Below are 55,395 nucleotides of genomic sequence, written 5' to 3'. Positions count from 1 at the left end.
CGGTGCGGTAGACGAGGTCGACGTTGTCGACGCGCTGCATCGGGCGGTTCGTCGGGATCGGCACCACGCCGAGCGTGTAGATCTTGTCGAACTCCGAGGCCTCGGTCATGGCCGTACCGGTCATGCCGGAGAGCTTGTCGTAGAGGCGGAAGTAGTTCTGGAGGGTGATGGTGGCGAGGGTCTGGTACTCCTCGCGGACGGTCACGCCCTCCTTCGCCTCGATGGCCTGGTGCAGGCCGTCGTTGTAGCGGCGCCCGGCCAGGATGCGGCCGGTGTGCTCGTCGACGATGAGCACCTCGCCGTCCATGACGACGTACTCCTTGTCGTTGCGGAACAGCTCCTTGGCCTTGATGGAGTTGTTGAGGAACGAGATGAGCGGGGTGTTGACCGAGTCGTAGAGGTTGTCGATGCCGAGGTGGTCCTCGACCTTGGTGATACCGGGCTCGAGCACCGAGATGGTGCGCTTCTTCTCGTCGACCTCGTAGTCGGTGTCCCGGACCAGCGTGCGCGTGAGCTTGGAGAACTCGGCGTACCACTTGACCTCGTCCTGCGTCGGGCCGCTGATGATCAGCGGGGTCCGCGCCTCGTCGATGAGGATCGAGTCGACCTCGTCGACGATGGCGAAGTTGTGACCGCGCTGCACGCACTCCTCGACCGAGTCGGCCATGTTGTCGCGCAGGTAGTCGAAGCCGAGCTCGTTGTTGGTGCCGTACGTGATGTCGCAGCCGTAGGCCTCGCGACGCTCCGCGGGCCGCATGGACGGCAGGATCACTCCGGTGGTCAGGCCGAGGAAGTGGTGCACGCGGCCCATCTGCTCGGACTGGAACTTGGCGAGGTAGTCGTTGACCGTGACGACGTGGACGCCCTTGCCGGCGAGCGCGTTGAGGTAGGACGGGAGCACGGCGACCAGGGTCTTGCCCTCACCGGTCTTCATCTCGGCGATGTTGCCGAGGTGCAGCCCGGCCGCGCCCATGATCTGCACGTCGAACGGGCGCATGCCCAGCACGCGCTGGCTCGCCTCGCGGACGACCGCGAAGGCCTCCGGCATGATGTCGTCGAGGGTCTCGCCGTTGGCGAGGCGCTCCTTGAGCTCGGGTGTCATGGCACGGAGCTCGTCGTCGCTCATCTTGACGAAGTCGTCCTCGATGGCGTTGACCGCCTTCACGACGGCTTCGAGCTCTCGTAGGATCTTGCCCTCGCCGATGCGGAGCAGCTTGTCGATGATGGCAGGCACGAGTGGTAACTCTACCTACCGCTCCAACGCGCCTCGCAGCGCGTCGGACAGGTCGCCGTGACGGCCCACCACCACGTCGTCCAGGTCCAGCCAGCGGGCGAGCCGGCGGAGCTCGGCTGCCAGCTCGTCGGCCGTCTCCTCGGGGGCGCCCGCCTCGGCGAACGCACCGGGCACGAGCAGCACGCGGGCGACCCGGTCGGCCTTGAGGTCCACCCGGCCGACCAGCCGGTCACCGAGCAGGAACGGCAGGACGTAGTAGCCGTGCAGGCGCTTCTCGGCCGGGACGTAGATCTCGATGCGGTAGAAGAAGTCGAACAACGCCTCGGCGCGCTCGCGCTCCCACACCACCGGGTCGAACGGGCTGAGCAGCGTACGGGCCGAGACCCGCCGCGGGAGGCGGGCGTCGCGGTGCAGGTAGCCCTGGCGCTTCCAGCCCTGGACGGCGACCGGGGTCAGCTCCCCCACCTCGACGAGCTCCTCGATCGCGACCTTGGCACTCGGCTTGCCGGGAGCCGGCTGGAGACGCAGGCGGTAGTAGTCGGCGAGGTCCGGGGCGCTCGCCACGCCGTGCGACCGGGCGGCCAGGCGTACGAGCCCGGTGACCGCCTCCTGCGGGGTCGGCGTCGGTGCGTCGAGGACGGCAGCCGGCAGCACCCGCTCGGGCAGGTCGTAGAGCACCTCGAACTGACTGGTACGCCCGGCGATCGCCACGCCACCGACGAGGAAGAGGTAGTCGAGGACCTTGCGTGCCTCCGACCAGTTCCAGCCCCAGTGCTCCTTGGTGCGGGGCCCGGTGCTGAACTCCTCCTCGAGGTCGCGCGCGGTCACCGGTCCGCGGTCGCGGACCGCGTCGAGCACCCGCGGCTCGATGTCGGCGTCGGCCGTGAACCCCCACTTGCCGCGCTCGGAGCGGTAGTGCTCCATGCGGTGCCGCATCAGCGGCCACAGCTCGACCGGCATCAGCGCCTGGACGTGCGCCCAGTACTCCACCAGGTGGCGCGGGCGACGGCCCGTGGTGCTCGACGCCCGGCGGAGCAGGTCGACGTCGTAGGAACCCATGCGGGAGTAGAGCGGCATGTAGTGCGCGCGCTGGAGCACGTTGACCGAGTCGACCTGGAGCACCCCGGTGCGGGCGACGGTGCGCTCGAGCGTACGCAGCGCGGGCGTGGCGTGGGGGCGGTCGCAGAAACCCTGGGCCTCGAGCGCGATGCGGCGCGCCTGGAGGTTGGTCAGGTGGTCCACGGGGGTCAGGGCAGGTCGAGCAGCTTCTCGCGCATGGCGTACATGACGGCCTCCATGCGGGAGTGGAGCTGGAGCTTCTCCAGGATGTTGCGGACGTGGTTCTTCACCGTGTTCTCGGAGATGAAGAGCTCCTTGGCGACCTCGCGGTTGTTGAGGCCCTTGGCCACCAGCCGCAGCACCTCGAGCTCACGCTCGGTCAGGCGGAGGGCGGGGCCTTGCTCGCGCTCGGGCTTCGACATCTGCTTGAACTCGTCGATCAGCTTGACGGCCATCGACGGGCTGATGAGGGACTGGCCCTCGTTGACGACCCGGATCGCCTGGGCGACCTCCTCGATCGAGGAGTCCTTCAAGAGGTAGCCCGAGGCACCGTTCTTGACCGACTCGTAGAGGTCGGCCTCCTCGTCGGAGACGGTGAGCATGATGATCTTGGCCGACGGCACGGCCTCCTTGATGCCCCGGCACGCCTCGACGCCCGTACGACGCGGCATGCGTACGTCGAGCAGGATCACGTCGGGCGCCGTCTTGACGGCCAGCTCGGTGGCGGTGATGCCGTCGGAGGCCTCCCCGACGACCTCGATGTCGGTGTCCCCGCTGAGCAGCATGATCAGCCCGCGGCGGAACAGCTCCTGGTCGTCGACGACCAGGACACGTACGGGTTCGACGCCTGCTGGGGAGCCTGTTGCCTCGGTCACGCGCGCATCATGTCATGCGCGCGCGACCGAGCTCCGGAGGTCAGTGGGCGCGGTGCCCGTCGACGTCCAGGGAGATCACGCCGTAGTCGTAGCCGCGCCTGCGGTAGACCACGGCAGGGCGCTCGCTCTCCTTGTCGACGTAGAGGTAGAAGTCGTGGCCGACGAGCTCCATCTCGTAGAGCGCCTGGTCGAGCGTCATGGGCACGGCCGTGTGCGACTTCTCGCGGACGACCAGCGGGCCGTCGCCGGTGACCGTGATCGGTCCGACCTTGTGCTCGATGACGCCGGGCTCGTCGTCCGTTGCGTCCTCCACCTCGGGCATGCCGGCGAGGGCCTCGCCGACCGACACGTGGTCGTTGCGTCCCTTGTGGACCCGACGGCGGTCGGCGGCGCGGCGCATCTGCGCCTGCATCTTGTCGAGCGCCAGGTCGAGCGCGCCCATCTTGTCCTCGGCGGCCGCCTCGGCCCGGATGACCGGGCCCTTGGAGAACGCCGTGAGCTCGACCTTGGTCGCGCGATCGTGCTGGCGAGGGTTCTTCTCGAGCTCCACCTCCACCTGGACCCGCATGATGCGGTGGTCGTGCTTCTCCAGACGGGTGAGCTTCTCCGAGACATGTTCGCGGAATCGATCGGACACCTCGCAGTGTCGTCCCGTGACCACAACCTCCATGTGAACCTCCTCAGCTAGCAAGCAGTCCGCACCCTTCCATGGTCCCGGGCGCACCGCGCCGGGGCAGGGTGGGATGGAGTCCGCCCGGCCGACCTGGTCTTCGACCCCACAATCGCCTGCTGAGACGTTCGCAGCTTCTCCGCCACTACTGGCCTTCTCCCGGCAGCCGACGCATATGACGTCGGCGACGAGGCAGGACTTACTTCTAAGCCGCACCGTGATCGTCCCGCGAGGGACTTACGTGGACCGTTTCGCCTGCGACTGGCATCGGCTTGCCACACAGAAGTCCTCTGCATGACGCAACCACGGACCCGGACGGACTCCATGACAAGACGCTAGCCCCTCCACGGGCCGAGGCCAACAGGACGGGTCACCTGTCGGGCAGTCCTCTGCGTGGCGGCGACCGCGGCGACGGCCACCGGGGCGAGCCCCACCGCCTCGAGCGCGCGCTGGGCCTCCCGGGCAGTCGACCCGGTGGTCACCACGTCGTCGCACACCACGACGTACGCCGTGGGCCGGCGGCGCGCGACGCGGGCCAGCAGGGCCGAGGGACAGTGCATCGAGTGGCGCACGTTGGCGGCCCGCCCGGCAGCATCGAGGCCTGCCTGGTCGGCCGCGCCACGCGAGACGACCAGTGGCGCGACGGCGACCTGCCGGCCGCTCCGGACCCGCGCCGCCGCGCACCTCACGATGGCGGTGGTCGCCTCGTAGCCGCGCTGGCGCCCGGCACCGGGCCGCGACGGCACCGGCACCAGGAGGACCGGCACCTCCGGGTCGAGATCGGCGGTGGCAGCGAGCACGGCACGTGACAGCAGCTCACCCAGCACGCGGCGGTGCCCCCACTGGCCGCGGTCCTTGTGGCCCACGACGAGTGCGCGCACGGCGCCGTCGTACGCCTCGGTGGCCCACGGCGTCACCAGCCCCTCGGGCACGGGCGACGGCCACGCGACGGATGCGCGCGTCGACAGGCCCGCACGGCACCGCGCGCACAGCATCCGGCCCGGCGCGTCGCACCCCACGCAGCGGCTGCCGAGGAACAGGTCGAGGGCCTCGTCGAGCACCCGCCCATGCCAGCAGCCGGGACCGTACGCGGGCAACCGGGCGCGCGCCGCCTGTGGATCAGCCGACGTAGGTGAGGGACGCCAGTCCCTCGGGCAGCGCGGGCACGAGGCGATCGGGGTTGGTCAGGTTCTGCACGAGGCCGTTGCCGAGGGCGAAGACGTCGCTGCCCTCCACCGGCGCGGAGACGAGGCTCCGGAAACGACCGCGCAGGAACGTCAGCCCGCCGGTGACGATCTCGCCCGGCGCACCGTCGACCGAGAAGGTGCGGACCTGGGAGTAGCCGTTGGAGGCGTTGCTCAGCACGGAGATGGCCGTCGGCGTGCGCCAGGCGATGTCGCGGATGCGCGGGCTGCGCTCCTCGGGCAGCGGCAGGGTGCGGATCGGCGTGAACCCGAGGATCTCGCCCGCCGCGTCGTGCCGGATGCGGGTCGCCACCACGCGATCCTTCGTGCGCCCGCGGACCGCCGCGACCAACCGGCTGCCGTCGCGCGAGACCAGCAGCTTGGTCACCGTGCGACCGGTCAGGCCGGGGACCGTCTCCAGGCTCGCCGTCCCGTCGACGACGACGACGACACGGGCGCTCCCGCCGGTGCGGTCGAGCACCCACACGCGGTCGCGGAAGTCCCAGCTGGGGGCGGCCAGGTCGACGCCCGTGACGACGAGCGTGACCTCGCCGTCGGGGGCCTCGGTCGGGGCCAGCACGAGCTCGGTGCCGCTGGAGGTGACGCCTGCGACGTGCGAGCCGGAGATGCTGGCGGCGATGGAGCGCAGGCCGTAGGGCTCGTCGCCCAGCGGGCCGAGGGTGTTCTCGAGCGTCCCGATGTCGCCGGTCACCACTCGACCCTCGACGAGGGCGAACATCTCCGGGTTCGCGCGCAGCCCGTCGGGGTCGTAGCTGCTGCCGGCGTCGAGGTTGCTCGGCGAGGACCCGTCGGGGGTGTCGATCACCCGGTCGCCCACGCTGAGCCGTACGGCGCGGACCCGCTGCTCCTGCCGCAGGGTCCACGCCAGCTGGGCGAGCATCCGACCACCGGTCTCGTCGTCGACGGCCGCCGGGTCGCCGGTGAGCGACACCGCGGCGATGCCGCTGGCGATGGGCACCGACAGCCCGTCGCGCGTGCCGGGCGGGAAGTAGGTGCTGACGACGCCGTCGAGCGCCACGGGCGGCTGGGTCACCAGCCCGCGCACCAGCGACGACGCGAACTGGTCGCCCTTCGGGGCGAAGACCGGCTCGGCCACCAGCACCGCGGCGGTGGGGTCGAAGTAGTAGAGCGAGGCGCGTTCGTACCAGTCGTCGAACCAGGTGTCCGGCACGATCAGGGCGTCCGGCACCTGGTCGATGCGCCACTCCCCGTCCTCCTGGACCAGTCCGAGCTCGAGGTCGCGCGTGGCCTGCGTGCGCTGCCAGGCGCCGCGCTCGTCGTAGAGGTTGACGTCCTTGAGGCGGATCGAGACCGCGGACTCGTCCGACGCCACGCCGGGCTCGCCGTAGGTGATGATCTGCTGCTCCGGCACCCACGCGTCCGATGCCTCGCGGGACAGGAAGAGCCGCGCCACGGTCAGGTTGATGGGGGTGGCCTTCATCGCCTCGAGGAAGCCCTCCGCGATGTCGGCCGCCGACTCCCCCGCGCGCGGCGGACGCGGGTCGAACGAGATGCCGGGGACGTCGTCGGTGGGCACCGAGACCTGGGGTTCGCGCACCGGGCCGTCGGTCGGCATCCCCACGCACCCGGCCAGGAGCGAGCAGGCGGCCGCGGCCGTCAGCGCACGTACGAGCCCGGTCCTCATGCGGTCTCCCGGGCGTCGTCCGGCACCAGTGGCAGGGGCGAGTGGCGCAGCTGGGTGGCGAGGTGGCGGGGCAGGGTCAGCCGGAACTGGGCGCCCTCCCCGGGTCGTCCCCAGGCCTGGAGCCAGCCGCCGTGGAGGTGGGTGTCCTCCAGCGAGATCGACAGCCCCAGCCCGGTGCCGCCGCTCGTACGCGCGCGGGCGGGGTCCGCACGCCAGAAGCGGTTGAAGACCATGGCCGACTCCCCCGGCCCGAGCCCGATGCCGTGGTCGCGCACGGCGATCGCCGCCGACTGCCGGTCGGCGCCGACGAAGATCTCGACGTCGCGCGACTCCGCGTGGTCGATGGCGTTGGTGACCAGGTTGCGCACGATGCGCTCGACCCGGCGTACGTCCGCCTCGGCGACGCAGGGCACCCCGGGGTCGCGCACCACGACCCGGATGTCGCGCTGGGCCGCGAGCGCCGACGTCATGTCCACCACCCGCCGGGCGACGTCGACGAGGTTGACGTCCTCGGGCTCCAGCACCGCCGCGCCGGCGTCGAAGCGGCTGATCTCGAGCAGGTCGGCGAGCAGGGTCTCGAAGCGGTCGAGCTCCTTCTGCAGCAGCTCGGCGGCCCGGCCGGTGACCGGGTCGAGGAACGGCCGCGCGTCGTGGATGACGTCGCTGGCCATCCGCACCGTCGTGATCGGCGTCCGCAGCTCGTGGGAGACGTCGGAGACGAAGCGGCGCTGCAGGCGGCTGAGCTCCTCGAGCTGGCGGATCTGCTTCTGGAGGTTGGAGGCCATCTGGTTGAACGACGTCGCGAGCCGGGCGAGGTCGTCCTCGCCGGTCACGCGCATCCGCTCCTGGAGCTGTCCCGCGGCGAGCCGTTCGGCGACCCGGCGCGCCATCCGGATGGGCGTCACGACCTGGCGCGTCACGAGCCAGGTCAGGCCGGCGACGAGGAGCAGCAGGGGGACGCCAGCGACCAGCATCGCGCGGGAGACGAGGGCGAGCGTGCGCTGCTGCTCGTCGAGGGGGTAGAGGTAGTAGAGGGTGTAGGTGTTGTTGTCGGCGGGCAGCCGGACCTGGCTGGCGACGACGACGCCCGGGCCCTCGGGCAGCCCGGTGACCTCCTCGCTGGTCCGGATGTCGGTGTAGGTCCAGGCCGTCGCCGAGACGGCGTCGAAGCGGGCCTGGAGCTTCTCGGGCACGCTCGCGAGGTTCAGCCCTTCGGTGAACTTCGCGCCACCGTCGGCGAGCCGTACGCCGTCGCTGACCGGCGGCGACAGGACGACCGCGAACCCGCGCGTCGACCCGCGGGCGATGATCGGCTCGACGAGCGCCTGCTGCTGGGCGGACGCGTCGACCTCGAGGCCGGACGCGGCCGCCAGGTTCTCGCGCGCGGTCTCGGTCTCCCCCTCGGCCTCCTGCACCACCGCGTCCACGCGGTTCTTGAGCAGGCCGTCGCGGGTCTGGTGGATGAGGAACGCCCCCACCACACCGACCACCAGCGCCGAGAGCAGCATCGTGCTGAGCACCACGCGCGCCTGCACCGAGCGGCGCCAGAAGGCCGGCCCGTGCCGGAGGCTCGGCGGCAGCCGGTCGAGCCCGCTCACCTGGGAGTCACCTGCGGCCTAGGACTTGCCGGCCTTGTAGCCCACGCCGCGCACGGTCACGACGACCTCGGGGTTCTCCGGGTCGTGCTCGACCTTGGAGCGCAGGCGCTGCACGTGGACGTTGACCAGGCGCGTGTCGGCGCTGTGGCGGTAGCCCCAGACCTGCTCCAGCAGCACCTCGCGGGTGAAGACCTGCCACGGCTTGCGGGCCAGGCAGACGAGCAGGTCGAACTCGAGCGGCGTCAGGTTGATCGCGGCACCCTCGCGCGACACCGCGTGCCCGGCGACGTCGATGGTCACGTCACCGATGGTCAGGCCCTGCTCGTTGGAGACGTCGTTGCGGCGTACACGTGCGCGGACCCGCGCGACGAGCTCCTTGGGCTTGAACGGCTTGATGATGTAGTCGTCGGCACCGGACTCGAGCCCGACGACCACGTCGACGGTGTCGCCCTTCGCGGTGAGCATCACGATCGGCACGCCCGACTCGGCGCGGATCTCCTTGCAGACGTCGATGCCGTCCTTGCCCGGGAGCATCAGGTCGAGCAGCACCAGGTCGGGCTTGTAGTCGCGGAACGCGTCGAGCGCGATGTCGCCGCGGCCCACGATCCGGCTGTCGAACCCCTCCTGGCGGAGGACGATGGAGAGCATCTCCGCCAGGGAGGCGTCGTCGTCGACGACGAGCACGCTGCCACGCGCCGGTTCGGCAAGGTCTGTCATGCCGTCCAGTCTAGGGACTGGTCCGCACGATCACGGTGACCTCGCTGCGACTCAGTAACGGTAGAGGTCGGACTTGTAGGGACCGGCCACGTCGACACCGAGGTAGGCAGCCTGCTCCTTGGTGAGCTCCGTCAACTCGACACCGAGGGCGTCGAGGTGAAGGCGGGCCACCTCCTCGTCGAGGTGCTTGGGCAGGACGTGGACGCCGAGCTCGTACTCGTCGGCCTTGGTGAACAGCTCGACCTGGGCCAGCACCTGGTTGGTGAAGGAGTTCGACATGACGAACGACGGGTGGCCGGTCGCGTTGCCGAGGTTGAGCAGACGGCCCTCGGACAGCACGATGACCTTCTTGCCGTCCTCGAAGATCCACTGGTGGACCTGCGGCTTGATCTCGTCCTTGACGATGCCGGGGATCTTGGCCAGGCCGGCCATGTTGATCTCGTTGTCGAAGTGACCGATGTTGCCGACGATCGCCTGGTGCTTCATCTTGTGGAAGTGCTCGACGGTGATGATGTCGAAGTTGCCGGTCGTGGTGATGAAGATGTCGGCGGTCTCGACGACCGACTCGAGGCGCTTGACCTCGTAGCCGTCCATCGCGGCCTGCAGCGCGCAGATCGGGTCGATCTCGGTGACGATCACGCGGGCACCCTGGCCGCGCAGCGACTCCGCGGAGCCCTTGCCGACGTCGCCGTAGCCGCAGACGACGGCGACCTTGCCGCCGATCATCACGTCGGTGGCGCGGTTGATGCCGTCGATGAGCGAGTGGCGGCAGCCGTACTTGTTGTCGAACTTCGACTTGGTGACCGAGTCGTTGACGTTGATCGCCGGGAAGAGCAGCGTGCCCTCGCGGAAGCGGTCGTACAGGCGGAGCACGCCGGTGGTGGTCTCCTCGGAGACGCCCTTGATCATCGGGGCGCGCTGGGTCCAGCGCTGCGGGTCGTTCTCCAGCGAGCGGGCGAGGACGCGCAGCACCTCCTTGAACTCCTCGTTGTCGGTGGAGTCCTGCGACGGCACGGCGCCGGCCTTCTCAAACTCGACACCGAGGTGCAGCAGCATGGTGATGTCGCCGCCGTCGTCGAGCAGCATGTTGGGGCCGCCCTCGGCGAAGTCGAAGACCTTCTCCGCCTCGTCCCAGTACTCGGCCAGGCTCTCGCCCTTCCAGGCGAAGACCGGGACGCCCTGGGGGTCCTCGGCGGTGCCGTCACGGCCCACGACGACCGCGGCAGCGGCGTGGTCCTGGGTCGAGAAGATGTTGCAGGTGGCCCAGCGGATGTCCGCGCCGAGAGCCGCGAGGGTCTCGATCAGCACGGCGGTCTGGATGGTCATGTGCAGGGAGCCGGCGATGCGGGCGCCCGCGAGGGGCTTGTCCTTGCCGTAGCGCTCGCGCATGGCCATGAGGCCCGGCATCTCGTGCTCGGCGAGCTCGATCTCCTTGCGGCCGTACGCGGCGAGGGTGAGGTCAGCGACCTTGAAGTCCATCAGTTGTCTCCTGGTGTGGAAGAGGCCGTCTGCGCCGCACATCTGTGCGTCGTGGGATCTCCCGCGCGGACCAGAAGAGAGTAAATCTGGGGTCAGCGATTCGGAGAATCCTCGTGAGCGGCATCGCCGTGTTCGCCGCCGGCCTCGTCGGCGTGGTCGTCACCGTGGCCGCCGACGATCCCCAGTGCGTTCAGCACGGCCAGGACGATGCCCCCGACGACGAGGCCGACGATGGCGGACAGGAGCGTGTTGAGGAGCCATCCGGCGAGTGCGCCGAGGACCCCGCCGATGGCGTCGTGCACGTCGACCTCCCAGTGGTGGACGAGGTCGTACGGCGCGTGCAGCACGTCGCCGAGCGTCGTGCCCTCGAGCAGTCCGTCGTGGCCGCCGATCTCGTAGAGGCTGACCAGGAAGATGTGGCCGCCGACCCAGAGCATGGCGAGCGTGCCGATGAGGGAGATGGCCGCCAGGAGCTTCGGCATCGCCGACACCAGCGCGAGCCCGACGCGCTGCGAGCCCTGGGACGGCTTCTCGGCGAGGTGGAGGCCGACGTCGTCCATCTTCACGATGAGCGCGACCACGCCGTACACGAGGACGGTGATCAGCACGGCCACCACGGCCAGCACGATCGCCCGCATCCAGATGCTCGCGTCGGGGTCGGAGGTGACGACCTCCTTGAGCGCGATCACCATGATCTCGGCGCTCAGGATGAAGTCGGTGCGGATCGCCTGCGAGATGGTCCGCGCCTCGTGCTCGGGGGTGAGCTCGCCCTGCTCGGCGACCTCCGCCTCCGCCTCGGAGCCGTGACCGGTGAGCCGCTCGTGGACCTTGTGCGCGCCCTCGTACGCGAGGAAGGCTCCACCGAAGATGAGGATGACCGGCAGCAGCGAGGGCAGGAACTGCCCGAGCAGCACGGCCGCCGGGAGGATGAAGAGGAGCTTGTTGCGCAGCGAGCCGATGGCGATCTTCTTGATGATCGGCAGCTCGCGCGCGGCGGCGGACCCGGCGAGGTACTGCGGGGTCACCGCGGTGTCGTCGACGACCACGCCCGCGGCCTTGGCGCTGGCACGCGCTGCCGCGGCGCCGACGTCGTCGACACTGGCGGCCGCGATCCGGGCGAGTGCGGCGACGTCGTCGAGGAGGGCGAACAGTCCGCCGGCCATGGGTGATCCTTCGGGTCAGTGGGTCGGGGCTGCAGCCTATCGGCGCCGGAAATGCCAGACTCCGTGACCATGACGGGGGTCGGCGTCCGGATGAGCGTTGCTGCGCTGCTGGGTGCGCTGGCGCTCGCCGGTTGCGGGTCCGACGCGGGCGAGCCCGCGACGTCCGGGTCCCCGCCACCGGCGTACTGCAGTCCCACCGGGTCCGGCCACGAGAAGTTCTGGGAGGTCGTGCACGCGAGCTGCACGATCGCGCTGCGCTCGTCGACCGACGTCTCGGACGACATCTGCGCCCCGGGGATGGGCCTGGGCGACGACCTCAGCACCGACTACCGCAGCTGGATCGTGGCGCACGGGCAGTCGGCGTACGACGCCGTGCTCGCCGACCCCGAGGCCCTGCGCGCCTTCCCCGACGCGCGCGCCGGGTGTGGCCTCGGCGAGTTCTTCGGCGCGGCCGCGCACGATCTCTACCTCGAGATGACCGGGCTCAGCGCCAGGAAGTCCGGGCTCCCGCTCCTCGAGGTGCCGGCGCGGTCCTAGCCGGAGACCTCGAGGCGCATCACCCAGCGCCACTTGGCGATCTGCCGGTCGCGGACGAAGCCGAGGTCCTCGTAGAGCGTCTCGGGCCCGGTGTGGAGGTAGGCCCCGCGCTGCGGCTTGCGGTCCTCGACCTGCTCGGGATAGGCCTCGACGACCCCGCCGCCGGCCGACCGGATCTCCTCGAGCACCGCCGTCACGGCCGCCCGCGCCACGCCCTTCTCCCGGTGCTTGCTGCTTGTGAAGATGCACCCGATCCGCCAGGCGGGCAGGGCGTCGCTGTCCTTGTCGTAGACCTTGCGGTTCTTGATGTTGGGCAGCTCGGCGGGACTGCCGAACTGGCACCAGCCGACCGCCTGGTCGCCGTCGTAGACGAGCACCTGGTGCACGGTGCCGGCGTCGGTGTGCGCGCGCTTCGCGAGGCGGTGGTCCTCCGCGTTGCCCGCGAGCCCCTCGGGGTGGAAGCCGATGCACCAGCACCCGCCCCACACCCCGTTGTTGGCCTCGACGAGGGCAGCGAAGTCGTCCCACGTGTCGGGTGTGAGGAGCCTGGTCTCGTAGCTCGGCGCGTCGGTCCCTGCGGCCATGGGCCGACAGTAGCCTCGGCCGATGACATCACCCCTCGACGTCGCCGACCACCAGTGGTTCGTCGAGGAGCGCGAGTACGCGCGGCACGAGGCCCGGCGTGGGCGCCGGCACGCGTACGAGCACCTCGACCCGCGGCGGACAGCCCTCGTGGTGGTCGACCTGGTGCCGTTCTTCGTGCGCGAGTCGGCGTACGTCCGCGGGATCCTGCCGCGGGTCAACGCGCTCGCCGCCTCCCTCCGGTCGGCCGGCGGCACCGTGGCGTGGGTGGTGCCCGGCTTCACGGAGCCGACGGCAAAGGACCGCGAGTTCTTCGGCGACGAGGTGGCCGAGACGTACGCCCGCTCGGGTGGCACCGGCCCTCCGGTGGCTCGCCTCGCGCCGGGCCTCGACGTGCAGCCCGACGACCTCGCCGTCGAGAAGACCGCGCGCGGTGCCTGGACCCCGGGCTCGTCCGACCTGCCCGACCTCCTGGCCTCACGTGACGTCGACACCGTCGTGGTCACCGGCACCGTGACGAACGTGTGCGTCGAGGACACCGTCCGCGGCGCGAGCGCCGCCGGCCTCCGCGTCATCCTCGTCGCCGACGCCTGCGCCGCGATGCGCGACCAGGACCACAACGCGACCCTCCACGTCGTCCACCGCTCGTACGGCGACGTGCGCTCGACCGACGAGGTGCTGGGGCTCATCGCGGCCGGAGCCCGTCAGCCGAGCGCCTTCTCGTAGGTCAGCAGCTCGGCGTGGGGAGGCATCGGGCCGCTGCTCCGTTCGCCCGTGTCCGTCCATCCGAGGTTGGTCCAGAACGCCCGCCCGCGGGGATTGGCCGCATAGACGCACAGCCAGGCTTTCGTCACACCCGCACCGGCCATTCGGGCCACCAGCTCGTCGTGAGCCTGCCGCGCCAGTCCGCTCCCCCACTCCTCCACCGCCACCCCGAAGTGCTTGACCTCGTCGGCCTGCACGGCCGCGAAGCCCGCGATGTCATCGTCGCGGAGGATCACGAAGCACTCGACGTCCGCGGCGGCGATCTCGGCGCGCCACCGGTCCGCGAGGACGTCGCGTGGGAACGGGTACTCGTCCTGCGGAAAGACATCCGACAGGCCGGCGATCGAGGTCGGCTCCTGGACGGCCATCACCGCGGGTATGTCGGCGATCCGCATCTCGCGGAGGATCGGGGTCTCGCTGGGCACGGGGACAGGTTACGAACCCGTCCCGCCCCCTCGCTGGTCGAGTAGTCTGCGAGGAACGAGCGGGCGTATCGAGACCCCGTCCACAGATCCCATCCGGTCATGGTGGACTGTCGGTGGTATCGCCTATACTAGAACACATGATCGAGTCGCTGGAGCGGGTGGAGGAGAGGGTCGAGGACGACCTCTCGGCCACCGACCTGCTCGCGCTCGCTCGTGACCGCAAAGCCGCCGAGGACCAGGCCGCAGCCGAGCTCCTCGAGGTCGCCGCCCGCTGGGCCGACCTCCACCCACCCGAGTCCATCCACTCCGCGGCCGCGTTCACCGTGCCCGGCTGCGAGCACGAGGAACCCATCGCCGGTGTCGGCTGTCCGCTGGTGGCGGAGTTCTGCGTCGCCGAGCTCGGCGCCATCCTCGGCATCTCGACCACGGCGGCGAAGAAGCTCATCGGCCACGCCCTCGAGCTCCGCCACCGCCTCCCCCGACTGTGGGACCAGGTCCACTCGGGTCGGGTGCCGTCATGGCGGGCCAGGCTCGTCGCCGAGACGACCATCCACACCTCACCCACGCTCACGATGGACGCCGCCCGGTGGATCGACTCCCAGGTCGCCGCCGTCGCCGGACGCATCGGCACCGCGCAGCTCGACCGGCTCGTCGCCGAGTCCATCAAGAGGTTCGAGCTCGCCACACCGGACCCGGCAGCTGATCCGGAGGACGGCTACCTCTCCGTCGACCCACGCCACGTCACGGTCAACAAGGAGGACGTCCACTACGCCGGGACCCTGCATGTCGAGGCCGACCTCGACCTCGCCGACGCCCTCGACCTGGACCAGGCGTTGAGCCACAACGCTGCGGCGCAGAAGGCACTCGGGTCGACCGACTCGTTGGACGTACGCCGCGCCAAGGCCCTCGGCGACCTCGCCCGCACCCAGACCGCGCTGGACCTGTTCAGCCAAGGCCACCGCTCCGGCGGCAACGAGGATGGTCTGCCGGCTGCCCGGGAGGTCGTCGTCCACGCCCACTTCGACGCATCCACCGTGGGCGAGCAGACGGTCTTCGGTCCCACCGGCCACATGGAGAACGGCCAACGCCTGGTCCTCCTCGACCAGGTCACGGGCTGGTGCGCCGACTCCCGGACCAAGGTCACCGTCAAGCCCGTCATCGACCTCAACGTCGAGCCGTCGACACCGGCGTACGAGATCCCCGACCGGATCCGCGAGCAGATCGTTCTCCGCGACCAGACCTGCGTGTTCCCGTGGTGCACCCGACCCGCCCGGCGCTGCGACATCGACCACGTCATCGAGTACGACCACGACGCCAAAGTCGAAGGACGACCCCAACCCGGCCCGACCGCCACCCACAACCTGGCCGCGCTCTGTCGCTACCACCACCGACTCAAGACCCACTCCGCCTGGACCTACCGCATGACCGAGCCCGGGATCTTCGACTGGACCAGCCCCCACGGCCACCACTACCGACGAGACCGCACCGGCACCACCCGAATCGACGAACCCGAGCAACCCGACCGACCTTGACCCCGCCCCACACCCCGCCGCAGCACCATCCGGCGGGGCCGAAGTGGTGTCCAGGCGTCGCGGTGCGAGCGTGACATCCCGAATGAATCCTTGGTCGTCCGATCTGCCCACCACAGAGCTATTGCGTGCTCCGGCATGCAAAGGAACCATCCACGCCATGGACATGTCTCAGATCTGGCCGCGTCTCGCCACGTCGACCCAGGCCTGGCTCGTCGACCACAACGGCGAACTGCTGCCCGACGACATCCTTCATGAGGTCCTGACTGCCGCTGGGGGACAGCGAGACCCTCGTTGGTGGGCTGGGGACTCCGAGCAGGGTGAGACCCAACTGACCGACGAGGCTGTCGACTGGATCGACGAGACCGCCAACGGCGAGTAGCAGGCGGCGTACGCACTGGTGGCACGCACGGACCTCGGACAGGATGGCCGCGTGACGACCGTGGACGCCGGAAGCGAGACAGCGATCCCGCGACACGTCGGCGTGGTGATGGACGGCAACCGCCGGTGGGCACGCATCGCCGGGTTCTTGAACCTGAGCGAGGGGCACCGCAGGGGCGCCGACCACATCGAGGACCTCCTGGGCTGGTGCGAGGCCCGGACCGCTGGTCGCGACGGGCACGTCACGCTCGCCATCGGGTACGACGGTCGCGCGGACATCGTCGCCGGCATCCGGGGCGCGATTCGCGCGGGCGCCGTCGACACGGCCGGCGGGATCACGCCCGCCGACATCACGGCCCACCTGCCCGGCGGCCCGGTGAAGGACATCGACCTCGTCATCCGGACGAGCGGGGAGCAGCGGCTGTCCGGGTTCTTCCCGTGGCAGGTGGCCACCGCCGAGGTGCACGTGAGCCCGAAGCTCTGGCCCGACTTCGGCGAGGCCGACTTCGACGAGGCGCTGGCGCGCTACGCGACGGTCGCCGTACGCACCGGGGGTGCCGCATGCCCTCCTTCGTGAAGTCCGTGACCTTCGACTGCCACGACCCGCTCGCGATGGCGGCCTTCTGGGCGGCCGTGCTCGGGTCGAACGTCGACGAGGACAGCACCCCCGAGCGGGCGTGGGTCGAGCCCGCGGGGTGGGGCGGACCGAACCTCTGGTTCCAGCAGGTGCCCGAGGACAAGGTCGCCAAGAACCGCCAGCACTTCGACCTCCGGGCGACGGGTCCGCTCGACGAGGAGCGCGACCGGCTGGTCGCCCTCGGCGCCCGGGTGGTGCGGCAGGGCGACGAGCTGATCGTGATGACGGACCCGGAGGGCAACGAGTTCTGCCTGGAGACCTGAGCCGGCGGCGCTGTCGGACCGCCGCGCCACACTGACCTCATGGACGCAGCCGCCCTCCTCACTCGCCTCGCCGCCGCGATCGACGCGCACGACTGGCAGGGCCTCCCCGACCTCCTGCACGCCGACTTCACGTGCCGGCTCGTGCACACCGGCGAGGTCTTCGACAAGGACGCGTGGGTGCGGTTCAACGCCGACTACCCCGGCTTCCAGCGGATGCTCGTCGAGGACCTCGTCACCGACGGCGAGCGGTGCGTGCTGCGGGCGACGGTGATCGGCGAGGGCGACGCGGGCGAGGAGCTGCGGTTCGCCGTCGCGAGCTTCGCAGCCGTCCGCGACGGACTGGTCAGCGAGCTCGTCGAGGTGTGGGCCGACGTCGACCAACCAGCGCCCGAGAGCACCCGGCCACTAACCTGACCCGGTGCTGCCCGAGCCGACCGAGCGCCTCCGCTTCCGGATCATGGAGGAGGCCGACCTCGACGACATGACCGCCGTGCTCTCGGCCCCGGACCCGGTCCACGTCGACCGGCCGCCGCGGGACCGGGACGACGCGGTCCGCTGGATCGAGTGGCAGCAGCGCAACTACGCCGAGCACGACTTCGGCCTCTGGGTCGTCGAGACCCACGACGGCACCTTCGTCGGCGACTGTGGCCTCACCATGCAGGACGTCGAGGGCACCGCCCACGTCGAGGTCGGCTACCACGTCATGCCGGACCTGCGCCGGCACGGCTACGCCACCGAGGCGGCCCGCGCGGTCCGCGACTGCGCCGCGGCGCACGGTGTCGAGCACCTCATCGCCCTCGTCCGCCCGGAGAACACCCCCTCGCAGGGAGTCGCCCGCGCCCTCGGCATGGAGGTCGAGCGCACGGCGTATGTCCACGGCGTCGATGCCCTGGTGTTCGGCATGACACTGTCGAACGGCTAGTCCTCGACCAGCCCCACGCGGAGGTACTCCGCGGCATAGGTGCCGGCCAGCAGCAGCGACGCGTAGCGCGCGACCTCCGCGTCGGCGTCGGTGTCGAGCGTCTCGACGCGTACGCCGTGCCGCGCCGCCGCGGCGCGCAGCTCCCCGGTCTGCTCGCGGACGACGGGGTCGTCGGAGCGGTCGTCGAGGATGAGCAGCAGCGGCCGCAGGTCGGCCGGCTCCTCGGCGAACGGGTCGGCGAACACGTCGTGGGGCTTGGTGGCCTCGATGACCGGCAGCAGGTGCTCGGCGTCACCCGCGATCGCCGAGCGGCCGCTCGTACGTCGCAGCGACTCCGCCAGCCGGCGGGCGGCGCGGGCGGCGAGCACCGAACCTCCCCACACCAGCGGGTTGGTGTCGGCCATCGCGATCGCCAGCATCTTGGCCGGGTTCACCGCGAGGTCGCGGTGGGGTGAGCAGTCGGTGGCGACCTCGTCGAGCGACTCGGCCACCGACTCGGCGTCGGCGCGTGGGCCGAGGTGCACGTGCGCGAGGTAGTCGAGCATCACCACTGCGGTCGCGAGCTGGTCCCCCGTCGCCGTCGGCAGCACCGTGACATGGCGCCCGGCGGCGTGCTCGCCGACCAGCGACCGCTCGGGGCAGGCGACGACGACCTGGCAGCCACGGCGTACGGCCTCGGCGACCGCTGACGCGGAGCCGTGGTCGTTGCCCTCCGGCGCCAGCATCACGACGAGGTCGAGCGAGCCGGCCCAGCCGGGCAGGCCGGGGTTGGGCCAGGCGACGAACGGCACCGGGCACCACGGCTCGAGCACCGCGCGCAGCAGGCGCGAGTCCGGTCCGGCGGCGATCACGGCACGCGGACGCTCGCCGTCGCGACCCTGCGCGATCAGCTCGGCGGTCGCTGCTGCGGCCTCGTGGGCCTCGCGCCGGACCCGCGCACCGCTCTCCGCGAGCGTCCGCAGGCGCAGGTCCACCGTCTCCAGCACCCCGGCGTCATCGAGCCGGGCCTCGTCGAACCACGTCGCCACGAGCTGGCCTCTTCTCAGCAGTCCTCAGGCCGGCTTGCGGGCCTCGTCGACCAGCAGCACCGGGATGTCGTCGCGGACGGGATAGGCGTTGCCGCACCCCTGGCAGACGAGCTCGTCGGCGCCGTCGACGACGTCGGGCACGAGCTCACCGTGGCAGGCCGGGCAGACGATGATGCTCAGCAGCTGGGGGTCGATGTTCACGCAGCGGAGTCTAGGTCAGTCGGTCGACGACAGTACGCGCAGGTGACCGCGCTTGGCGCCGCGGCTCGGGTCGTCCGTCGAGTGCAGCGGCACGGGCGCCGGGGCGGGCCGGCCGGCCTCGCGCACCGCGTCGGCGAGCGCGAGCAGGTCGTCGGTGGTCGGCCCCTGGGTCCGCGGGTCCGGAGCGAGCCGGAGCACCTCCCAGCCGCGCGGTGCGGACAGCCGCTCGCTGTGCAGCTCACACAGGTCGTAGGCATGCGGCTCGGCGTACGTCGCCAGCGGACCGAGGACCGCGGTCTGGTCGGCGTAGACATAGGTCAGCGTGTTGGCCGCAGGACGGCCGCACGCCGTCCGCGAACAACGACGACTCAGGCTCACGGCGGTGACGCTACCCGCCGCATGCATGGACGGCGCTTAGGCTCGCGGCATGCAGGAAGGTGTGGGAGAGGTCAGGCGACGGGCGCGCGACCGGCGGGGTCGCGGCATGCGCGGTCCCGGCATCCTCCCGGCCGACCCCGGCACCCCCTCCCTGCGGACGGCCCGGCAGAAGTTCGACCAGCTCGTGCTCGACGTGGTCACGCCCCTCGACGAGCGGTGGCAGCAGCACCTCGGACTCGTCGAGTACGCCGTCGAGGACGCGCCGATGCTGCCCGACGACTGGGGCGACGAGACCGTGCCGCTGTCGTCGCTGGTGCGCGGCAAGGGCCAGGACCCGACCCGGCTGGTGATCTTCCGGCGACCCGTCGAGCACCGCGCGACCAACCGCGACGAGCTGGAGGCGATGGTGCACACCGTGGTCGTCGAGCAGCTCGCCGAGCTGCTGAACCTCACGCCGGGACAGGTCGACGAGAGGTACGGCGACCAGGACTGACCTCGGTCAGCGCTGGGCCGGTCGGACGTCGGCGACCTGGCTGCTCGTCTCGAGCTGCGAGAGCGGGAGCGCCGACAGGCCGCGGTCACTGACCTCGAGCGAGACCACGGCCGCGGTGCGGTCGAGCGTCACGAGTGCGAGCACCGCGTCGTCGGGCAGCCGGATCCGGGCGGCGGTGGCCGGGTCGATCTCGACGCGGCGCTCCCGCACCACCGCATCGCCGTTCTCGTCCCAGGCCTGCAGGGTCAGCACGCCGGGCGCGGTGGCGCCGACGACGACGAGGCGCTTGGCCCCGGGCGGGAGTGCCACGGCCGCCTCGTCGGCAATGCCCGGGCCGGCCACGGCGAGGGCGAGGTCGTCGGAGATCCGGGTCCGCACAGAGGCGGTCACCGGTCCGGTGGCCTCGACCCGCAGCGCCTGGACGCCCTCGGCCTTCCGCCCGCGCAGCACGCCGCTGAGGTCGACCTCGCGGACCGAGGCCGGCGCGAGGGTGATCTCCTCCAGCCCCGCGGGCGCGAACTCGCTCTCCTCGCTCACCAGCTCCAGCGCGACCCGCACCTCGCTGTCACCCGGGTTCGCGAGCGTCAGGGTCCGGTCGGCGCGGCCGGACCCCAGCCCGGCGACGTACGACGTCTCGGCGGGGGCGGCCTGCGCCGGCAGCCACTCGCGCACGGGCCGGTCGCGACCCACGGGGTCGACGACGTCGACCACGCTGGACGCCAGCCGGCCGCGCGACACCTGCACGTGGAGGGCGAGCGCGTCGCGGCTGGGGGCGACGTCGGAGAGGTCGAACGAGGTCGAGCCGCTGCCGGGCACCCGGATGCCGCGCAGGGCGGGGACGTCCACCAGGCCGCTGCCGTCCCACACGATGACGTCGGCGACCGCTGGGCCCTTGTCCGGGTTGACCAGGGTGAGGATCGAGGAGTGCTCGGCAGAGGCGCCAACACCGGTGAACCACTGCTCCGGGACGGGCCGGTCGCAGGTCACGGCCGACCCCGCTCCTGCCCGGGTGGCGACCAGCCCGGCGGCGAGGTCCGCGCTGCCGTCGACGACGACGGACTCGCGCTCGGTGACGGATCCGGTGCCGGCCTCGAGGGTGGTCGTGTCGTCCGTACGCCCGACGCGCAGCGCGAGGTCGCCCGAGCCGAGCCCGGTGCTGCCGAGCCGGACGTCGTCGGCGCCCGGCAGCCGCGCGGGGCAGACCGCGGTCGCTCGGTCGAGCGCCGCGCTCGTGGGCGCGAAGGACGTCGGCGGCACCTCGGCGGGGCGGACGATCGCGAGCGCCGCGACAGTGAGCAGCGGGACCGCGACGGCGATGAGGGTCAGCGGCGACGGGCGCCGGCGTGCGGCCTCGGCCACGCGACGGCGGCCGCCGGACTCCGCCTGGGGTGCTTGCTCAGTCATCGACCTGCTCCTGCCTGCGCTGCCGCACGGTCGGGGCTGCGAGCACGAGGGCAGCGAGGATCGCCAGCCCCTGCAGCACGAGGAGTCCGGTCCGCCACCACGAGCGGGAGCCCCCGAGCGCCGAGGGGTCCAGCGGCCGGTCGACCCGCCAGGCCCGGGTGCTCCGGTCCTCCGCGCTCGCCTGGTCGAGGCCCCCGGTGGCGTCCAGCAGCGACGAGATCCGCCCGTCGGCGGGCGCGGTGAGGACGACGTACTCCACCCCGCGGGCGCCCAGGTCGGCCACCACGGCCGGCGTCGGCGACGACACCAGCGTGCGTACGTCGTCGGTGAGCGCGGTGTCCTCGTCGGCGAGGGTCAGCACCTCGTCCTCGCCCACCGTCGTGCCGTCGTCGCGGCGGATGCGGTAGGTGATGCCGTCCTCGACGGACCCGCCGACGACCAGCACACCGTGCTCCTGGCCGAGGAGCGAGCTCTGCTGCATGTAGACGGGGACGGCGCTCCCGGCGTCGCGCTCGAGGGTGTTGCTGGGCGTCGTCAGCCACCAGCCCAGTCCACCGAGCGGCACCACGGCGGCGGCGACGGCCAGGGCGGTCGCCAGGCCGCGCTGCCACCAGGGGTGGTGCTCGTCGAGACGCCGGAGGTAGGCATCGGCGCCGAGCACCGCGGCCACGATCGACGTGCCCTGCAGGATCACCACGAAGAGGCCCAGGCTCGGCCGCGTGGTGACCGAGGGCAGGTCGAGGGAGAGGTGGGAGAGCACGCCGGAGACCACGGCCGCGGCCAGCGCCACGATCCAGCAGATCACGACGGGCACGCGCGTACGTCGGGGGACGAGCGCGGCCAGAGCCAGTGCGCCGAGCACCGCGCCGAGCCACCCGGGTGCGCCGATGTCGTTGAGCCGTCCGGTCAGCAGGCCGCCGAAGGTGACCTGGTCGACGGTGAGCCGACCGGCCTCGAGCAGCAGTCCCGACGCCGAGCCGGTGGTGAGCAGCGGCACCAGCCACGGCGCCAGCAGCAGCGGGGTGGCGGCGACGGCGACGACCGGCGGCCCCCAGCTGTCACGCTCGCGCAGCAGTCGCGGCGAGATGACGGCGGCGGCACCGAGCACGACGGCCGTGGCGAGCAGGGCGAAGAGCCAGAGCCCGGGCACGAACGCGGCGCCGAGCGCGAGCAGCAGGGCGGTGCGCCAGGCGGCGCGCCAGCGCCGGTCGCGGTCGGGGTCGACGAAGCCGAGCGCGGCGTGGGCCGCCCACGGGAGCAGCGCCGCGACCGCGACGGTGCCGAAGCGCCCCTCCGCCCAGGCACCCGACGTCACGGGGACGAGGGCATAGGTGAGCGCTCCCCACACGACCAGCCAGCGGGGCAGTCCGCGCGGGTCGACGAGGTGGCCGACCACCGTGAGCAGCCGCCACGCTCCCCACGCCGCGAACGGCACGGCCAGCAGCATGAGGGCGGAGACGACGGCGCCGGTGTGGCCGAGCATCACCCACGCGGCGACGGCGAACGGCAGGACGTACGCCGGGGCCGGCACGTCGGTGCCGGTGCCCAGGGGAAGCGAGGTGGCGGTGTGCAGCGACCACCAGTCGCCGACCGCCGAGGGCACTGGCGAGAGCGCGCCGCCCACGATCGAGCCGAACGCCTCGCGTGCGGCCAGCAGGGCGAGGATCCCGAAGAGCACCAGGACGACCGCGACGGGGTTGGTGAAGAAGCGCGCCACGAACCCGCTGTCGGTGAGGTAGGCCTCCTCGTCGTCCTCCGCCGAGCCCCGTCGCTGCTGCTGCGCTGCGGTCGGCGCGGTTCCGCCGGCCCGGGCGACCCGGCGGCGCTCGGCGACGTCGGCGGCCTGCCCGGTCAGGGCCGAGGCCAGGTCGGTGACGAAGTCGAGGCCGTGGCGGTAGGGCAGCCAGGCCGGCGCGAGCAGGCGGCGTACGTCCACGGGCTCGCCCTCGCGGCGGCGCGCGCGCTCGCGGCGGGCGGCCAGCACCTGGCGGGGCCGGCCGTGCACCGAGAGCACGGCGGCGAGCTCGTCGAAGGCCTCCCCGACCGAGCGGACGGCGAAGAAGCCGAGCACCCGCAGGAGGGAGCCGAAGAAGAGCCGGACGAAGTGCCAAGGGAAGCTGCGACCCGACACGTTGGCCAGCAACGTGAGCAGCGCGGCCCGACGCTCCTGGTAGTGCGTGTGGCGCCCGGTCAGCGGCGTCCGCCGGATGCCCCGGTGCGCGGCCTCGGCGTGGAAGACGACGGCCTGGGGCACGACGTACGTCCGGTGTCCGGCCAGGGCGGCCCGCCAGCCGAAGTCGATGTCGTTGCCGAAGATCGGCAGGTCCTCGTCGAGGCCACCGAGCGACTCCAGCACCCGACGACGGACAAGCATGCCCGCGGTGTTGACCGCGAGGACCTCGCGCACCTCGTCATGCTGGCCCTGGTCGTACTCACCGCGCTCCAGCCCGGTCTCCCGACGACCGGTGCCGGTGATGGTGAGACCGACCTCGAGCAGCCGACGGAGGGACGGCCACTCGCGCAGCTTGGGGCCGAGGATCGCGGCATCGGGGCTGGCCTCGGCGGCCGCGAGGAGCTCGGCGAGCGCGGTCGGGTCGGGATTGCTGTCGTCGTGCAGCAGCCAGACCCACTCGTCCTCCGCCCCGATCGGCACGGCCGGGGCGAGCTCGAGCCCGCGGCGCACGGCGGCGGGATAGCTCGTCGAACCGGGCACGACCTCGACGACGAGCCCGTCGGAACTGTCTGGACCGGCCGGGGCGAGCGCGTCGCGCACGACGGCGACGCTGTCGTCGCGGCTCGTCGTGTCGACGACGACGACGCGGTCGATCGGGTGGGTCTGCCCGATCAGACCTGCGAGAACTGCCGGCAGCCACCGCGCCCCGTCATGACTGACGAGAAGCGCAGTGACGGTCACCGGAGCACCTTAGCGAGGCGCTCCGCGCCGCCAAAAACCACGCATTTCCACGTGGCTGGAGGCGGCGCAGCGGCGTCAGACCGCGCGCTTTTTGAGCTTGCGACGCTCCCGCTCGGACAGGCCGCCCCAGATGCCGAAGCGCTCGTCGTTCATCAGCGCCGACTCGAGGCAGTCGTCGCGCACCTCGCACGTGAGGCACACCTTCTTGGCCTCCCGGGTCGATCCACCCTTCTCCGGGAAGAACGCTTCGGGGTCCGTCTGCGCGCAGAGGGCGCGGTCCTGCCACCCCAGCTCCTCGCCCTCGGGCTCGAGGAGGAACAGTTCAGCTCTCATGGTTGTAGCCCTTTCGACCCATTTCAAGAACTAACGACACTGTGGGAATTACATGCCTGTCGTACCCCGCAAGTCAAGCCCGGATCTGATATGGCCATTCCCCTTCCGGCAGGCTGTTGCTATGCCATCATCCACAGCCACGCTCAGCCGTATCACCGTCCTCTCCGGCGGGGTCGGCGGGGCAAGGTTCGTCCAGGGCCTGCTGCACGGGCTGCGCTCCGGCGCGGTGCCGGGCGGCAGCGCCGACACCGAGGTCACGGTCGTGGCCAACACCGCCGACGACTGGTGGATCCACGGCCTCAAGGTCTGCCCCGACCTCGACACCGTGATGTACACCCTGGGGGACGGCATCGACGTCGACCGCGGGTGGGGTCGACGTGACGAGACGTGGAGCGCGAAGACCGAGCTGGAGGCGTACGGCGTCGAGCCGACGTGGTTCGGCCTGGGTGATCGCGACATCGCCACGCACCTCGTGCGCACACAGATGCTCGAGGCCGGCTTCACGCTCTCGCAGGTGACCGAGGCGCTGTGCCGGCGCTGGCAGCCGGGCGTCACCCTGCTGCCGATGAGCGACGACCGGGTGGAGACGCACATCGCGATCGCCGACCCCGACAGCTCGAGCGGCCGCTCGGTGATCCACTTCCAGGAGTACTGGGTGCGGCTGCGCGCCGCGGTGCCGGCCGAGACCGTGCTGGTGGTCGGCCAGGACGCCGCCACGCCGGCGCCGGGCGTGCTCGAGGCGATCGCCGACACCGACCTGCTGGTCCTGCCGCCGTCCAACCCGGTGGTCTCGGTCGGCACCATCCTGGGCGTCCCCGGCATCCGGGACGCCGTACGCGCGACCGCCGCGCCGGTCGTCGGCCTCTCCCCCATCGTCGGGGGGTCGCACGTGCACGGGATGGCGGCGCAGATGCTGGCCAGCATCGGGGTCGAGGTCTCGGCCGCGGCCGTCGGCGCCCACTACGGGTCCCGGGACTCCGGCGGCGTGCTCGACGGCTGGCTCGTCGACACCCGCGACGCCGACCAGCTTCCGCGGCTCGAGGAGGCCGGCGTCCGGGCCCGGGCGGTTCCGCTGATGATGAGCGACCTCGACGCGACGGCCGCCATGGCCGCCGCCGCGGTGGCCCTGGTCACCGGCGGGGCCGCGTGAGGATCGAGGTCTGGGCGCCCGACGGCGTCCCGGAGGTCACGGCCGGCGACGACCTGGCCGCGCTGGTCCTGGCCGCGCTCGGCGACGGTGCCGACCTGGCCGACGGCGACGTGGTCTCGGTGACGAGCAAGGTCGTCAGCAAGGCGGAGGGCCGGACCCGCACCGGCGACCGGGACGGTGCGATCGACGAGGAGTCCGTACGCCTCGTCGCCCGTCGAGGTGCGACCCGCATCGTGCGCCACCGGCTGGGCCTGACCATGGCCGCGGCCGGGGTCGACGCGTCCAACGTCGCCCTGGGCTCGATCGTGCTGCTCCCCCTCGACCCCGACGCCTCGGCCCGGGCGCTGCGGCGCGGGATCCACGAGCGGGCCGGCGTCAACGTCGGCGTGGTCGTCACCGACACCGCCGGGCGGGCGTGGCGCGAGGGGCAGACCGACATCGCCGTCGGCGCAGCCGGGCTGGTCGTGGCCGAGGACTTCGCCGGCCGCACCGACCCGCACGGCAACCCCCTCGCCGTGACCCTCCCGGCCGTGGCCGACGAGCTCGCGGGAGCGGCGGAGCTGGTGCTGGGCAAGCTGTCCGGGCGCCCGTTCGCCGTCGTCCGTGGCCGCGCGGACCTGGTGCTGCCGCCCGGGAAGGACGGACCCGGCGCCACCGCCCTCGTGCGCCCCGAGGGCGGCGACCTCTTCGGCTGGGGCGCCCGCGAGGCCGTCGTACGCGCGCTGGCGGGGGCCGTCGCGGACCGGATGCCCTTCGGGGCACCGGCCGACCGGGGCGAGCTCGACGCCGCGCTCGCCGCACTGCCCGACCCGACCGACCGCACGGCCGTGGCCGCGGTCTGCTTCGCGTACGGGTGGCAGGTCGACGGGTGGGACGAGGGCCCGTCGGGCAGCAGAACCGACGGCGTGTGCCGCGTGTCACCCGTGACTACGTAGACTCTGCCACCGCACCACCGCACCGCCCCCTCCAGCAGTCGACCGAGAGACACAGAGCACCGTGGCCAAGCAGGCAAAGACCGACCGACAGGCGGTCATCGACTCCATCCGCTCCCAGCAGTCGAAGTCGGAGAACCGTCGCGGCATGGCCATCGTGGGCGTGTGCGTCCTCGTCGCCGTCCTCATCGTCGGCGCGGCGGCCTTCAAGCCGGTCAAGGACTGGTACGACCTGCGGTCCTTCGCCTCGGACTCGCTCGGCGAGATCGGCGCGAAGGCGTCGACGTGCCAGAAGGTCGTCACGAAGACCGCGGAGGGCAACCAGGACCACGTCGAGGTCGGCACGCCGATGAGCTACCCCGACGCCCCGCCGGCCTTCGGCCAGCACTGGAACATGTGGGACAGCATGGACCGCAAGCTCTACCTGACCTCCGACCGCCCCGAGCTGGGCGAGCTGGTGCACAACCTCGAGCACGGCTTCACGATCCTCTGGTACGACGAGACCATCGCCGACAGCTCCAGCAAGATGGACGTGCTGCGCGGCATCGCCTCCAAGCTCCAGGGGACGACCAACCTGCGCGACAAGTTCAAGGCCGTGCCGTGGACCTCCGAGGACGGCAAGGCCTTCCCGAAGGGCCAGCACGTCGCCTTCACCCACTGGTCCGTCGGCGGCGCCGGCGAGACCGACCCGAGCAAGCAGGTCGGCGTCTGGCAGTACTGCTCCGACGTCAGCGGCGCAGCCCTGGAGACGTTCATGGAGGACTACCCCTACATGGACTCCCCGGAGCCGAACGCCGTCTGAGGCGGCTCGCCGACCCGTGCCGACCTTCGCCGAGGTGCTCGCAGCGCAGCTGCGGCGTGACCCCGGCCGTCCGCTGCTGACGTTCTACGACCACGCCACCGACGAGCGCGTGGAGCTGTCGGCGACGACGTACGCCAACTGGGTGGCGAAGGCGTCGGGGCTGCTCACCGACGTGGCGGACCTCGAGCGCGGGATGTCGCTGCGCATCGACCTGCCGCCGCACTGGCTGTCGCCGGTCTTCCTCGGCGCGGCATGGAACGTCGGGCTGCGCGTCACCACCGCCGACGACCCCGACGCCGTGGTGTGCGGCCCGGAGGGCCTCGACGCGTGGGCGCCCCGTGCCGCGGCGATCCCGGTGCTGGCCTGCAGCCTGCGCCCGCTCGGCGTACGTTTCGCCGAGCCGCTTCCCGCTGGCGTGCTCGACGTGGGTGTCGAGATCTGGTCGCAGCCCGACGGCTGGGCGGCCTGGGACCCGCCGACCGCCGACGACCTCGCGACCGACACCCTCACCCAGCGGCAGCTGTTCCCCTCACCGACAGACCTGACGGCCGCCGCCGGGAGTTCTCTCACCGACGGCGGCCGTCTCTTGTCGGTGGCCGACCCGGCTTCCCCACCAGGAATGGCCACCTTCACCGAGCCCCTCGGACGAGGCGGCTCGCTGGTCCTTGTCCGCAATCCCGACCCGGACCGCCTCGACGGCGTCTACGACGCCGAACGGGCGACTGCCCGAGCCTGACTGCGGCTCTCCTCTCAACCCGCCAGGTCGAAGGCCCCCAGTCCCTCGCCCAGCAGGCGCGGTGCCGACACGCCCGACCTGCGGCCGCCGAAGACGTACGCGACGCCACTCATCCGGTCGCGCACGATGTAGTCGGCGTGGCCCTTGAGCTTCATGGCCTGGACCTCCAGCACCCAGTCGAAGCTCGACAGGTCCGAGGGCAGTCCGGCGCGGGACGGGACCGACCCCTTCACGGGCACGGCCGCGTTGAAGCCGCCGCCGTTGCCGACCCACACCGAGAGCACTCCACCCGACGGGGTGCCGAGCAGGTCGGGCACACCGTCACCGGTGACGTCGCCGACGGCGTCGAGGCCGGTGATGCCGCCCCACCCGCTGCCCAGCAGCGTGCCGGGCGCGAGTGCGCCCGTGCCCTTGCCCGCGTAGAGCCAGAGCTCGCCGGTGGTGCTGCGGGCCAGGACGTCGCCGAACCCGTCGCGGTTGACGTCGCCGGCGTTGAGCAGGGTCTCCATGCCGGCGAACGAGACGCCCGTGTCGACCGGGGCGCCGAGCTCGAAGGTGTCGCGGTTGGCGACGACGACGAGCTGCTGGCCGGCCACACCGACCAGGTCAGCACCCTGGCCGCCGACCATCTGCACGCCGGTGATCCACCGCATCGACTTGAGGTTCGTGGCCGGGCCGAGCGCGGCGCCGTACGACCCGTCGCCACGACCGGGCAGCAGCACCACGTTGCCGTTGGTGGTGCGCCCGACGAGGTCGGCGCGGCCGTCTCCGTTGAAGTCGCCCGCGACGAGCCGGTTGTAGCCCTGCCACGAGCCGGCGACCTTCTGGGTCGGCGCGAAGCGGCCGGTGCCGTAGCCGGTCTGCAGCAGGAGCCGGTTCTTGGTGCGCACCAGCAGGTCGGCACGGCCGTCCGCGTTGACGTCGCCGGCGCCGATGAGCTGGCGGGCGTTGCCGTATCCCTTGCGCGTGGCCTTGCGGTCGAAGCCGCCGCGGCCGGTCGCGACCAGGGTGGTGAGGCGGCCCTTGAAGCGGGCGACCAGGTCGTTGCGGCCGTCTCCGTTGATGTCGCCGACCGCGGTGATGAGCGAGTAGCCGCGCAGCGACAGCTTCTTGGCCGTCTTGCCGAACTTGCCGTTGCCGACGCCCGCCCGGATGCGGACCTCGCCGGATGCGTCCGCGGTCACCAGGTCGGCGACGCCGTCACCGGTGAGGTCGGGCGAGACGAGCACGTCCGAGCGCTGGTCCCAGCCCTTCTTGCCGACGACCGTGCGCTGCTGGAAGGCGGTGAGGCCGCCGGTGGGGATGACCAGGCCGCGCCCGTCGGCGGCGTTGCGCACGACGAGGTCGGGGTAGGGCGAGGCGTCGAGGTTGTTCTGCGGGTTCGGCTCCGACACCGCGATCGGGACCACGACCGGCGGGACCGGGGTCGCGGGCGCCGCCTGGGCGGCGTTTTGCCGGATCAGCGGGATCTGGGCGTAGAGGTACTTGCCCGGACACGCGGTCGAGCCGGCGTCGCGGTGGCCGTTGATGGCCTGGAAGGTGCTGCGGCCGATCGTCTGCGAGGTCGACGCGGGGTTGACCCCGTGCAGCGACAGCTTCCATGCGAACAGCTGGCCGTACGCGCGCAGCATGGCGTCGGTCGGCTGGGTGGTCTCGAAGTTGCCGATCGCCGACATCGCGAACGAGTAGTCGTTGTAGTTCAGCGTGTGCGCGCCGACGACGGGCTTGTCGATGCCGCCGTAGCGGCCCTCCCAGATCCGGCCGAACCGGTCGACGAGGAAGTTGTAGCCGATGTCGCTCCAGCCCCGGGACTTCACGTGGTAGGCGTAGATGCTGCGCAGGAGCGCCGGCACCTGGGCCTCGGTGTAGTCGTTGGCGTTGACCGTGTGGTGCACGAAGCCGCCGCTGATCGTGCCGTAGCGCAGGGCGCTCTTGTCGCGGATGCTCTCGTCCGCGCCCCACTGGGCGCGCGAGAAGATCGTGGGCTGCGCGACCGCCTTCATGCTGGTGCGCGCCGCCTGGAGGGTGATGCCCGAGCCGTTCTTGGCGGCCTGCTCGGCGTACTCCTCGTCGTACGCCGTCGACGCGTCGTCGGGCACGTCCGCGGCCTTCTCGACCTCGCTGCTCGTGGCCGAGCCCGGGTCGACCAGCGCGAGCGACAGGTCGTCCGGCAGCGCGACCCCGTCGGTGAGTGCCTTCACCTGGACGTCGTCGACCTCGCCGACGAACATCGGCTCGGTGCCGGGCCGGGACCCGGCCGCCTCCTCGCTGCCGGCGTCGGGTCCGTGCTCGTCGTGGTACTCCAGGTCCTCCCACGCGCTCCAGTCGTCACCGGTGCGCGTACGCACCTGGACGGCGATCTGGTCCTCGTCGAGGTCCTCGCCGTGCTGCCAGGTGACACCGATCGCCGCGAAGCCCGTGACGGACTGCGGCGTGCTGGTGACGCGGGCGTCGGTGGCGCCACCGGCGACGGTGCGGCCCCGAAGCCCGGAGAAGCCACCGGCGGCGCCGGTCAGCGGCACCTCGGTCACCTCCGGGGTCACCGGCCTGGTCGGCACGGTGGCCGACATCAGCTCGGCCGGGAGCGCCTGGCCGCTGGACGAGCCGGCGGGCCGCTGGCCGGGGTGGGTGCCGACGATGTCGAGCGAGACCACACCGGAGGCGGGCGTGAGGACGACGAGCACGACACCCAGGGCCAGCACCTGCTGGCAGAGGGTGACGAGACGGGCCTGAAGAGGTCGCATGAAGATCTACTCCTGTGTGGGGGAAGGTCACACACGGGAGAGTTCACACCAGTCACACCAGTCACGGAAGGGTTTCTGAGTAACTACAAACGTGTAATTTCCACTCGACACGCCGTTACATGGGTGTAATTCTTCAGCGATTCTGGCACGTGACGCACCGCTCGGGTGGCGAGGCGGGTGCCGCTATATGTCGGTGCCGAGCTCGTCGTCGTCGCCGCTGTCGTCGCCGTTGTCGTCGTAGTGGAGGTAGTGGATGCCTTCCTCGACGTCACCGTCGAAGCCGAGCCGGCCGTTCTCCATGATGAGCACGCGGTTGCAGAGGGTGCGCACCGAGCCGGGGGCGTGCGAGACGTAGAACATCGTCACGCCGGAAGCGACGATCTCGTCCATCCGTTTCTTGCACTTGCGCTTGAAGGGCCGGTCCCCCACCGCCAGTGCCTCGTCGGCGATGAAGATGTCGGCGTCGACGTTGACCGCCACCGAGAAGCCGAGGCGGGCCTTCATGCCGGAGCTGTAGTAGGCGACGTCGGTGTCGAGGAACTTGCCGAGGTCGGCGAAGTCGACGATCTCGTCGAACTTGCGATCCGTCTCGGCCCGCGACATCCCGAGGATGGCGGCGTTGAGGTAGAGGTTCTCGCGCCCGCTCAGGTTGTTGTCGAACCCGGTGCCGGTGGCGATGAGCCCCGCGATCCGGCCGCGGGTGAGCACCGAGCCGGAGTCGGGCCGCATCACGCCGCTGATCAGCTTGAGCAGCGTCGACTTGCCCGAGCCGTTGAGCCCCATCAGCCCGACGGCCTCGCCCTCGTGGACGGAGAAGGTGACGTCGTCGACCGCGTTGAACGTGTCGTGCGTCTTGCGGCCCCGCGCCTTGGCCAGGACCGTCTGCTTGAGCGAGCGCTGGTAGGACAGGGTGAAGGCCTTGGTGGCGTTGTCCACCTTGATCATGGTCGTCATCAGAGGCGCTCCGGGACCTTCGCCTCGAGGCGCGCGAAGATCCGCTGCGCGAGCACCAGCAGGACGAGCGACACCGCGAGCATGATCAACCCGCGCGTGAACAGGTGGTCCGGCATGTGCACCGCTGCCGTGGCGTCCGGGTCGCTCGTGGTGCCGATCCAGAAACCGCGCTGGATGAGCAGCACGGCCTCCGCCATCGGGTTGAAGAGGTAATAGCCGGCGACGGAGTCCCCGAACCGCTCGTGCACCAGCGTGTACGGATACATCATCGGCACGCTGAAGGTGACGAACTGCGTCAGCGTCTGCGCGATCTTCCCGACGTCGCGCATGAAGACGTTGCCGACACTGAAGAGCAGGCCGAGCGCCAGGCCCAGGGCGGCGGTCAGGCTGAACCCGAGCAGGGCGGCCGCCATGCCCACGAGGTCGGGCTTCCACCCGAGCAGGAGGCAGGGCACGAGCAGGATGATGAGCATCGGGATCGTGTGCCAGCCGGCCACGAGCATCCGGGCCACCGGGAACATCTCGCGCGGCACCGGCAGCTTGGTGATCAGGGACCGGTTCTGCACCAGCGACTGCGTTCCGCCGTTGAACGTCTCGGTGAAGAAGTGGACGATCACCATCCCCGCGAACAGGTGGATCGCGAAGTTCTCCATGCTGGAGCCGCGGCCGATCATCACCTGGAAGAGGAAGTAGAACATGCAGAACCGGATGGCCGGCTGCAGGTAGCTCCAGACCCACCCGAGAACGGTGCCCTGGTAGCGCGACTTGATCGTGTTGCGCACGAGCATGCCCAGCAGGTAGCGCCGGCGTACGACCTCGCTCAGGCCCGTCGCCGCGGGCGGCGCCAGCGGCAGGGCGTCGAGCTCGCTGACCGTACGCCTGGCGGGCTCCGCGGGCGTCGAGCTCACGAGTCGCTCACTCATCGTCGCCGTCGGATCCCTCGGTCCACGGCGCGAACGTCTTGTCCCATGCCTCGGGTGAGGTGATGTCGCCGAGGGCCTCGCGGTACTGACGGGCGAGCTCGGGCCACTCGCGGTGGAAGCGGCGGTGGATCTCGATCGTCCGCTTCATCAGGTCACGGTAGTGCGCGGGGTCGCGCTTGTAGAGCGCGTGGGAGGCGCCGTCGTTCATCGAGACCACGACCGAGTCGTACTTCACGAGGTTCCACCACTTGGCGTCCATCGCGGTGAGCTCGGTCTCGGGGTACTCGTCGGACAGCTCCCGCACCGGGCGCAGCTGGCGGATCGGTGCGAGACCGGCGGCGATCAGGGTGCTGAGCCGACCCGGGATCTCGATGTCGGCCTTGCCCTTCTTCGGCGGCTTCTTGCGACGCACCGGCGGCAGCTCGTCCCGGTCGGGGTGGAGCTGCGCGTCGGAGAACTGCAACCGGAAGGCGTTGATGTCCGCCAGCTTGGTGGCGAGCTCGCCGTGCAGCGCGTGCGGACCGCGCAGGACGTCCTCCATCGCGAGGTGCCGCAGCTCCGCGGTGGAGTACTGCAGCGAGGCGACGTGCTTGACCTGGTGGTTGAGGCTCTCGCGGACCATCCGGCCGCCGCGCTCATAGGGCGAGTGCAGCAGCGCGGCGATGAGCCGGTTGCGGTGGTGGAAGTAGGACTGCCAGTCGACGCCGTCGTTCTTGTCGGTCCACGGCATGTGCCAGACCGCGGCACCGGGGAAGGACACCGTGGGGTAGCCGGCCTCCCTGGCGCGCAGGCCGAACTCGGAGTCGTCCCACTTGATGAAGATCGGCAGCGACAGCCCGATCTCCTCGAGGACGACCCGCGGGATCAGGCACATGAACCAGCCGTTGAAGTCGACATCGGCCCGCTTGTGCAGCCAGCGCGAGGAGCGCAGGTTGCGGGCGCCGAAGTCCCACTGGCTGTAGCCGTCGAGGCGGGTCTGCCACCAGAAGCGCCACGGGTGGACGATCTCGCCGAAGGAGTGCAACTGGGCCCGGCTGTAGAGGTTGAACATGTGGCCACCGACGATGGTCGGCCGCTTGGCGAGGTCGCCGAAGGTGACCGCGCGGATGATGCCCTCGGGCTCGGAGACGACGTCGTCGTCCATCATCATCGCGTACGTCGCGGTGCCCTTGCGGACACTCTCGAGCTGGCCGCGGGCGTAGCCGCCCGAGCCGCCGAGGTTGCCCTGCACGATCACCCGCAGCTTGTCGCCCAGGCCCGCCTTGGCCGCCGGGAAGTGGCTGCTGTCGGTGACCTTGTCCTTGCCCTGGTCCATCACGAAGACCGTGTCGAGGTAGGGCTGGAGCTCCTCGGCGTCCCCGAGCTGGCCCAGGAGCTGTGCGCTCATGTCGGGCAGCATCGTGGTGATGCAGACGTCGACCGTGCCGTGCTGGGCACGGTCAACCGGGACCTGTGCGGTCCACTCGGCGCTCTCGACCGTCGCGCCCTCGTCGCCGGCGACGACGTCGTACCAGTACCACCCGCCGTCGACGAACGGCTTGAGCGGGAGCGTGAAGCTGAACGACCCGGAGTCACCCTCGACCGCAGCGGCGTCGACGCGCTGCGCGTTGCCGCGCGCCATCGACTTGTAGACCGTCACTGCGGAGCCCGCACCGGAGACGGTGACGGTGAGCTCGACCTCGGTGACGACCGTGTGGCGGCGCCAGTAGGACGCCGGGAACGCGTTGAAGTACGTGCCGAACGACAGCAGCTGCGACGGCTCGAGCCGCAACGCGGTGCGCGAGCGGATCTGGTCGGGGTGGAGCTTGCGCCCGGTGGAGGTCGACTGGCGGATCGCGGCGTTGTTGAGGTCCTTGGCCGCGGCGTTGCCACCCACCTCGAACCGGTCGGTGTCGAGCTTGGGCTCCTCGAGGTCGACGTAGAGCGGGAAGACGTCGGTGTCGCGGTCGAGCGGGAGGATCTGCCGCTGGAGCAGTCGGGTGGTGGTGCTCATGCGTCGATGCCTCCGCTGGTCAGCTCCGCGCCCTCGGTGAAGTGGGGCTTGAGCTTGTTGTCGTACATCGACAGCGCGGCACCGATCGCCATGTGCATGTCGAGGTACTTGTAGGTGCCGAGGCGACCGCCGAAGAGGACCATCGGCTCGGCCTGGGCGAGCTCGCGGTACTTGAGCAGCTTGGCGCGGTCGTCGGCGGTGTTCACCGGGTAGTAGGGCTCGTCGCCCTCCTCCGCGAAGCGGCTGTACTCGTGCACGATCACGCTCTTGCCGGGCAGGTGGGTCTTCTCCCGCTCCGGGTGGAAGTGCTTGAACTCGATGATGCGCGTGTACGGGACGTCCTGGTCGTTGTAGTTCACGACGCCGGTGCCCTGGAAGTCGTCGGTCTCGACGACGCTCTCCTCGAGGTCGACGGTCCGCCACGACAGGCGGCCCTCGGAGTTGCCGAAGTACTCGTCGACGGGGCCGGTGTAGACGATCGGGACCTTGCCCTTGAACTCGTCGGCGACCGCGGTGGTGGGATCCAGGAAGTCGGTCTCGAGGCGGATCTCGATGTTCGGGTGGTCGGCCATCCTGGTCAGCCACGCGGTGTAGCCGTCGGTGGGCAGGCCCTCGTACGTGTCGCTGAACCAGCCGTTCTGGAACGTGTAGCGCACCGGGAGCCGCGTGATGATGTCGGCGCTCAGCTCGGTGGGGTCGGTCTGCCACTGCTTGGCGGTGTAGCCCTTGATGAACGCCTCGTACAGGGGTCGCCCGATCAGGCTGATCGCCTTCTCCTCCAGGTTGGAGGCGTCCTCGGTCGCGACCTCGCTCGACTGCTCGGCGATCAGCGCCCGGGCCTCCTCAGGCGTGTGGGACTTCCCGAAGAACTGGTTGATCAGGGCGAGGTTGAGCGGCAGGGAGTAGACCTGCCCCTGGTACTTGCCGAACACCTTGTGCCGGTAGTCGGTGAACGACGTGAACCGGCTGGCGTACTCCCACACGCGCTCGTTGGAGGTGTGGAAGAGGTGCGCGCCGTACTTGTGCACCTCCACGTTCGTCTCGGGGTTGCGCTCGCTGTAGGCGTTGCCGCCGAGGTGGTGGCGACGCTCGAGGATGAGCACGCGGAGACCCAGCTCCTCGGCGCAGCGCTCGGCGATGGTGAGACCGAACAGGCCGGCACCGACGATGACGAGGTCGGGAAGCGGGACTTCGTGAGTGGTGCCCTGGGACAAGGGAGGAACTCCTGTAGTGGGAAAGGCGCCGTGGTGAGAGGCGCGCTCGAGTCTAGCGAGGGGGGCGGGCCGGATCGGACACGCGGCGCATGCCCCGCGCCGAGGCCATGGCGCGGATCACGTTGCGGGCCTCCGCCCGGCCGCCGCGCACCGGACTGAGCAGCACCACGGCAAGCGTGATCAGCCACGGCTTGAGCCGGACCAGGACGTTCTCCCCGTGGCGCAGGTGCACCACGAAGAGGTTGCGGTACATGTAGAAGCCCTTCCAGCCGGACAGGTCGTGCTGCTGGTTGAAGTCGAGCTGGCGCACCAGGACGGCGTCGCGGACCGCCCAGACGTGGCGGCCGGACTCGCGGGCGCGTACGGCGAAGTCGACGTCGTCGTAGAAGATGAAGAACGCCGGGTCGGGGAAGCCGATCTCGGCGACCACGCTGCTCCGCACCATGAAGCCCTCGAAGGCGACGTTCTGCACCTCGACCAGCGGCGGCATCGACGCGCGGTCGGCGTACGCCGAGTCGACGGTCGAGCGCTTGGGCCGGATGGCGAGCGGGTTGCGCAGGTCGAACTCGACGGCCGCCTTCTCCACCATGACGCCGGAGAGGTCCTCGCGCACGGCGATCAGGCAATCCTCGTCGACGGCCATCAGCGCGGCCAGGCAGTCGGGGGCGGGCACGACGTCGTCGTCCATCAGCCAGATCCGGTCGAAGCCCCGGTCGTACGCTGTCCGCACCCCGCGGTGGAAGCCACCGGCGCCGCCGAGGTTCTCCTGGGTGATGACCTCGAGCGGCAGGTCGTCGCGAGCCACCCTCTGGGAGAGCACGTCGGCCGTGTGGTCGGTGCTGCCGTTGTCGATGACGATGACCGCATCGGGCGCGTGCGTCTGGGCGGCGAGCCCGTCGAGCATGCCGACGAGCAGGTCGGCGCGGTTGTGGGTCACGACCACGACCGCGACCGTCTCGCGGGAGGTCACGACAGGAACCTCCGGTGGCCCTCGAAGTCGCCGGCGATGCCGGCGCGCATGGCCCGCAGGCTGAGCCGCAGCCGCGACAGGCTCGGCCGCGTGAAGGTGTAGAACCAGGCGGTCTTCACCACGAAGGCGACGGCGTGGAGCGGGCCGCGGTAGTCGCGGAGGTTGACCAGGTTGTTGCGCGCCATGCAGTAGTGCTTGAGGTCGCTGGGCGAGTCGTTGTACGTCGTCCGGCCGAACATCATCGGGGTGCCGAGGTTGCCGACGCTCGGGTGGCGCACGGTCGCGGTGACGACGGTGGCGACGCGGGCGCCCGCCTCCTCGGCGCGCAGCCGGTACTCGTGGTCGTCGCCCCAGATGAAGAACTCCTCGCGCGGCAGCCCGATCCGGTCGACCAGTTCCTTGGTCACGAGGACGCCATTGAAGGGAATGACGATCCCGTCGATCCGGTCGCGCTTCGCAGCCCGGCGTACGTCGTCGACGGCGTGCACCACGCGGGTGCTGCCGGGCAGGCGGATCGGGAAGACCAGCCGGCCCGGGTCGGCCTCGTCGACGACCAGCGGTCCCCAGAAGTCGAGGTTGTCGGCCTCCTCGAGCAGGTGGGCGAGGCAGTCGTGGTCGGGCAGCCCGTCGTCGTCCATCAGCCAGACCAGGTCGGCCTCCCGGTCGATCGCCCAGGCCAGGCCGTCGTGGAAGCCGCCGGCGCCGCCGCGGTTGGTGCTGAGCGTGCGGGAGCGCAGCGGGATCTCCCCGGTGTGGCCGCGCGCGTCGAGCCACTCCCCTGTGCCGTCCGAGGAGGCGTTGTCCACCACGAGCACCTCGCCGAGCCCGTCGATCTCGCCGAGCCGCTCAACGAGCTTCTGCAGCAGGCCGAGGCGATTGAAGGTGACCACGACCGCGACGATGCGGGGCAGCGGTCCGGTGGTCGTCACGGCGTACACCCTAGGGGCCGGGGTGCGTGCCAGCGTCTCCGCGATCAGCACACCGCGCCGAGGTCCTCCGACTGGTTGGCGGCGTAGCCCTGGGCGAGCGAGCCGACCGACCCTCCGGTGACCGCGGGCGCCTGGCTCGGCGTCACCGGCGCCGCGGGCGTGGTGGCCGGCGCCGAGGCGGTGTCCTCGGTGGGAGCGTCGGCGGCGGGCGCCTCCTCGGCGGGAGCAGCCTCGGCCGTGTCGGGCGTGGGCTTCTGGCCCTCCGCCCGGGCGATAGCCGCGGCGACCTTCTCCTGCACCAGGGCGATGTCGGGGTGTGCGGTGTTGATCATCGGCGGGACCAGCGACAGGGTCGCGATCTTCTGGCTCTTGGCCTTGAGGGCCAGCTCGACGAAGCGGTCGACCTCGCCGCGCGGGATGTCGGTGGACACCATCGCGGAGCTCGCGCCGGCGATCTGCTCGAAGTTGCGCAGCGCGACCTGCGGGCTGACCTGCTGGAGCATCGCGCTCATCACGCACTTCTGCCGCGCCATGCGGGAGTAGTCGTCGGAGCCCTCGCGCGCCCGGGCGAACCAGAGCGTGTCGTGGCCGTTGAGGGTGCGCTTGCCGGGATCGATGTAGTGGAAGGTCTTCTCGAAGGGCAGGCCCACCGGGATCGGTTGGCGGACGTTGAGCTCGACGCCGCCGACCGCGTCGACCAGGTCCTTGAAGCCCTCGAGGTTGACCATCGCCCAGTAGTTGATGTCGAGGCCGGTGATGCCCTCGACGCCCATGACGGTGGCGTCGACGCCCGGGCTCTTCGAGCCCTTGAAGAGGTCGGCGTGGTCGAGCGCCCAGGTGGAGAGACCGTTGAGGTACATCCCCTCGACGTCGAACCCGTCGGGGAACTGCTTCGCCATGACCGAGCCCTCGACGAAGGGGAAGTTCTGCATGTTGCGCGGGAGCGAGATGAGCACGGCCTTGCCGGTCTCGGCGTCGATGCTCGCGACGGTCATCGAGTCGGGTCGCAGCCCCCAGCGTCCCGCGCCGGAGTCGCCGCCCATGAGCAGCACGTTGTAGCGGCCGTGGCTGGCATCGACCGCTGCGCCGTTGCCGAACATCGAGATCATGAAGTCGCGCTGCACGCCGACCACGTGTGCGCCGAAGAGCAGGGCGCCGGCGACGCTGAAGCAGAGGAAGCCGTTGACCCCGACGATCGCCAGCCGGTGCTGGCGCTGGAGGGTGAGCGGCTGGCCCAGCCGCCAGGCGTCGATGAACAGGTAGGCCCAGCCGATGGCGAGCGCCATCAGCCCGAGGCGCAGCACCTGCAGGAGGGTCGTGTTGGTGCCGGCCCAGAAGGCCACGCCGTGCCAGACGTACGACGACGCGAGCGCCACGACGGCCACGACGACGAGCGCGATCCAGGTCCGCATCGCGATCCGGCCGACGCGGCGGTTGCCCGACACGAGCTGGGCGGATCCGGGGAGCACGAAGGTCATCAGCATCAGGGTCACCGCGCGGCGGAACCGCACGCGTTGCGCGCGGTCGAGCGTGGTGAAGCGCATCTGGTGCGACCCGGAGGGCGTGGCGGGCGGCATCGGGGGCCTTTCAGCTGGGGGAAGTCAGCCCGACCAGTATCACCAGTCACACCCGTCCCACCGGCCCGCGACGCGCCGTGGCCCTCAGACTGCCGGTCTCGGGGTGAAGTGCTCGTCCACGGCGGCGCGGATCGCAGCGTCGGGCTCCCGATCCAGGTAGACCAGGCGCACTGCGTCCGGATCCTCGTTGCCTGCGTCCGGCCCACGCCAGACGAGCGTCAGGCCAGCCTTCTCCGCGGTGCGCCGCGACGCGACGTTGATCTCGAGCAGGTAGGCCATGACCGGGCGGTCGGGCGCGACGACGTGGGCCGCTTCCACAGCCGCCTCAGCCACCTCCGAGGCGTATCCGCGGCCGCGGGCGGCGGGGTCGAAGCGGTAATAGAGGTTCCCCCAGGGCCGGTCTGCCACGACCGCGCATCCGGCCATCCCGATGACCGGTCCGTTCGTCGAGTCACGGACGCTCCAATAGCCAAGGCCGTGCGTCCACTCGACCTCGCTCGCGTCGAGCGTCCGCTGCGTCCGGGCGAGGTCGAGGTGTCGTCCCTGCGGGAAGTGTGCCCAGCTGTCCGGATCGGCGTGGATGCGGTGGAGGTCTTCCAGGTCGTCCTGCACCGGCTCGTCCAGCCACAGCCGTCCGGTCCGGAGGTGTCGCCAGTCGCTCACCCCTCACTCATCCTTCCCGGCCCTCGTCGATCTCGGTCTTGCGCGCCAGCCGGTGCGCGCGGCGGATCTCGGCCTCGCGCTGGCGGCGTACGTCGCTGGGCGTCTCGGTTTGCAGCGGCGGGACCCGGCGCGAGTGGCCGTCCTCGTCGATCGCGACGAACACGAAGTAGGCGCTCGCCACGTGCAGGGGCGCGTCGGCGGCGTTGCCCCACGGCTGCGCCTCGACGCGGACGCCGATCTCCATCGACGAGGTGCCGGCCCAGTTGACCTGGGCGTACGTCTTGATGATGTCGCCGACGTGCACCGGCTCCAGGAACGTCATCTCGTCCATCGCCGCCGTCACCGCCGGCCCGCCGCTGTGCCGGTAGGCGACCGCGCCGGCCGTGGAGTCGGCCAGCTTCATGATGTCGCCACCGTGGACGTTGCCGAGGAGGTTGGCCTCGGTCGCCGAGGCGATGATGCCGAGGCTCACCCGGCTGTACGACGTGGGACGCGGATCGCTCACGCGTCGCACGGTAGCGTCCTCTCCCATGGCTGATCGTCCGCAGGGCTCCGGGATGCCCGAGAAGGGAACGCCCGAGTACGACTGGCTCTACGGGGGCAAGTCCCAGGCCCCGCCGGGCGACGCCACCCAGCAGGTGCCCACGCAGGGTCAGCCGCCCCAGGGAGCCGACGAGACCCGGGTCATGCCCGCGGCCCGGCGCGAGGCACGCGGCTCCGGCGGCCAGCCGCCGAGCGACCCCCGCTCCTCGGTCGCGATGCCACCGCCGCAGCCCCGGCCGAAGAAGCGCCGGTGGCGCCCCCGTCTCCGCCTCGGCTTCATCCCGCTGCTGCTCCTGCTCGTCGTGGTCTACCTCGTCGCGATCCCGCTCTACTACTGGACCCAGATCGACAAGGTCGACGCCGAGCCCGGGGGCAGCCGCCCCGACGACCAGCCGGGCACCAACTACCTCATCGTCGGCTCCGACAAGGCGGACGACCTCAATGCCGAGCAGCGCAAGGAGCTCGACACCACGGAGCGTGGCGGCACCAACACCGACACGATCATCGTGCTGCACACCGGCTCGGGCGGCCGCACCCTGATGTCGATCCCCCGCGACACCCTCGCCGAGGTGCCGGGAGACGGAACCCAGATGATCAACTCCGCGTTCGCGAGCGGCGGCGCGCCCAAGCTGGTGGCGACCGTCGAGAAGCTGACCGGCATCCACATCGACCACTACGTCGAGCTCGGCTTCGGCAGCGTGATCAACACCGTCGACGCGTTCGGCGGCGTGGAGATCTGTCCCAAGCAGGACATGAAGGACCCGCTGGCCCGCCTCGACATCAAGAAGGGCTGCCAGGAGGTCGACGGCCTCACCGCGCTGGCGTACTCCCGCTCGCGCCACGTCACCGCGCTCAGCGACCTCGACCGCGTCGCCCGCCAGCGCGAGGTGATCAGCGCCCTCGGCGACGAGGCACTGTCGCCGTGGACCTTCGTGAACCCGCTGCGCTACTGGAGCCTCAACAAGGCCGCGTCGGGCGCCATCCGGATCGACGAGGGGATGAACCCGGTCGACATCGGCCGGTTCGCGCTCGCCATGACCGGCGACAGCCAGACCTGCACCATGCCCAACCTCGCGGCGCCGAGCGACCCCAACCGGATCATCGCCGACCCCGACCGGGCGCCCGCCCTCTTCAAGGCGCTCATCAACGACAGCACCGTGCCCAAGCGCGCGTGCACCCCGACCGGCCGGGCGCGCTAGACCAATTGCGCCGCTCCCTTGAACGGTCTTCTGCGTCGGCGTACGCTCACGATATATCGCGATAGACCAGCGATAGATCACGAGTCTTGACGACCGAACACCCGAGGGAGCACGACATGGGACGCCACTGGCCCGGGGCGGACTGGCCCCAGAACGACGGATCCGACGCGCGCCGACCCGGCCGCCGGGCAGGCGGACCGCCGCCGTGGCTGGGCGAGCTCTTCAACCTCGCGACCGGCCCCCAGGCACCGCCGCAGCGAGGCCCGAAGGTGCGCCGCGGCGACGTCCGTACGGCGATCATCGACGTGCTCCACCGCGCCCGCGCCGCGGAGGAGCCGATCAACGGCTACCAGGTGATCCAGGAGATCGCCGAGCTCAGCAACGGCGAGTGGCGCCCCTCCCCCGGCTCGGTCTACCCCACGATCCAGCAGCTGCAGGACGAGGGCCTCGTGGAGTCCGACGACGAGCGCGGACGGCGCACGATCCGGCTCACCGACCAGGGCGTCACGTGGGCCGAGGGCAACTCCGACGAGCTCGCCTCGGTCTGGGCGCCCTTCGCGCGGACCGAGCCGGTCGCGAGCGACCAGCCGTCGGGCCAGGCCGACATCAAGAGCGAGATCGGCCAGGTCGTCAGCGCCGTGTGGCAGCTCGCGACCCAGGGTTCGGAGCAGCAGAAGAAGGCCGCCCTCGACGTGCTCGTCGACACCAGGCGCCGGCTCTACGGCATCCTCGCGGACGGACGGGACGGCGAGCGATGAGCCCGTCGGACCCGCAGACGCGGATCGCCGACAGCGACCGTGAGCGGGCCATGTCCGACCTCGCCGGTCACTACGCCGACGGTCGCCTCGACCACGAGGAGTACGACGAGCGGCTCGACGCCATCTGGACCGCGCGCACCCGCGCGGACCTGGCGGTCATCTTCAGCGACCTGCCGCGCCCGCAGGTGACCTACCCGTCGCCGCCGGCCCGATCGGCATCGCGGAGCCAGCGTCGCCGGCACTTCCCGCTGCTGCCGGTGATCGCGGTGCTCGTCGTGCTGAGCGTTCTCACGCACGCCCCGTTCTGGCTGCTGATCTTCCCGCTGATGTTCATCGGCTCGCGCCGCGGGATGGGGTGCGCGCCGTCCCATGGTCACAGCCACGGCCAGGGGGACTACCGACGCCCCGGACGGACGCACGGGGTCTAGCCCGCACACGCGCGCACCGGGACGCTCTGCGACCATGTGTCCGTGAGCGAGGGGGCCCGGGTCGTGCGCGTGCGTGCGCCGTACGCCCTCCCACGCGCCCTCGCCGCGACCGCGGTCGTCCTCCTCGGCGCCGCCTCCGCGCACACCTGGGCGGGCGGCACGGTACCGACAGGCCCGGGCCTCGCGCTCGTCGCGGCCGTCGTGTTCGCGGGCGGGCTCCTGCTCTTCACCCGTGAGGTGCCGCTGTGGGCGTTGCTGCCGGTCGTCTCCCGGCTGGACGTGGCAGATGGTCGCCGCACACCTCTTCGTCACCGTGCTCACCGCCGTCCTCTGGTGGGCCGGCCGGCGGGCGGCGTCGTACGTCGTCTCGCTCCTGCTGCGCCCGGCCCTGCCGGTCGTGTCCCGGCCGCGCCCGCGCCCGGTCGACGTACGCCTCGGGTCCTCGCTCGTGCACCTGCTGGTCCCGCCGGGCCGCGGGCCACCGCTGGCGGTCCTGCCCACCTGAGTCCGGTCCGGGCCGGGGGGCACACGCGACCCCCGAACCCGTACGACCACAGACCCCAGGAGAACCCATGTCCATCCGCACCATCGCGCGCGTCGGCGCGCGTCGGCGCGCTTCCGGCCGCCACCTCGGCGTCAACCTGATGACCGGTGCGTCGCAGCAGCAGCAGGCTCACCGCCACGAGCACGACGAGCCGACTCGTGAGGACCAGGCGGGCTGGGTCCCGGAGGTCGGGCAGGCCGTCCCGGACCTGACGGTCGCGCGCGAGGACGGCTCGGTCACCACCTATGCCGAGGCGCTCGCCGACATGGCCGTCACGGCCGGCGTGGACACCGTGACCGCGGTGGCCTGGAGCCACGACTGCGGGTGGTGCGACGAGGTGCTCGACGACGTACTCCGTGCGTCGGACGGCGGCGACGTCGTCCTGGTCGTCTTCCAGGACATCTCCACCGTGCGCGCCCAGGGCATCACCGGTCCGGTGCTGCAGGTGATGGCCCCGGCCACCGCCGTCGAGGCCGTCGGCGTGCCCGGCACACCCGGTGCCGTCCCGGTCCGCGACGGGGTCGTCGCCGGACTCGGTGGCGTCGGCGGTCCGCACGTCCTCGAGGTGATCGCGGAGCACTCCCGCAGCGGCGCCTCGACCTGAGGTCCTACCGCTGGAGCGTCCGGTCGAGCAGCGCCCGCAGGCTGGCGAAGTGCCGCTCGGCCGACTCCTCGTCGTACATCCCCGTGTCGGCCATCGAGTAGCCGTGCGGGCCGGGGAAGACCTCGTTGACCGCCTGCAGGCCGGCCGCGTCGAGGGCGGCGTCGAGGGCGGCGCCGAGGGCCGTGACCGCCTCGGGCGGCATCGAGCCGTCGTTGTCGGCGTGCCCGAAGGCGAAGGCCGCCCGGGCGGTCGCGAGGACGAGGTGCGGGCTGTCGGGGGGTGTCGGTCACGAGACCGCCTCCGTGCCACCCACCGACCGCGACCACGCCTGAGTCGAGCCCGGCCGCGCGTACGGCGATCCGGGCGCCCATGCAGTAGCCGGTGACCCCGACCTCCTCCCCCGCGACCTCCGGGCGGGCCCGCAGGGCGGAGAGGTACGCCGGGAAGTCCCGTGCCACCAGGTCGGGCGTCAGTCGCTGGACGCGCGGCATCGCCTCCTTCATGAACTCCTGCCGGGCCTCCGGCTCGCGCAGGTCGCCGCGTGGGGCGAGGTCGGCCGCGGCGCCCTCCCGGTGGAAGACGTGGGGAGCGAGCACGGTGTAGCCCCACGACGCGATCCGGTCGGCCATCCGCTCGATCTGCGGCCGTAGGCCGATCGCGTCGACGATGAACAGCACGCCCGGGGCCGGGAGCCCGTCGGGAGCGGCGGCGAGGTACGCATCGGCGGAGCCGTCGGGAAGGTCCAGGGTCAGGGTCGGCACGCCGTCGAGGCTAGCCGCCGCCCGAAAGCCGATCAGGCGAGCGAGAGGAAGAGCTTCTCCAGCTTCTTCACGTCGAGGCTGTCGATGTCACCGTCGCCGTCGACGAGGCACTGCTGCAGACCGCTCGCGACGATGGCGAACCCGGCGCGGTCGAGGGCCTTCGACACCGCCGCGAGCTGGGTGACGACGTCCTCGCACTCGCGCCCCTCCTCGAGCAACCTGAGAACGCCGGCCAACTGGCCCTGCGCGCGCCTGATGCGGTTGATGACCGGCTTCATCTGGGTCGGGTCGAGCTCCATCAGTCCTCCTGGTCAGCGACGGCTTGCGCCAGTTCCCAGCATACCCCCCGGGGTGTTTTGCGTTCGGGCCCTATACCCCCTACCGTATTGCTCCAACCACCGACCCTCGCCAGAAGGAGCTCCACCATGTGCCGAGCAGTGCGTTGCAGGACCTGCGGCGGAACGACCTGGTCCGGCTGCGGCCAGCACGTCGCCCAGGTCAAGGCCGGCGTCCCCGCCCAGGACTGGTGCGGCGGTCAGCACACCGCCGCCGAGAAGCAGGCGGGCGGCGGTGGCGGCTTCCTCGCGAAGCTCTTCGGTCGCTGACCTGCGGCTCAGAGCTCCGACTGCACCCCGGCCAGCAGCTGGCGGGCCATCACGATCCGCTGGACCTGGTTGGTGCCCTCGTAGATCTGGGTGATCTTCGCGTCGCGCATCATCCGCTCGACCGGGTAGTCGCGGGTGTAGCCGTAGCCGCCGAGCACCTGCACGGCGTTGACGGTGACCTCCATCGCGACGTCGGAGGCGAAGCACTTCGCGGCGGCACCGAAGAAGGTGAGGTCGTCGTCGCCGCGCTCCGAGCGGCCGGCGGCGGCGTACGTCATCTGGCGGGCGGCCTCGACCTTCATGCCCATGTCGGCGAGCATGAACTGCAGCCCCTGGAACTCGGAGATCGACTTCCCGAACTGCTGGCGCTCCTTGGCGTAGCCGAGCGCGTAGTCGAGGGCACCCTGCGCGACCCCGACGGCCTGGGCGGCGATGGTGACGCGGGTGTGGTCGAGGGTCTGCATCGCGGTCGTGAAGCCGGTGCCCTCCTCGCCGATCATCCGGTCGGCGGGGATCCGCACCTTGTCGAAGTAGACCTCGCGGGTCGGGCTGCCCTTGATGCCGAGCTTCTTCTCGGGCGCACCGAAGGAGACGCCCTCGTCGGACTTCTCGACCACGAAGGCGGAGACCCCGCCCCGCGTCTTCTTCTCGACGTCCGTGACGGCCATGACGGTGTAGAACTCGGACTCGCCGGCGTTGGTGATCCAGCGCTTCACGCCGTCGATGACCCACTCGTCGCCGTCGCGGACCGCGCGGGTCTTCATGCCCCCCGCGTCGGATCCGGCGTCGGGCTCGGAGAGGCAGTAGGAGAAGCCGCCCTCCCCGGCCGCGAGCTTGGTCAGGTAGGTCTGCTTGAGCTCCTCGGAGCCGGCGATCTGCACCGGCAGCGAGCCGAGCTTGTTGACGGCCGGGATCAGCGACGACGACACGCACGCCCGGGCGACCTCCTCGATCACCAGCACGGTGGCGAGCGCGTCGGCACCGGCACCGCCGTACGCCTCGGGCACGTGCGGGGCGTGGAAGTCCGACGCGAGCAGCGCTGCGGCTGCCTCGCGCGGGTAGCGGGCCTCCTCGTCGACCTCGGCCGCGAACGGCGCGATCTTGGCGTCGCACACGGCGCGGACGGCCTCGCGGATGGCCTGGTGCTCCTCGGAGAGGGCGTACAGCGGGAAGTCGCTCATGCCGAGATTCTAGGACGTCCAACCATCGGTGGGCAGCCGTCTGCAGTGTGGGCATGGCCACGTCCGGAACGGCCGGGAACGACGACCGCCCGGCCGGTGCCGAGGCACCGACCGGGCGGTCGATCAGGTGGTGGTGAGATCAGCCGACCCGCACCACGACCTTCTTGTCCTTCGACTTCGCGGTGTAGTCGTCACCCGGGTAGAGCACCTTGAGCTTGGTCTTGCCGGCGGGCAGCGCCTTCTTCAGCGTCACCTTCACCTTGCCCTTGTCGTTCAGCACGCCCTTGCCGACCACCTTGGTGCCCGACAGGACCTTGACCGTGCCGGTGGGCACCTCGTTGGCGGCGTCCACGACGACCTTGAGCTTGGTCTTCTGGCCCAGCGGGGTGACCCTCTTGGTCGGCGTGGCGACCGTGGTCGACTCGTTCTCGGCGAGGACGACCGACCCGAGGCTCGACGGGGAGCCCGGCTTGAAGACGCACGGGACGTCGGCGAGCATCGTCACGTCGCCCTGCTTGGTGGCAGTGAACTTGAACGCCGACGGCACGACGATGTCGTACGTGCCGGCGCCCGGCAGGTTCACCGGCACCGTCGAGGCCGGAACGGCGCCCGCGGTCGTGAGGGGGTTGGGCGTGTTGAGCGTCAGCGGCGTGTTCGCCGTCGTCGGCACCGCGGTCTGCGGGAAACGCGCGTTCTGCAGCGGCAGGTCGGCGCCGTCCGAGGACGAGAGCTCGTCGAGGGTGGCGACCATGTCGTTGGAGAACCCACCGATCGAGGTGGCACCGAAGAGGCCCTTGGCCGCGTCGACGACGTCACCGGGAAGCGTGACGCTCAGCAGCACCGGGATGGCCGGGGCGTCGAGACCGGCGTTCGCCGCCGGCGGCAGGGTGGCCGTGATCGACACCGGGATGTCCCGGGCGCCGAGGCTCGGGAAGGTGCAGGTGTACGTCGTGGCTGCGGTGGCGGCCTGGGCTGCAGGCGATGCCAGTGCGACGAGTGCAGCGGCGCCCAGGGCGCCGGCAGCGGCAATCGCGCCGACGCGCCGTGTTGCGGTGTGAAGCATGAAGTTCCCCTCCGTGGATTGATGTGACGACCGTCATCCCACCACATCGGCATCGCGACCGACACGACCGCTCCGCCCTGGAGCGGGGAGCTACGGTGAACGCCATGACCACCGCGTGGCAGGACGCCGCCACCGTCGACCGCATGCTCGACGAGGGGCAGACCTGGGCCGTGGTCGGCCTGTCGGGCGATCCGTCGCGGACGGCGTACTCGATCGCGCGGCTGCTCCAGGAGCGCGGGAAGAGGATCGTGCCGGTGCATCCCGTGTTCGCCGAGCCGGGTGCGCCCGAGGTGCTGGGCGAGCAGGGCTACGCCACCCTGGCCGACATCCCGTTCCCCGTGGACGTCGTCGACGTCTTCCGCCGCTCGGACGCCGCGGGCGAGTTCGCCGACCAGGCCGTCGCGATCGGCGCCGGAGGCGTGTGGCTGCAGCTCGGCGTCGTCGACGAGGACGCCTTCCGGCGTACGACCGAGGCAGGCGTCCCGACGGTGATGGACACGTGTCCCGCCATCGAGTGGCGCAAGCGCGGGCGCTAGTCGCCCGGCTGCAGGTCCACCCGCGCCTCGGACATGGTGATCCCGAGCCGGTCCAGCGCCTCCTCCAGCACCCACTGCACGTCGAGGGTGTCACTCAACGGCATGACCGGGCTCTCGGTCAGCCCGGCCGCGAGGCAGCGCTGCACCTCCTCGGCCTGATGGGTGTAGCCACGACCGGTCGGCAGCCGCTCGACCACCTCGTCCTCCGCACCGTTGCGGCGTACGACGATCCGGCTGGCGTGGTTGAACGGCGGTTCGAGCTCGATCGACCCGCCGGTGCCCACGACGAGGGCACGCACCGGTGACGCGGCGGTGAGCGCGCAGGTGAGTGAGGCGGCCCGCCCGTCGGCGTAGGCGAGGTGGATCGCGGCCGAGGCGTCCGCGCCGTTGGCGTACGTCGTGCCGGTGGCGGTCACTGCGTCGGGTCGACCGAGGAAGTGCTGGGCGAACGAGACCGGGTATACGCCGAGGTCGAGCACGGACCCGCCGCCGAGCGCGAGGTCGAAGAGGCGGCTCTGCGGGTCGAAGTCACGCTGCGCGCAGAAGTCGGCCTGCACGAGCACGACGTCGCCGATCTCGCCGGCGTCGACGAGGTCGCGGGCGTGGGCCACCGCCGGCTGGAAGCGGGTCCACATCGCCTCCATGCAGAAGATCCCCGCCGCACGCGCGGCGTCGACCACCTCCTGTGCCCCGGCGAGCGTCGCGGTGAAGGCCTTCTCGACCAGCAGGGGCGTGCCGCCCTCGATGGCCGCGAGCGCCAGGTCGTGGTGCTGCGGGTGCGGCGTGGCGACGTAGATGACGTCCACCTCGCCGGCACGGCCGGCGGCGAGCAGGTCGCCGTACGTGCCGCCCCGTGCCCCGCCGAACCGGCTCCCGAACTCGGTGGCCGACGCGGCGGACCGGCTGCCGACGAAGGCGATCTCGGCATCGGGCACATGGGCCAGGTCCTCGGCGAAGGCCGCGGCCATCCCCCCGGTCGCGGCGATGCCCCAGCGTGTCGTCATGGCGCCCAACCTAGTGGCGAGTGGACGACGTACGCCCGCGTCTCCGACACACTGGGCGGGTGCGCGACCTCCACGTCCCGGCCGGACCCGGCCTGCCCGACGGCCTGGTCGTGCCCGCGGGCGAGCTGGTCGAGCGGTTCTCGAAGTCACCGGGACCCGGTGGCCAGTCGGTCAACACCACCGACTCGCGCGTGGAGCTCGAGCTCGACGTGTCGACCTCGGCAGTCCTCACGGGCACCCAGCGCGCCCGCGCGCTGAGGCGCTGGCCCGACGGTCGCGTGTCCATTGCGGCGTCCGAGCACCGTTCGCAGCACCGCAACCGCGTCGCCGCGCGCGAGCGGCTGGCCGAGCTGCTGCGTGAGGCCCTGGCGCCACCGCCGCCACCGCGGCGCGCCACCCGGCCGACGCGCGGGTCGAAGGAACGGCGGCTGAAGTCGAAGAAGGAGCGCGCGCAGACCAAGGCGCTGCGCGGCCGGGTGCGGGGCAGACCCGAGTAGGACCGGTCGCTAGAACCCGAGGCGCCGGGTGGCGCCGGCGGCTGCCTGGCGTACGACGTCGCCCTTCGCGTGCGCGGTCTCGGCGAGCTCGGCGGCATAGTCGACCAGGCGCTGCTGCAGCTCGGGATCGCTGGTCCCCAGGATCCGCGCGGCGAGGATGCCGGCGTTCTTGGCGTTGCCGATGGCGACGGTCGCGACCGGGATCCCGCCGGGCATCTGGACGATGGAGAGCAGGGAGTCCATGCCGTCGAGGTACTTCAGCGGCACCGGCACGCCGATCACCGGCAGCGGGGTCACCGCAGCCAGCATGCCGGGCAGGTGGGCCGCTCCCCCGGCGCCGGCGATGACCACCGACAGCCCGCGGGTGTGCGCCGCGCGGCCCCACTCGATCATCTCGGTGGGCATCCGGTGCGCGGAGACGACGTCGGCCTCCCAGGTGACCCCGAGCTCGGTCAGGACCTCGCCGGCGGCCTGCATGACGGGCCAGTCGGAGTCCGAGCCCATCACGATGCCGACCTTGACGCCCGCGTTCTCGCTGCTCTCGCTCATCTCGGTGCCTTCCTATTCGCTCTCATTGCCGAGGTCGCCGCGGAACCACGCGGCGGCGTGCCGGGCGCGCTCGAGGCAGTCGTCGAGGTCGTCGCCGTAGGCGTTGACGTGGCCGACCTTGCGTCCGGGCCGCAGATCCTTGCCGTAGAAGTGGACCCGCAGGTGGGGATCGCGGGCCATGGCGTGCGGGAGGCCGTCGTACAGCCGGCCGGTGTCGGTGGGTCCGCCGAGGATGTTGACCATCACGGTCCAGCGAGCCCGCGGGGCCGGCGAACCGAGCGGGAGGTCCATGACGGCGCGCAGATGATTCTCGAACTGGGACGTCACGGCTCCGTCCTGGGTCCAGTGGCCGGTGTTGTGGGGGCGCATCGCCAGCTCGTTGACCAGGATCCGGCCGTCGGTCGTCTCGAAGAGCTCGACGGCGAGGATGCCCGTGACGTCGAGCGCACCGGCGACGCGCAGGGCGATCTCCTGCGCCTCCCCGGCCAGGGCGGGCGAGAGGTCCGGCGCGGGGGCGATCACCTCGTGGCAGATGCCGTCGAGCTGGGTCGAGGCGACGACCGGGTACGCCGCGGCCTGGCCGCTGGGCGACCGGGCGACGAGTGCGGAGAGCTCGCGCCGGAAGTCGACGAGCTCCTCGGCGAGCAACTCCACGCCGGCAACGGCCGCGGCGTCGAAGGCCTGCTGCGCCTCGTCGAGGGCGCGGACGACCCACACGCCCTTGCCGTCGTAGCCGCCGCGGGTGGTCTTGAGGACGCAGGGCAGGCCGAAGGCCGCCACCTCGTCGGTCGTGGTGACGACGGCGTTGCGCGGGCAGGGCACGTCGAGCTCGGCGAGCCGGCGTCGCATCACGGCCTTGTCCTGGGCGTGGACGAGCGCGCCCGGCCCCGGACGTACGGCGATGCCGTCCGCCTCCAGCGCGTGCAGGTGCGCGGTCGGCACGTGCTCGTGGTCGAAGGTCACGACGGCGGACCCCTCGGTGACCCGGCGCAGTGTGGCGAGGTCGGTGTAGTCGCCGACGACCTGGTCGGGGATCACCTGAGCGGCCGAGACGCCCTCGGCCTCGGCCAGCAGGCGGAGCGGGAGACCCAGCGCGATCGCCGGCTGCGCCATCATCCGGGCGAGCTGGCCGCCCCCGATCACGGCGAGCGTAGGAGCGCGGTGCGAACCGGTCGAGGACACGACCGGAGCCTATCGACCGATCAGCTGGCGACCGCGGTGGCCGTCTCGAAGCGCAGCCCGCGACCGCGGTGCGTGGTGATGAGGGTCGGGTTGCGCGGGTCGTCGTCGAGCTTGCGACGCAGCCAGCCGAGGTGGACGTCGATGGTCTTGGAGTTGGTGTAGAACGACGTCTGCCACACGTCCGCCATCAGCTCGCCGCGCGTGACGATGTCACCGGGGCGCGCCATCAGCGCCTGCAGGAGCTGGAACTCCTTGCGGGACAGCCTGATCTCGCGATCGCCGCGCCACACCTGTCGTGTGCCCGGGTCCAGTCGCACGTCTTGTACAGCCAACACGCGCTGAACCTAAGGATTTCGCGACCTGTCGGTGACCCATATGGGTGAATTGCGGTGCAGTGGTCTGGTCCAGCGCTCGGCGTCGCAGCGGCGCTCTGACGGGTCAGCGACGGCGTACGGCGACGGGCTCCACGAGCCCGAACCCACGCACCGGGCGGGCCGGGAGCCGCCGGTTCTCCCACTCCGCGGCGGGCAGGAGGTCGGCGGTGTTCTGGTCGACGATCAGCCGGTTGCGGCGGGCCACCGCGGTGAGCCGGGCGGCCATGTTCACCGGTGGGCCGAAGATGTCCCCGAGGCGCTGGACGACCGGGCCGCTCGCGAGGCCGAGGCGTACGTCGGGCATCTTCGCGTCGCGCCCGATGACGTTGATGATCCCCTCCGAGACGGCCACGCCGTCCTCGGCACCGCTCGTGACGAAGAGCACCGAGTCGCCGAGGCTCTTGATGATCCGGCCGCCGTAGCGCGCGACCACGTCCTGGCACCGGCTCTCGAAGACCTCGACGAGGTCGCCGATCTCGTCGCGGTCGAGCGTGTTGGACAGGGCGGTGAAGGACACCAGGTCGGCGAAACCGACAGTGACGTCGATGGTGTGGAGGTCCTCGTCCTTGGCCCCCATCGCCTCGATCCGGCCGACGGCCGCAGCGAGGTGGCGCCGCCAGGCGTAGACGAGGAGCCGCTCGAAGGGCGGGTTGACCTCGTCGATCAACCGCAGCGCGGAGCCGATCCGCGAGCCGGTGGCCTCCGCGCCGGCCTCCATCTCCTCGACCCGGCTGACCAGCGCGGAGACCTCCCAGTCGGCGAGGCGCGCCATCGTCTGGCCAACGCCGCGGGTGAGGTTGACGGCCGTGTCGAAGTCCACGGCACCGGAGTCGACGAAGCTCATGAGGGTCGCGACCGCCTCGATGTCAGCAGCGGTGTACGCCTTGTCGCCGACGAACTCGGGGAAGCCGAGGGCGCGCCACAGCCGGCGGGTCTCCTCGATCGTCACGCCGGTCTCGGCGGCCACCTCGAGCGCGTTGAACTCCGGCTTGCTGCGCAGGATCGCGGCGTCGAGCTGCTCGCCCGGCGGCCCGGTCTTGTCCTTGCCCTTGGCCTTGCGGGTCTTGCGCTGCTGGGGGGTGCGGTCAGGCGCCATCGTCGCGGCGGTCACCGCCGGCGAGGCGATGGAGCTCGTCGGAGACCTGGAGCTGGACCTTCTCCACGTCGGGGATGTCGTGGAGCTCGACCCGGCCGTCGGTGCTGGCGTCGGAGACGACGAGCGTGCCGCAGCCGAAGATCCGGTCGATCACGCCGATCTCGAAGTCGACGCCGCTGATCCGGTTGAGCGGGATCGTGCGGCCCTCCTTGGAGATGAAGCCGGAGCGCTTGATGAAGCGGCGGTTGGTGAACGTGTACGTCGTCGTCAGCCAGGTCAGCAACGGCCCGACGAGGAACCACAGCACCACGGCGAGGAAGAGCACCCACACGACGAGCGACGCCACCGAGCTGTCCACGAGCCGGTCGAGGAAGATCGCCAGCGCAAGCGCCACGAGCACCCCCAGCCCCGGGATGATCAGCGCCTTGACGTGCGTGCGCGTGGAGACGACGACGTGTTCACCCTCGTTGAGGAGCTTGGTCGGAAAGGCCACTCCCGGATCATGTCACTAGGCGGGGCGCACGTGCACCACATCGCCGGCCGCGACGGTGAGCGTGCCGTCGTCCGTCCCGACGACCAGCGCCCCGGAGGCGTCGATGTCCAGCGCCTCGCCACGACGTACGTCCCCCGCCGGCAGGTGGACGTCGACGGTGCGCCCGAGCGTCACGCACACGTCGGCGTACGCCCGGCGCAGCGCCTCGGTGTCGTCGAGAAGACCCTGCAGGCCGTGGAGCGAGCCGAGCACCTGTCCGAGCAGGCCGGTGCGCTCGACGGGCTCGCCCGTCTCCAGCGCGACCGACGTGGCCAGCGCGATCGGGAGCTCGTCGAGGGTCTGGTCGACGTTGATGCCGACCCCCACGACGGCCATCGGCCCGGCGTCGGACTCGATCCGCTCGACCAGGATGCCGGCGACCTTGCGGCCCGCGCCGAGTTCTCCGCCGTCGACGAGCACGTCGTTGGGCCACTTCAGCGCGATGTCGGGCAGCCGGTCGGCCAGCGCGGCCTGGACGGCGTACCCGGCGAGGAGCGGCAGCCAGGACCAGGACGCCACCGGCAGGTCGGGACGCAGCAGCACCGAGAAGGTCAGCGACGAGCGCGGCGGCGTCTCCCACACCCGGTCGAGCCGGCCGCGGCCCGCGGTCTGGTGCTCGGTGACCAGCACCAGGCCGGGCTCCTCGCCGGCGCGGGCGCGGGCCGCGAGCGCCGCGTTGGTGGACGGCGTCGCCTCCTCCACCTCGACCCGCCAGCCGACGGGCGCGACCAGGCGGGCGCGGTCGATCGGTGCACGCGACGGAGGTGGCGACGGAGGGAGATCGGTCATGGCACTAGATTGCCCGATGGACCACGGACCGACCGACCAGGAGGCCCCGCGTGAGCGCACAGCCGGGTGAAGAGACCCCCAACCGCAACCAGCACCTTGACCTGCACACGACCGCCGGCAAGCTGGCCGACCTCGAGCAGCGACTCGACGAGGCGGTGCACGCCGGCTCGGCGAAGGCCGTGGAGAAGCAGCACGCGAAGGGCCGCAAGACCGCCCGCGAGCGGATCGAGATGCTCTTCGACGAGGGCACCTTCGTCGAGCTCGACGAGCTCGCCCGGCACCGCTCCACGGCGTTCGGGCTCGAGAAGACCCGGCCGTACGGCGACGGCGTGGTGACCGGCTACGGCGAGGTCAACGGCCGGATGATCTGCGTCTTCAGCCAGGACTTCACCGTCTTCGGCGGGTCGCTCGGCGAGGTCTACGGCGAGAAGATCACCAAGGTCATGGACCTCGCGATGCGCACCGGCTGCCCGATCATCGGCATCAACGAGGGGGCCGGCGCCCGCATCCAGGAGGGCGTGGTCAGCCTCGGCCTCTACGGCGAGATCTTCCGCCGCAACGTGCACGCCTCGGGCGTCATCCCGCAGATCAGCCTGATCATGGGCAACTGCGCCGGCGGCCACGTCTACTCCCCCGCGGTCACCGACTTCACGATCATGGTCGACCAGACCTCGGCGATGTTCATCACCGGTCCCGACGTCATCAAGACCGTCACCGGCGAGGACGTGACGATGGAGGACCTCGGCGGCGCGCGCACCCACAACACCAAGTCGGGCAACGCCCACTACCTGGCCTCCGACGAGGAGGACGCCATCGAGTACCTCAAGGCGATGCTGTCCTACCTCCCGCAGAACAATCTGGATCCGGCGCCGGAGTACGACGAGGACCCCGAGATGTCGGTCACCGACGGCGATCGCGCGCTCGACGTGCTGATCCCCGACGGCGCCAACCAGCCGTACGACATGCACGACGTCATCACCGCCGTGCTCGACGACGAGGAGTTCCTCGAGGTCCAGGAGCTCTTCGCCCCCAACATCCTCGTCGGCTTCGGCCGCGTCGAGGGTCGCTCGGTCGGCATCGTGGCCAACCAGCCGATGCAGTTCGCCGGCTGCCTCGACATCGACGC

At 71.3% G+C, this 55,395-nt stretch carries 61 protein-coding genes and 1 pseudogene (2 of these 62 running past the window's edge); 22 read left to right on the top strand and 40 right to left on the bottom strand.

All coding sequences use genetic code 11. From position 1 onward, the window contains the following. The 10 genes from secA to EUA94_RS10100 form a co-directional block, all read right to left on the bottom strand. A protein-coding gene (gene secA / locus EUA94_RS10145) for a preprotein translocase subunit SecA (RefSeq protein WP_129426748.1) crosses the window boundary here: on the bottom strand, positions 1–1,234 show its start. The gene continues 1,607 nt to the left of window position 1, outside the view; the window shows 1,234 of its 2,841 coding nt (coding positions 1–1,234); the start codon lies at positions 1,232–1,234; the stop codon falls past the left edge of the window. A 15-nt stretch (positions 1,235–1,249) separates the two neighbouring features. Beyond that, entirely contained in the window at positions 1,250–2,476 is a 1,227-nt protein-coding gene (locus tag EUA94_RS10140) for a winged helix-turn-helix domain-containing protein (protein WP_129426747.1), read from the bottom strand. Between the two features lie 5 nt (positions 2,477–2,481). Then, positions 2,482–3,168, bottom strand: coding sequence for a response regulator (locus EUA94_RS10135; RefSeq protein WP_242494782.1), 687 nt, complete (start codon positions 3,166–3,168; stop codon positions 2,482–2,484). 40 nt (positions 3,169–3,208) lie between these two features. Continuing rightward, positions 3,209–3,838 carry a ribosome hibernation-promoting factor, HPF/YfiA family gene (hpf, locus tag EUA94_RS10130; protein WP_129426746.1) on the bottom strand — a complete coding sequence of 210 codons (630 nt, stop codon included), beginning with the start codon at positions 3,836–3,838 and terminating at the stop codon, positions 3,209–3,211. A 335-nt stretch (positions 3,839–4,173) separates the two neighbouring features. Next, positions 4,174–4,899: a ComF family protein gene (locus EUA94_RS10125; RefSeq protein WP_242494781.1), complete on the bottom strand. Its 726-nt coding sequence runs from the start codon at positions 4,897–4,899 to the stop codon at positions 4,174–4,176. Positions 4,900–4,957: 58 nt separating this feature from the next. Next, positions 4,958–6,688, bottom strand: a complete 1,731-nt coding sequence (locus EUA94_RS10120) for an LpqB family beta-propeller domain-containing protein (RefSeq protein ID WP_129426745.1) — start codon at positions 6,686–6,688, stop codon at positions 4,958–4,960. Next, the gene (mtrB, locus tag EUA94_RS10115) at positions 6,685–8,286 is read right to left on the bottom strand and encodes an MtrAB system histidine kinase MtrB (protein WP_242494780.1); all 1,602 of its coding nucleotides are present in this window, start codon (positions 8,284–8,286) and stop codon (positions 6,685–6,687) included. Before mtrB ends, EUA94_RS10120 begins: the two co-directional genes overlap by 4 nt. Before the next feature lie 18 nt (positions 8,287–8,304). Next, on the bottom strand, positions 8,305–9,003 hold the full coding sequence (mtrA, locus tag EUA94_RS10110) for an MtrAB system response regulator MtrA (RefSeq protein ID WP_129426744.1): 699 nt from the start codon (positions 9,001–9,003) through the stop codon (positions 8,305–8,307). 51 nt (positions 9,004–9,054) lie between these two features. Continuing rightward, the gene (ahcY, locus tag EUA94_RS10105; protein WP_129426743.1) at positions 9,055–10,482 is read right to left on the bottom strand and encodes an adenosylhomocysteinase; all 1,428 of its coding nucleotides are present in this window, start codon (positions 10,480–10,482) and stop codon (positions 9,055–9,057) included. Between the two features lie 92 nt (positions 10,483–10,574). Continuing rightward, a complete protein-coding gene (locus EUA94_RS10100; protein WP_129426742.1) occupies positions 10,575–11,645 on the bottom strand; it encodes a DUF808 domain-containing protein in 1,071 nt (356 codons plus the stop codon). A 69-nt stretch (positions 11,646–11,714) separates the two neighbouring features. Between EUA94_RS10100 and EUA94_RS10095 the strand changes: the two genes are divergently transcribed. Then, a complete protein-coding gene (locus tag EUA94_RS10095) occupies positions 11,715–12,182 on the top strand; it encodes a DUF4240 domain-containing protein (RefSeq protein WP_129426741.1) in 468 nt (155 codons plus the stop codon). Here the strand turns inward: EUA94_RS10095 and EUA94_RS10090 are convergent. After that, positions 12,179–12,766 (bottom strand): GNAT family N-acetyltransferase, encoded by a 588-nt coding sequence (locus EUA94_RS10090; RefSeq protein WP_129426740.1) that lies wholly within the window; start codon positions 12,764–12,766, stop codon positions 12,179–12,181. The two genes, EUA94_RS10095 and EUA94_RS10090, sit on opposite strands and share 4 nt — an antisense overlap. A gap of 22 nt (positions 12,767–12,788) precedes the next feature. Here EUA94_RS10090 and EUA94_RS10085 point away from each other — a divergent pair, with 22 nt between their 5' ends. Further along, the gene (locus EUA94_RS10085) at positions 12,789–13,490 is read left to right on the top strand and encodes a cysteine hydrolase family protein (RefSeq protein WP_129426739.1); all 702 of its coding nucleotides are present in this window, start codon (positions 12,789–12,791) and stop codon (positions 13,488–13,490) included. Here the strand turns inward: EUA94_RS10085 and EUA94_RS10080 are convergent. After that, positions 13,469–13,954, bottom strand: a complete 486-nt coding sequence (locus EUA94_RS10080) for a GNAT family N-acetyltransferase (protein WP_207210490.1) — start codon at positions 13,952–13,954, stop codon at positions 13,469–13,471. The genes EUA94_RS10085 and EUA94_RS10080 overlap by 22 nt on opposite strands. Positions 13,955–14,091: 137 nt before the next feature. Between EUA94_RS10080 and EUA94_RS10075 the strand changes: the two genes are divergently transcribed. The 6 genes from EUA94_RS10075 to EUA94_RS10050 all read left to right on the top strand — a co-directional run bounded on the left by EUA94_RS10075 (position 14,092) and on the right by EUA94_RS10050 (position 17,686). Further along, positions 14,092–15,486 (top strand): HNH endonuclease signature motif containing protein, encoded by a 1,395-nt coding sequence (locus EUA94_RS10075; RefSeq protein ID WP_129426738.1) that lies wholly within the window; start codon positions 14,092–14,094, stop codon positions 15,484–15,486. Between the two features lie 157 nt (positions 15,487–15,643). Then, positions 15,644–15,865 (top strand): hypothetical protein, encoded by a 222-nt coding sequence (locus EUA94_RS10070; RefSeq protein ID WP_129426737.1) that lies wholly within the window; start codon positions 15,644–15,646, stop codon positions 15,863–15,865. Between the two features lie 51 nt (positions 15,866–15,916). Further along, positions 15,917–16,441 carry an undecaprenyl diphosphate synthase family protein gene (locus EUA94_RS10065; RefSeq protein WP_129426736.1) on the top strand — a complete coding sequence of 175 codons (525 nt, stop codon included), beginning with the start codon at positions 15,917–15,919 and terminating at the stop codon, positions 16,439–16,441. After that, complete coding sequence (locus EUA94_RS10060) at positions 16,426–16,764, top strand: VOC family protein (RefSeq protein WP_129426735.1); 339 nt, start codon at positions 16,426–16,428, stop codon at positions 16,762–16,764. The genes EUA94_RS10065 and EUA94_RS10060 overlap by 16 nt, the downstream gene beginning before the upstream one ends. Positions 16,765–16,803: 39 nt before the next feature. After that, a complete protein-coding gene (locus tag EUA94_RS10055) occupies positions 16,804–17,178 on the top strand; it encodes a nuclear transport factor 2 family protein (protein ID WP_129426734.1) in 375 nt (124 codons plus the stop codon). Positions 17,179–17,182: 4 nt separating this feature from the next. Then, positions 17,183–17,686 (top strand): GNAT family N-acetyltransferase, encoded by a 504-nt coding sequence (locus tag EUA94_RS10050; protein WP_242494779.1) that lies wholly within the window; start codon positions 17,183–17,185, stop codon positions 17,684–17,686. Here EUA94_RS10050 and EUA94_RS10045 read toward each other — a convergent pair. From EUA94_RS10045 to EUA94_RS10035, 3 genes are read right to left on the bottom strand one after another with little or no spacing between them, the layout of a single operon-like run. Further along, a complete protein-coding gene (locus tag EUA94_RS10045; RefSeq protein ID WP_129426733.1) occupies positions 17,683–18,714 on the bottom strand; it encodes an SIS domain-containing protein in 1,032 nt (343 codons plus the stop codon). The two genes, EUA94_RS10050 and EUA94_RS10045, sit on opposite strands and share 4 nt — an antisense overlap. Positions 18,715–18,738: 24 nt before the next feature. Next, positions 18,739–18,915, bottom strand: coding sequence for a Trm112 family protein (locus EUA94_RS10040; protein WP_129426732.1), 177 nt, complete (start codon positions 18,913–18,915; stop codon positions 18,739–18,741). Positions 18,916–18,930: 15 nt separating this feature from the next. Continuing rightward, positions 18,931–19,293 carry a DUF3499 domain-containing protein gene (locus EUA94_RS10035; RefSeq protein ID WP_129426731.1) on the bottom strand — a complete coding sequence of 121 codons (363 nt, stop codon included), beginning with the start codon at positions 19,291–19,293 and terminating at the stop codon, positions 18,931–18,933. Between the two features lie 49 nt (positions 19,294–19,342). On the opposite strand from EUA94_RS10035, the gene EUA94_RS10030 reads away from it, so the two are divergent. Next, positions 19,343–19,786 carry a metallopeptidase family protein gene (locus EUA94_RS10030; RefSeq protein ID WP_242494778.1) on the top strand — a complete coding sequence of 148 codons (444 nt, stop codon included), beginning with the start codon at positions 19,343–19,345 and terminating at the stop codon, positions 19,784–19,786. A 6-nt stretch (positions 19,787–19,792) separates the two neighbouring features. On the opposite strand, the gene EUA94_RS10025 is transcribed toward EUA94_RS10030, so the two are convergent. From EUA94_RS10025 to EUA94_RS10015, 3 genes are all read right to left on the bottom strand, one after another. After that, positions 19,793–21,190: a DUF5719 family protein gene (locus EUA94_RS10025; protein ID WP_129426730.1), complete on the bottom strand. Its 1,398-nt coding sequence runs from the start codon at positions 21,188–21,190 to the stop codon at positions 19,793–19,795. Continuing rightward, positions 21,183–24,104, bottom strand: coding sequence for a glycosyltransferase family 2 protein (locus EUA94_RS10020; RefSeq protein WP_129426729.1), 2,922 nt, complete (start codon positions 24,102–24,104; stop codon positions 21,183–21,185). The genes EUA94_RS10025 and EUA94_RS10020 overlap by 8 nt, the downstream gene beginning before the upstream one ends. A 75-nt stretch (positions 24,105–24,179) precedes the next feature. Beyond that, positions 24,180–24,437, bottom strand: a complete 258-nt coding sequence (locus tag EUA94_RS10015) for a WhiB family transcriptional regulator (RefSeq protein WP_091199910.1) — start codon at positions 24,435–24,437, stop codon at positions 24,180–24,182. A gap of 121 nt (positions 24,438–24,558) precedes the next feature. Here EUA94_RS10015 and cofD point away from each other — a divergent pair, with 121 nt between their 5' ends. From cofD to EUA94_RS09995, 4 genes are all read left to right on the top strand, one after another. Next, positions 24,559–25,587, top strand: coding sequence for a 2-phospho-L-lactate transferase (gene cofD / locus EUA94_RS10010; RefSeq protein ID WP_129426728.1), 1,029 nt, complete (start codon positions 24,559–24,561; stop codon positions 25,585–25,587). Next, complete coding sequence (locus tag EUA94_RS10005; protein ID WP_207210488.1) at positions 25,584–26,522, top strand: coenzyme F420-0:L-glutamate ligase; 939 nt, start codon at positions 25,584–25,586, stop codon at positions 26,520–26,522. Before cofD ends, EUA94_RS10005 begins: the two co-directional genes overlap by 4 nt. Positions 26,523–26,583: 61 nt before the next feature. Then, complete coding sequence (locus tag EUA94_RS10000; protein WP_129426727.1) at positions 26,584–27,321, top strand: DUF3105 domain-containing protein; 738 nt, start codon at positions 26,584–26,586, stop codon at positions 27,319–27,321. Positions 27,322–27,337: 16 nt separating this feature from the next. Further along, positions 27,338–28,057: a TIGR03089 family protein gene (locus tag EUA94_RS09995; protein ID WP_129426726.1), complete on the top strand. Its 720-nt coding sequence runs from the start codon at positions 27,338–27,340 to the stop codon at positions 28,055–28,057. Between the two features lie 14 nt (positions 28,058–28,071). On the opposite strand, the gene EUA94_RS09990 is transcribed toward EUA94_RS09995, so the two are convergent. The 10 genes from EUA94_RS09990 to EUA94_RS09945 all read right to left on the bottom strand — a co-directional run bounded on the left by EUA94_RS09990 (position 28,072) and on the right by EUA94_RS09945 (position 40,529). Further along, the gene (locus tag EUA94_RS09990; RefSeq protein WP_129426725.1) at positions 28,072–30,801 is read right to left on the bottom strand and encodes an FG-GAP-like repeat-containing protein; all 2,730 of its coding nucleotides are present in this window, start codon (positions 30,799–30,801) and stop codon (positions 28,072–28,074) included. Positions 30,802–30,984: 183 nt separating this feature from the next. Then, entirely contained in the window at positions 30,985–31,755 is a 771-nt protein-coding gene (locus EUA94_RS09985; RefSeq protein ID WP_129426724.1) for an ABC transporter ATP-binding protein, read from the bottom strand. Further along, complete coding sequence (locus tag EUA94_RS09980) at positions 31,755–32,678, bottom strand: ABC transporter permease (protein WP_129426723.1); 924 nt, start codon at positions 32,676–32,678, stop codon at positions 31,755–31,757. Before EUA94_RS09980 ends, EUA94_RS09985 begins: the two co-directional genes overlap by 1 nt. Further along, entirely contained in the window at positions 32,671–34,671 is a 2,001-nt protein-coding gene (locus EUA94_RS09975) for a glycosyltransferase (RefSeq protein ID WP_129426722.1), read from the bottom strand. Before EUA94_RS09975 ends, EUA94_RS09980 begins: the two co-directional genes overlap by 8 nt. Continuing rightward, entirely contained in the window at positions 34,668–35,885 is a 1,218-nt protein-coding gene (glf, locus tag EUA94_RS09970) for a UDP-galactopyranose mutase (protein ID WP_129426721.1), read from the bottom strand. Before glf ends, EUA94_RS09975 begins: the two co-directional genes overlap by 4 nt. 52 nt (positions 35,886–35,937) lie before the next feature. Next, the gene (locus EUA94_RS09965; protein WP_129426720.1) at positions 35,938–36,855 is read right to left on the bottom strand and encodes a glycosyltransferase family 2 protein; all 918 of its coding nucleotides are present in this window, start codon (positions 36,853–36,855) and stop codon (positions 35,938–35,940) included. After that, positions 36,852–37,784, bottom strand: a complete 933-nt coding sequence (locus EUA94_RS09960; RefSeq protein WP_242494777.1) for a glycosyltransferase family 2 protein — start codon at positions 37,782–37,784, stop codon at positions 36,852–36,854. The genes EUA94_RS09965 and EUA94_RS09960 overlap by 4 nt, the downstream gene beginning before the upstream one ends. Before the next feature lie 44 nt (positions 37,785–37,828). Continuing rightward, a complete protein-coding gene (locus EUA94_RS09955; RefSeq protein WP_129426719.1) occupies positions 37,829–39,361 on the bottom strand; it encodes an LCP family protein in 1,533 nt (510 codons plus the stop codon). 84 nt (positions 39,362–39,445) lie between these two features. Beyond that, entirely contained in the window at positions 39,446–40,024 is a 579-nt protein-coding gene (locus EUA94_RS09950) for a GNAT family N-acetyltransferase (protein WP_129426718.1), read from the bottom strand. A 7-nt stretch (positions 40,025–40,031) separates the two neighbouring features. After that, positions 40,032–40,529, bottom strand: coding sequence for an acyl-CoA thioesterase (locus EUA94_RS09945; protein ID WP_242494776.1), 498 nt, complete (start codon positions 40,527–40,529; stop codon positions 40,032–40,034). A 25-nt stretch (positions 40,530–40,554) separates the two neighbouring features. Here EUA94_RS09945 and EUA94_RS09940 point away from each other — a divergent pair, with 25 nt between their 5' ends. The 5 genes from EUA94_RS09940 (at position 40,555) to EUA94_RS09920 (ending at position 44,100) form a co-directional block, all read left to right on the top strand. Next, complete coding sequence (locus EUA94_RS09940; RefSeq protein WP_129426716.1) at positions 40,555–41,766, top strand: LCP family protein; 1,212 nt, start codon at positions 40,555–40,557, stop codon at positions 41,764–41,766. A 116-nt stretch (positions 41,767–41,882) separates the two neighbouring features. Then, positions 41,883–42,524, top strand: coding sequence for a PadR family transcriptional regulator (locus EUA94_RS09935; RefSeq protein WP_129426715.1), 642 nt, complete (start codon positions 41,883–41,885; stop codon positions 42,522–42,524). After that, positions 42,521–42,952 (top strand): DUF1707 SHOCT-like domain-containing protein, encoded by a 432-nt coding sequence (locus EUA94_RS09930; RefSeq protein ID WP_129426714.1) that lies wholly within the window; start codon positions 42,521–42,523, stop codon positions 42,950–42,952. Before EUA94_RS09935 ends, EUA94_RS09930 begins: the two co-directional genes overlap by 4 nt. A 286-nt stretch (positions 42,953–43,238) precedes the next feature. Continuing rightward, a complete protein-coding gene (locus EUA94_RS09925; protein ID WP_129426713.1) occupies positions 43,239–43,457 on the top strand; it encodes a hypothetical protein in 219 nt (72 codons plus the stop codon). A 67-nt stretch (positions 43,458–43,524) separates the two neighbouring features. Beyond that, on the top strand, positions 43,525–44,100 hold the full coding sequence (locus EUA94_RS09920) for a hypothetical protein (protein WP_129426712.1): 576 nt from the start codon (positions 43,525–43,527) through the stop codon (positions 44,098–44,100). A 4-nt stretch (positions 44,101–44,104) separates the two neighbouring features. Here EUA94_RS09920 and EUA94_RS22620 read toward each other — a convergent pair whose 3' ends face one another. The 3 genes and pseudogenes from EUA94_RS22620 to EUA94_RS09910 form a co-directional block, all read right to left on the bottom strand. Then, positions 44,105–44,302, bottom strand: a complete 198-nt coding sequence (locus EUA94_RS22620) for a hypothetical protein (protein ID WP_242494787.1) — start codon at positions 44,300–44,302, stop codon at positions 44,105–44,107. A 139-nt stretch (positions 44,303–44,441) separates the two neighbouring features. Continuing rightward, positions 44,442–44,777 (bottom strand): annotated as a pseudogene (locus EUA94_RS22615) (dienelactone hydrolase family protein); the annotation flags it as partial. A 116-nt stretch (positions 44,778–44,893) separates the two neighbouring features. Next, complete coding sequence (locus EUA94_RS09910; protein WP_129426711.1) at positions 44,894–45,160, bottom strand: metal-sensitive transcriptional regulator; 267 nt, start codon at positions 45,158–45,160, stop codon at positions 44,894–44,896. 126 nt (positions 45,161–45,286) lie between these two features. Here EUA94_RS09910 and EUA94_RS09905 point away from each other — a divergent pair, with 126 nt between their 5' ends. Next, positions 45,287–45,466 (top strand): hypothetical protein, encoded by a 180-nt coding sequence (locus tag EUA94_RS09905; RefSeq protein ID WP_129426710.1) that lies wholly within the window; start codon positions 45,287–45,289, stop codon positions 45,464–45,466. An 8-nt stretch (positions 45,467–45,474) separates the two neighbouring features. Here EUA94_RS09905 and EUA94_RS09900 read toward each other — a convergent pair whose 3' ends face one another. Together EUA94_RS09900 and EUA94_RS09895 are read right to left on the bottom strand one after the other, a co-directional pair. Continuing rightward, positions 45,475–46,647 carry an acyl-CoA dehydrogenase family protein gene (locus EUA94_RS09900; protein WP_129426709.1) on the bottom strand — a complete coding sequence of 391 codons (1,173 nt, stop codon included), beginning with the start codon at positions 46,645–46,647 and terminating at the stop codon, positions 45,475–45,477. A gap of 139 nt (positions 46,648–46,786) precedes the next feature. Then, positions 46,787–47,710 (bottom strand): DUF6801 domain-containing protein, encoded by a 924-nt coding sequence (locus tag EUA94_RS09895; RefSeq protein WP_129426708.1) that lies wholly within the window; start codon positions 47,708–47,710, stop codon positions 46,787–46,789. 104 nt (positions 47,711–47,814) lie between these two features. On the opposite strand from EUA94_RS09895, the gene EUA94_RS09890 reads away from it, so the two are divergent. After that, positions 47,815–48,246 carry a CoA-binding protein gene (locus EUA94_RS09890; RefSeq protein WP_129426707.1) on the top strand — a complete coding sequence of 144 codons (432 nt, stop codon included), beginning with the start codon at positions 47,815–47,817 and terminating at the stop codon, positions 48,244–48,246. Here the strand turns inward: EUA94_RS09890 and EUA94_RS09885 are convergent. Further along, positions 48,243–49,250 carry a Gfo/Idh/MocA family protein gene (locus EUA94_RS09885; RefSeq protein WP_129426706.1) on the bottom strand — a complete coding sequence of 336 codons (1,008 nt, stop codon included), beginning with the start codon at positions 49,248–49,250 and terminating at the stop codon, positions 48,243–48,245. The genes EUA94_RS09890 and EUA94_RS09885 overlap by 4 nt on opposite strands. Positions 49,251–49,309: 59 nt before the next feature. Between EUA94_RS09885 and arfB the strand changes: the two genes are divergently transcribed. Further along, complete coding sequence (gene arfB, locus EUA94_RS09880; protein ID WP_129426705.1) at positions 49,310–49,747, top strand: alternative ribosome rescue aminoacyl-tRNA hydrolase ArfB; 438 nt, start codon at positions 49,310–49,312, stop codon at positions 49,745–49,747. Positions 49,748–49,756: 9 nt separating this feature from the next. Here arfB and purE read toward each other — a convergent pair whose 3' ends face one another. The 6 genes from purE to EUA94_RS09850 form a co-directional block, all read right to left on the bottom strand. Continuing rightward, positions 49,757–50,296: a 5-(carboxyamino)imidazole ribonucleotide mutase gene (gene purE, locus EUA94_RS09875; protein WP_129426704.1), complete on the bottom strand. Its 540-nt coding sequence runs from the start codon at positions 50,294–50,296 to the stop codon at positions 49,757–49,759. 12 nt (positions 50,297–50,308) lie between these two features. Continuing rightward, positions 50,309–51,412 (bottom strand): 5-(carboxyamino)imidazole ribonucleotide synthase, encoded by a 1,104-nt coding sequence (locus tag EUA94_RS09870; protein WP_242494786.1) that lies wholly within the window; start codon positions 51,410–51,412, stop codon positions 50,309–50,311. Positions 51,413–51,498: 86 nt separating this feature from the next. Then, positions 51,499–51,813 (bottom strand): winged helix-turn-helix domain-containing protein, encoded by a 315-nt coding sequence (locus EUA94_RS09865; protein WP_129426702.1) that lies wholly within the window; start codon positions 51,811–51,813, stop codon positions 51,499–51,501. 103 nt (positions 51,814–51,916) lie between these two features. After that, positions 51,917–52,963: an adenylate/guanylate cyclase domain-containing protein gene (locus tag EUA94_RS09860; RefSeq protein ID WP_242494775.1), complete on the bottom strand. Its 1,047-nt coding sequence runs from the start codon at positions 52,961–52,963 to the stop codon at positions 51,917–51,919. Then, positions 52,938–53,441: a PH domain-containing protein gene (locus EUA94_RS09855; protein ID WP_129426701.1), complete on the bottom strand. Its 504-nt coding sequence runs from the start codon at positions 53,439–53,441 to the stop codon at positions 52,938–52,940. The genes EUA94_RS09860 and EUA94_RS09855 overlap by 26 nt, the downstream gene beginning before the upstream one ends. Before the next feature lie 15 nt (positions 53,442–53,456). Further along, positions 53,457–54,269: a biotin--[acetyl-CoA-carboxylase] ligase gene (locus EUA94_RS09850; RefSeq protein ID WP_129426700.1), complete on the bottom strand. Its 813-nt coding sequence runs from the start codon at positions 54,267–54,269 to the stop codon at positions 53,457–53,459. 50 nt (positions 54,270–54,319) lie between these two features. On the opposite strand from EUA94_RS09850, the gene EUA94_RS09845 reads away from it, so the two are divergent. Then, positions 54,320–55,395, top strand: partial view of an acyl-CoA carboxylase subunit beta gene (locus EUA94_RS09845; protein ID WP_129426699.1) — the 5' portion only. The gene runs 547 nt beyond the window's last position; the window shows 1,076 of its 1,623 coding nt (coding positions 1–1,076); its start codon is at positions 54,320–54,322; its stop codon lies beyond the right edge, outside the window.

The sequence above is a fragment of the Nocardioides zhouii genome, assembly GCF_004137345.1.
GTDB lineage: Bacteria > Actinomycetota > Actinomycetes > Propionibacteriales > Nocardioidaceae > Nocardioides > Nocardioides zhouii.
Note: the sequence above shows the minus strand (reverse complement) of the source record. Positions and strands in the feature narration are given on the sequence as shown.

Coding starts and splice junctions, on each gene's coding strand:
- hpf (WP_129426746.1), bottom strand. CDS start 3,838: ATGGAGGTTGTGGTCACGGGACGACACTGCGAGGTGTCCGATCGATTC.
- EUA94_RS10120 (WP_129426745.1), bottom strand. CDS start 6,688: ATGAGGACCGGGCTCGTACGTGCGCTGACGGCCGCGGCCGCCTGCTCG.
- mtrA (WP_129426744.1), bottom strand. CDS start 9,003: ATGACAGACCTTGCCGAACCGGCGCGTGGCAGCGTGCTCGTCGTCGAC.
- ahcY (WP_129426743.1), bottom strand. CDS start 10,482: ATGGACTTCAAGGTCGCTGACCTCACCCTCGCCGCGTACGGCCGCAAG.
- EUA94_RS10100 (WP_129426742.1), bottom strand. CDS start 11,645: ATGGCCGGCGGACTGTTCGCCCTCCTCGACGACGTCGCCGCACTCGCC.
- EUA94_RS10095 (WP_129426741.1), top strand. CDS start 11,715: ATGACGGGGGTCGGCGTCCGGATGAGCGTTGCTGCGCTGCTGGGTGCG.
- EUA94_RS10090 (WP_129426740.1), bottom strand. CDS start 12,766: ATGGCCGCAGGGACCGACGCGCCGAGCTACGAGACCAGGCTCCTCACA.
- EUA94_RS10085 (WP_129426739.1), top strand. CDS start 12,789: ATGACATCACCCCTCGACGTCGCCGACCACCAGTGGTTCGTCGAGGAG.
- EUA94_RS10075 (WP_129426738.1), top strand. CDS start 14,092: ATGATCGAGTCGCTGGAGCGGGTGGAGGAGAGGGTCGAGGACGACCTC.
- EUA94_RS10070 (WP_129426737.1), top strand. CDS start 15,644: ATGGACATGTCTCAGATCTGGCCGCGTCTCGCCACGTCGACCCAGGCC.
- EUA94_RS10060 (WP_129426735.1), top strand. CDS start 16,426: ATGCCCTCCTTCGTGAAGTCCGTGACCTTCGACTGCCACGACCCGCTC.
- EUA94_RS10055 (WP_129426734.1), top strand. CDS start 16,804: ATGGACGCAGCCGCCCTCCTCACTCGCCTCGCCGCCGCGATCGACGCG.
- EUA94_RS10030 (WP_242494778.1), top strand. CDS start 19,343: ATGCAGGAAGGTGTGGGAGAGGTCAGGCGACGGGCGCGCGACCGGCGG.
- EUA94_RS10025 (WP_129426730.1), bottom strand. CDS start 21,190: ATGACTGAGCAAGCACCCCAGGCGGAGTCCGGCGGCCGCCGTCGCGTG.
- EUA94_RS10015 (WP_091199910.1), bottom strand. CDS start 24,437: ATGAGAGCTGAACTGTTCCTCCTCGAGCCCGAGGGCGAGGAGCTGGGG.
- cofD (WP_129426728.1), top strand. CDS start 24,559: ATGCCATCATCCACAGCCACGCTCAGCCGTATCACCGTCCTCTCCGGC.
- EUA94_RS09990 (WP_129426725.1), bottom strand. CDS start 30,801: ATGCGACCTCTTCAGGCCCGTCTCGTCACCCTCTGCCAGCAGGTGCTG.
- EUA94_RS09985 (WP_129426724.1), bottom strand. CDS start 31,755: ATGACGACCATGATCAAGGTGGACAACGCCACCAAGGCCTTCACCCTG.
- EUA94_RS09980 (WP_129426723.1), bottom strand. CDS start 32,678: ATGAGTGAGCGACTCGTGAGCTCGACGCCCGCGGAGCCCGCCAGGCGT.
- EUA94_RS09975 (WP_129426722.1), bottom strand. CDS start 34,671: ATGAGCACCACCACCCGACTGCTCCAGCGGCAGATCCTCCCGCTCGAC.
- EUA94_RS09955 (WP_129426719.1), bottom strand. CDS start 39,361: ATGCCGCCCGCCACGCCCTCCGGGTCGCACCAGATGCGCTTCACCACG.
- EUA94_RS09940 (WP_129426716.1), top strand. CDS start 40,555: ATGGCTGATCGTCCGCAGGGCTCCGGGATGCCCGAGAAGGGAACGCCC.
- EUA94_RS09935 (WP_129426715.1), top strand. CDS start 41,883: ATGGGACGCCACTGGCCCGGGGCGGACTGGCCCCAGAACGACGGATCC.
- EUA94_RS09930 (WP_129426714.1), top strand. CDS start 42,521: ATGAGCCCGTCGGACCCGCAGACGCGGATCGCCGACAGCGACCGTGAG.
- EUA94_RS09925 (WP_129426713.1), top strand. CDS start 43,239: ATGGTCGCCGCACACCTCTTCGTCACCGTGCTCACCGCCGTCCTCTGG.
- EUA94_RS09920 (WP_129426712.1), top strand. CDS start 43,525: ATGTCCATCCGCACCATCGCGCGCGTCGGCGCGCGTCGGCGCGCTTCC.
- EUA94_RS22620 (WP_242494787.1), bottom strand. CDS start 44,302: ATGCCGCCCGAGGCGGTCACGGCCCTCGGCGCCGCCCTCGACGCCGCC.
- EUA94_RS09910 (WP_129426711.1), bottom strand. CDS start 45,160: ATGGAGCTCGACCCGACCCAGATGAAGCCGGTCATCAACCGCATCAGG.
- EUA94_RS09905 (WP_129426710.1), top strand. CDS start 45,287: ATGTGCCGAGCAGTGCGTTGCAGGACCTGCGGCGGAACGACCTGGTCC.
- EUA94_RS09900 (WP_129426709.1), bottom strand. CDS start 46,647: ATGAGCGACTTCCCGCTGTACGCCCTCTCCGAGGAGCACCAGGCCATC.
- EUA94_RS09895 (WP_129426708.1), bottom strand. CDS start 47,710: ATGCTTCACACCGCAACACGGCGCGTCGGCGCGATTGCCGCTGCCGGC.
- EUA94_RS09890 (WP_129426707.1), top strand. CDS start 47,815: ATGACCACCGCGTGGCAGGACGCCGCCACCGTCGACCGCATGCTCGAC.
- EUA94_RS09885 (WP_129426706.1), bottom strand. CDS start 49,250: ATGACGACACGCTGGGGCATCGCCGCGACCGGGGGGATGGCCGCGGCC.
- purE (WP_129426704.1), bottom strand. CDS start 50,296: ATGAGCGAGAGCAGCGAGAACGCGGGCGTCAAGGTCGGCATCGTGATG.
- EUA94_RS09870 (WP_242494786.1), bottom strand. CDS start 51,412: ATGATGGCGCAGCCGGCGATCGCGCTGGGTCTCCCGCTCCGCCTGCTG.
- EUA94_RS09850 (WP_129426700.1), bottom strand. CDS start 54,269: ATGACCGATCTCCCTCCGTCGCCACCTCCGTCGCGTGCACCGATCGAC.